We start from the raw sequence: 57167 nt of genomic DNA, 5'->3' as shown, positions 1-57167 counted from the left end.
TAACGGCTTCAGCGACCTGGACGCCTACATGAACGAAGTGCGGCTGCGCCCGCCCGGCAAGATCGAGCCAACGCCGACGTTCAGGCCTTACGAAACCTTCACTTACAGCGCCGCCGACCTGCGCAGCCCGTTTTCACGGCAGGTCAGGGTGGATCAGGCCGGTCGCCAGAAGGGTGCACGCAACGTCCGGCCCGACCCGACTCGGGTCAAGCAATACCTGGAAGGCTTCAACATCGAGCAGTTTGAAATGGTCGGGACGATTTCCAACGTCAGCGGCTCCTTCGCGCTCCTGCGCGGCGCGGGCGGGGTGCACCGGCTCAAGGTCGGTGACTATCTGGGACGCAACGACGGGCGGATCGTCGGCATTAGCGCCACCCAGGTCGAGGTGGTCGAAATCGTTCCTGATGGCGAGGGCGCCTGGCTGGAACGGCCACGGACCATTCCTCTGAAAGAGCACTCAATAGTGGAACTCGAACAATGAACAGGATTTTTGCAGCCCTCGGTATTTCGCTATGGATAGCGCTGTTGTCGCCGATGGTTCATGCGGTCAATCTGAAAACGCTGGATGTCGCGGCGCTGCCGGGGGACCGCATCGAGTTGAACCTCACCTTCGACGGGCCGCCCCCCGCGCCTCGGGGCTACACCACCGAGCAACCGGCCCGGATCGCTCTGGATCTGCCGGGGGTGACCAGCCAGTTGGCCCACAAGAGGCATGATCTTGGTGCTGGCAATGCGCGAAGCGCCACGGTGGTCGAGGCGGCTGATCGTACCCGTCTGATCATTGGCCTTACCCAGCTTGCGCCCTATACCGCGCGGGTGGAGGGCAACAGCCTGCTCGTGGTGGTCGGCAAGGGAGCGGTTGCCAGCGCTGCCGCCCAGGCGCCACGCCCGGCGGCTCCCGGCGCGGTGCCCGCCAGAGCCAGTGCGCCGGTGGGCAAGGCGATCCGAGGGGTAGATTTCCAGCGCGGTACCCAGGGCGAAGGCAATGTGGTGATCGATCTGTCGGACCCCTCGATCGCCCCGGACATCCAGGAGCGTGAAGGCAAGATCATCCTCAACTTCGCCAAGACCCGGTTACCCGAACCGCTGCGCGTGCGCCTGGACGTCAAGGACTTCGCCACCCCGGTGCAGTTCGTCAATGCCAGTGCCGGCGCCGACCGGGCCACCATCAGCATCGAACCCAGCGGTACTTTCGATTACTCCACCTACCAGACGGACAACAAGCTGACCGTCAGTGTCCGACCCATGACTGTCGAGGATCTGCAAAAACGCGATGCCAGTCGCGAGGCCTACAGCGGTGAAAAGCTGTCCCTCAACTTTCAGGACATCGAGGTGCGCTCGGTCCTGCAACTGATTGCCGATTTCACCAACCTCAACCTGGTGGCCAGTGACACGGTGCAGGGCGGCATTACCCTGCGCCTGCAAAATGTGCCTTGGGACCAGGCGCTGGACCTGGTGCTCAAGACCAAAGGGCTGGACAAGCGCAAGGTCGGCAATGTGCTGCTGGTCGCCCCCGCCGACGAAATCGCGGCCCGTGAGCGCCAGGAACTCGAATCCCAGAAGCAGATTGCCGACCTGGCGCCGCTACGGCGTGAGCTGTTGCAGGTCAACTATGCGAAGGCTGCGGACATCGCCAAGCTGTTCCAGTCGGTGACCAGTGCCGAAGCCAAGGCCGATGAGCGCGGTACGATCACGGTCGATGAGCGAACCAACAACATCATTGCCTACCAGACCCAGGACCGGCTCGACGAACTGCGCCGGATTGTGGCGCAGCTGGATATCCCGGTGCGCCAGGTGATGATCGAGGCGCGGATTGTCGAGGCCAACGTTGACTACGACAAGAGCCTGGGCGTGCGCTGGGGTGGATCGATCCAGAACAAAGGCAACTGGAACACTTCAGGGGTCACCACCGGCGACTCCACCACCATCGGCACGCCGGGCAGCACCAGCACCAACCAGCCGTTTGTCGATCTGGGCGCGTCGGGCAATACCTCCGGCATCGGCATCGCCTTCATCACCGACAATGTACTGCTGGACCTGGAATTGACGGCCATGGAGAAAACCGGCAACGGGGAAATCGTCTCTCAGCCCAAGGTGGTGACGTCCGACAAAGAGACGGCAAAAATCCTCAAGGGCACGGAGATTCCCTATCAGGAAGCCAGTTCCAGTGGTGCCACCTCGGTGTCGTTCAAGGAGGCCTCGCTGTCCCTGGAGGTGACCCCGCAGATCACCCCGGACAACCGCATCATCATGGAGGTCAAGGTCACCAAGGATGAGCCGGATTACCTGAACAAGGTGAATGATGTGCCGCCAATCAAGAAAAACGAGGTCAACGCCAAGGTGCTGGTCAATGACGGCGAGACCATTGTGATTGGCGGGGTTTTCTCAAATACTCAGAGCAAGGTCGTAGATAAGGTGCCATTTCTTGGCGATGTGCCGTATCTTGGCCGCCTTTTCCGGCGTGATGTGGTTTCGGAGCAAAAATCCGAGCTGCTGGTGTTCCTCACTCCGCGTATCATGAATAACCAGGCGATTGCTGTGAGTCGTTGATTCTGTGCGAAATTTGATTCTTGTTGGGCCGATGGGCGCTGGAAAAAGCACCATCGGCCGTTTGCTGGCCAAAGAGCTGCGCCTGCCATTCAAAGATTCCGACAAGGAAATTGAATTGCGCACGGGTGCCAATATCCCATGGATCTTCGATAAGGAAGGCGAGCCCGGCTTTCGTGACCGTGAGCAGGCGATGATCGCCGAACTGTGCGCGTTCGACGGTGTGGTGCTGGCCACCGGTGGCGGCGCGGTGATGCGCGAGGCCAATCGGCGGGCATTGCATGCCGGCGGACGAGTGGTCTATCTGCACGCCTCCGTCGAGCAGCAGGTGGGTCGCACCGCTCGGGATCGTAACCGTCCGCTGTTGCGCACCGCCGACCCGGCCAAGACCTTGCGCGACCTGCTGGAGCTGCGTGATCCGCTGTACCGGGAGATCGCTGATCTGGTGGTGGAAACCGACGAGCGGCCGCCGCGGATGGTGGTGCTGGACATTCTTGATCGCCTGCAGCAACTGCCACCCCGTTAATGCGTCGCGGGAAATGCGCTATCCTCGGCGTCCCGTCATGGCCCGCCGGGACGTGGCCGATGGCCATCGATTGACATCACAACAGGCACCGTGGACTTTCGTTAATTGCAGGCAGGACGCCTGATTCCATCTTCACTGTGGGGACACATGCAGACACTTAAGGTCGACCTGGGCGAGCGCAGCTACCCGATTCACATTGGCGAAGGTTTGCTGGACCGGCCCGACTTGCTGGCGCCGCATATCGCCGGACGGCAAGTGGCGATTATCTCCAACGAAACCGTCGCACCTTTGTATCTGGAGCGTCTGACCCGCAGCCTGTCGGCTTTCTCGGTCATTTCCGTGGTGCTGCCTGACGGCGAAGCCTTCAAGAATTGGGAAACCCTGCAGCTTATTTTCGATGGCCTGCTGACCGCGCGGCATGACCGCCGCACCACGGTGGTGGCCTTGGGCGGCGGCGTGATCGGCGACATGGCCGGTTTCGCCGCCGCTTGCTATCAGCGCGGTGTTGATTTCATCCAGATCCCCACGACCCTGTTGTCCCAGGTGGACTCGTCGGTGGGCGGCAAGACCGGGATCAACCATCCACTGGGCAAAAACATGGTAGGTGCTTTCTACCAGCCCAACGTGGTGCTGATCGACACCGCGACCCTCAATACATTGCCCGCCCGCGAGCTGTCTGCGGGGCTGGCTGAAGTCATCAAGTACGGGCTGATCTGCGACGAACCGTTCCTGGGCTGGCTGGAAGAAAACGTCGACCGCCTGCGTGCGCTGGATCAGGCTGCGCTGACCTACGCTATCGAACGTTCCTGTGCGGCCAAGGCTGCGGTGGTCGGTGCCGATGAGCGCGAGTCGGGCGTGCGCGCCACGCTCAACCTGGGGCATACCTTTGGCCACGCCATCGAAACCCACATGGGCTATGGTGTCTGGCTCCATGGCGAAGCGGTTGCGGCCGGTACGGTCATGGCCCTGGAGATGTCCGCGCGTTTGGGCTGGATCAGTGAACAGGAGCGCGATCGCGGTATTGCTCTGTTCCAGCGCGCCGGGTTGCCGGTGATCCCGCCCGAAGAAATGACCGAAGCCGATTTTCTCGAACACATGGCAATCGACAAAAAAGTGATCGACGGTCGCCTGCGTCTGGTGCTGCTGCGCCACATGGGCGAAGCTGTGGTGACCGACGATTATCCGAAAGAGGTTCTACAGGCCACGCTGGGAGCGGATTATCGCGCCCTGGCTCAGCTTAAAGGTTAATAAGATTCCGATGACTAGTTTGCATGCCGACGAGGCTTTCCTCGGCCATTTCCAGTTGAGTCATGACCCTTTCGCGCCACGGGTTCCAGGCTTCAAGTTTTTCCCCGCCCAACGCAAACCGGTTCTGGGCCAGTTGCATCACCTGGCGCGTTACAGCCAGCTGTTGCTGGTGGTCACCGGCCCTCAAGGCAGCGGCAAGACCTTGCTGCGCCAGGCCCTGGTGGCCAGCACCAACAAACAGTCGGTGCAAAGCGTGGTGGTGTCGGCCCGCGGCGCCGGTGATGCAGCCGGTGTGTTGCGTCAGGTGGCCCAGGCGCTGAATGTCGCCCAGGCTGAAGTCGGTGCGATTCTGGATCAGATCGTGCAACTGGCGCTGACCGGGCAGGAAGTCTATCTGCTGGTGGACGATGCCGAGCAACTCGACGAGTCGGCCCTGGAAGCCTTGCTGGCTCTGGCTGCCGGTGCGCCGGAAGGCCGTCCCCACGTCTTCCTGTTTGGTGAGTCGTCGCTGATCGCCGATCTGGAGCAGCTGAATCTTGAGCAAGAGCGCTTCCACGTCATTGAGCTGGCGCCCTACACCGAAGAAGAAACCCGTGAATACCTGGCCCAACGCCTTGAAGGCGCCGGTCGGGGCATCGAACTTTTCACCGCGGATCAGATCTCTGAGATTCACGAAAGCTCCGATGGCTGGCCTGGAAATATTAACCAGGTGGCCCGCGATGCTCTCATCGAAGTCATGATTGCCAGCCGCTCAGCGGTAAAGCGTCCAAGTATGGGGTTCAACATGCCAAAGAAACACGTATTGGCGATTTCCGCCGTCGTCGTGGTCGCGATTGCCGCCGCCTGGCTGATGCCGGGTCGCAGCAAGGCGCCGACCACCGGCGCACCCGCCAACGAGCAGGCACAACTGCCTCTGGGCCAGGACGCAGCGCAGCCCAATGGCGGTGCTCCGGAGGTGGAGTTCGCCGGTAACACCCAGCCGATGCCGCTGCCGCTGGTCGGCCAGTCGCAACCGGTCATGCGCAGTCCCTTGGCTGAGGCCGCTGGCGGTATCACCGAGGGTGACGACGGCGCGCCACCACCGATCGATGACACCAGCGATACGCCGCCAACCGTGACCACCAGCGCCCCACCGGCGGGTGTGCCGGCTGGCCCGGCACCAGCGCCAACTCCAGCCCCAGCCCCGGCGCCCGCTCCGGCTGCCAAGCCTGCGCCGGCTCCCGCCCAGGTGGCCACCGCCAAACCTGCTCCAGCCCCGGCCGCCAAGCCGGCCACTCAGGCCGCTGGCGGTAACTGGTACGCCGGTCAGGCTCCAGGCAGCTACGTGGTACAGATCCTCGGCACCAGCTCCGAAGCGTCTGCGCAAAAGTTCGTCAAGGAACAGGGCGGCGAGTACCGTTATTTCAAGAAAATGCTCAACGGCAAACCGCTTTATGTCATCACCTACGGCAATTTCGCCAACCGTGATGCAGCCGTTTCCGCCATCAAGGCCTTGCCAGCGAAGGTTCAGGCTGGTAAACCTTGGCCTCGCACTGTCGCCAGCGTCCAACAGGAACTGGCAGCAACTCGCTGAAGATTCGGCGGCCTTACCCAGGCCGCCTCTCCCGGCACCTCAAAATTTCCGCAAGGGCGAGCGACCTTTCAGGCCGCGCGCCTTGTGGTGTCTGCGTCACAGTAGCGTTTGAGTCGCAGCGGTCGAACCCAAAAAAGTTTTGACTAGCACAGCGTATAGCTTTAAACCTTTCACAAATGCGACATGGATTTGCGACGTTTCGTCGTCAAATTTGTGAGCCCTTGTGTCGGTGTGTACAATGACCTCCCTTTTGCCCCCGCAAAGCTGGCGTACGTTCGGCGCGGCACGCAACTGGCTGAATTGAAAAGAAATTTGCCTCGATAAGAGGCAGCCTGGTGAGAAAGTGTCTATGAAAGCAGGTCTGTACCAACCAGATGAATTCAAGGATAACTGCGGTTTCGGCCTGATTGCTCATATGCAGGGCGAACCCAGCCATACCCTTTTACAAACGGCCATTGAGGCCCTGACCTGCATGACCCACCGCGGTGGGATCAACGCCGACGGCAAGACCGGTGACGGTTGTGGCTTGCTGATTCAAAAGCCTGACGAGTTCCTGCGTGCCATTGCCCAGGAAACGTTTGGCGTGACCCTGCCCAAGCAGTACGCGGTGGGCATGGTGTTCTTCAATCAGGACCCGGTGAAGGCCCAAGCGGCTCGCGAAAACATGAATCGCGAGATCCTGGCCGCCGGCCTGCAATTGGTGGGCTGGCGCAAGGTGCCGATCGACACCAGCGTCCTCGGCCGCCTGGCCCTTGAGCGTCTGCCGCAGATCGAACAAGTGTTCATCGCGGGCGAAGGCCTGAGCGACCAGGACATGTCGATCAAGCTGTTCAGCTCCCGTCGTCGTTCGTCCGTGGCCAACGCCGCCGACACCGATCACTACATCTGCAGCTTTTCCCACAAGACCATCATCTATAAAGGCCTGATGATGCCGGCGGACCTGACCGCCTTCTATCCGGACCTGAGCGACGAGCGCCTGAAAACCGCGATCTGCGTGTTCCACCAGCGCTTCTCCACCAACACCCTGCCGAAATGGCCGCTGGCCCAGCCATTCCGCTTCCTCGCCCACAACGGCGAGATCAACACCATCACCGGCAACCGCAACTGGGCGCTGGCCCGTCGCACCAAGTTCGCCAACGATCTGATGCCGGATCTGGAAGAACTCGGCCCGCTGGTCAACCGTGTGGGCTCGGACTCCTCGAGCATGGACAACATGCTGGAACTGATGGTCACCGGCGGCATCGACCTGTTCCGTGGCGTGCGCATGCTGGTGCCGCCGGCCTGGCAGAACGTCGAGACCATGGACCCGGACCTGCGTGCGTTCTACGAATACAACTCCATGCACATGGAACCGTGGGACGGCCCGGCCGGTATCGTCATGACCGACGGCCGCTACGCCGTGTGCCTGCTCGACCGTAACGGTCTGCGTCCGGCGCGCTGGGTGACCACCACCAACGGGTTCATCACCCTGGCTTCGGAAATCGGTGTCTGGAACTACCAGCCCGAAGACGTCATCGCCAAGGGCCGCGTGGGCCCGGGCCAGATCTTTGCCGTGGACACCGAAACCGGCCAGATCCTCGACACCGATGCGATCGACAACCGTCTCAAGTCCCGTCATCCGTACAAGCAATGGTTGCGCAAGAACGCCCTGCGCATTCAGGCGACCATGGAGGACAACGATCACGGTTCGGCTTTTTACGACGTCGATCAGCTCAAGCAGTACATGAAGATGTACCAGGTGACGTTCGAAGAGCGTGACCAGGTGCTGCGTCCGTTGGGTGAGCAGGGCTACGAAGCGGTCGGCTCCATGGGCGACGATACGCCGATGGCCGTGCTGTCCCAGCGCGTGCGTACGCCGTACGACTATTTCCGCCAGCAGTTCGCTCAGGTGACCAACCCACCGATCGACCCGCTGCGTGAAGCGATCGTGATGTCCCTGGAAATCTGCCTCGGTGCCGAGCGCAACATCTTCCAGGAGTCGCCGGAACACGCCTCGCGTGTGATCCTCAGTTCGCCGGTCATTTCCCCGGCCAAATGGCGCTCGCTGACCAACCTCGACCGCCCGGGTTTCCAGCGTCAGGTCATCGACCTGAACTACGACGAAAGCGTCGGCCTTGAAGCGGCGATCCGCAACGTTGCCGATCAGGCTGAAGAAGCCGCGCGCGCCGGTCGCACCCAGATCGTGCTGACCGACCGTCACATCGCCCCGGGCAAGTTGCCGATCCACGCGTCGTTGGCCACCGGTGCGGTGCACCATCGCCTGACCGAAAAAGGCCTGCGTTGCGATTCCAACATCCTGGTGGAAACCGCCACCGCTCGCGATCCGCATCACTTTGCGGTGCTGATCGGTTTCGGTGCCTCGGCGGTGTATCCGTTCCTGGCCTATGAAGTGCTGGGTGACCTGATCCGTACCGGTGAAGTGCTGGGCGACCTCTATGAGGTGTTCAAGAACTACCGCAAAGGCATCACCAAGGGCCTGCTCAAGATCCTCTCGAAGATGGGGATCTCGACCATCGCTTCGTACCGCGGTGCGCAACTGTTCGAGGCCATCGGCCTGTCCGAAGAAGTCTGCGAGCTGAGCTTCCGTGGCGTGCCGAGCCGCATCAAGGGTGCGCGTTTCGTCGACATCGAAGCCGAACAGAAAGCCCTGGCGGCCGAAGCCTGGAGCCCGCGCAAGCCGATCCAGCAAGGCGGCCTGCTGAAGTTCGTCCACGGTGGCGAATACCACGCCTATAACCCGGACGTGGTCAACACCTTGCAAGCCGCCGTGCAGCAGGGCGACTACGGCAAGTTCAAGGAATACACCTCGCTGGTGGACAACCGTCCGGTGTCGATGATTCGCGACCTGCTCAAGGTCAAGACCCTGGACACGCCGCTGGACATCAGCGAAATCGAGCCGCTGGAATCGGTGCTCAAACGCTTCGATTCCGCTGGTATCTCCTTGGGGGCCTTGTCTCCGGAAGCTCATGAAGCCCTGGCTGAAGCCATGAACCGCCTCGGCGCGCGTTCCAACTCCGGCGAAGGCGGTGAAGACCCGGCGCGCTACGGCACTATCAAGAGTTCGAAAATCAAGCAGGTGGCCACCGGCCGCTTCGGTGTGACACCGGAGTACCTGGTCAACGCTGAAGTGCTGCAGATCAAGGTTGCCCAAGGCGCCAAGCCCGGCGAAGGCGGCCAACTGCCCGGCGGCAAGGTCAACGGCCTGATCGCCAAGCTGCGTTACGCAGTACCCGGCGTGACCCTGATCTCGCCGCCGCCGCATCACGACATCTATTCGATCGAAGACTTGTCGCAACTGATCTTCGACCTCAAGCAGGTGAACCCGAAGGCGCTGGTCTCGGTGAAGCTGGTGGCAGAAGCCGGCGTTGGCACCATCGCCGCCGGTGTGGCCAAGGCCTATGCCGACCTGATCACCATCTCCGGCTATGACGGCGGCACCGGCGCATCGCCGCTGACCTCGATCAAATATGCCGGCGCGCCGTGGGAACTGGGCCTGGCCGAGACCCACCAGACCCTGCGCGGCAACGACCTGCGCGGCAAGGTCCGGGTGCAGACCGACGGCGGCCTGAAAACCGGCCTGGACGTGATCAAGGCGGCCATCCTCGGCGCCGAGAGCTTCGGCTTCGGCACCGCGCCGATGATCGCCCTGGGTTGCAAATACCTGCGTATCTGCCACCTGAACAACTGCGCTACCGGTGTGGCGACCCAGAACGAAAAGCTGCGCAAGGACCACTACATCGGTACCGTCGACATGGTGGTGAACTTCTTCACCTACGTCGCCGAGGAAACCCGCGAGTGGCTGGCGAAGCTAGGCGTGCGCTCGCTTGAAGAGCTGATCGGCCGTACCGACCTGCTGGAAGTGCTCGAGGGCCAGACCGCCAAGCAGCATCACCTGGACCTGACACCGTTGCTGGGCAGCGATCTCATCCCGGCGGACAAACCACAGTTCTGCCAGGTTGATCGCAACCCGCCGTTCGACAAGGGTGAGTTGGCCGAGAAGATGGTCGACATGGCCGCTTCGGCGATCAACGACCTCAGTGGTGCCGAGTTCGACCTGGATATCTGCAACTGCGACCGTTCCATCGGCGCGCGGATCTCCGGTGAAATCGCGCGCAAGCACGGCAACCAGGGCATGGCCAAGGCGCCGATCACCTTCCGCTTCAAGGGCACTGCAGGCCAGAGCTTCGGCGTCTGGAACGCCGGTGGCCTGAATATGTATCTGGAAGGCGATGCCAACGATTACGTGGGCAAGGGCATGACCGGCGGCAAACTGGTCATCGTTCCGCCCAAGGCCAGCGTCTACAAGACCCAGGACAGTGCCATCATCGGCAACACCTGCCTGTACGGCGCCACGGGCGGCAAGCTGTTCGCCGCCGGCACCGCGGGCGAGCGTTTCGCCGTGCGTAACTCCGGAGCCCACACTGTGGTGGAAGGCACCGGTGATCATTGCTGCGAGTACATGACCGGTGGTTTCGTCTGTGTCCTGGGCAAGACCGGTTACAACTTCGGCTCTGGCATGACCGGCGGTTTCGCCTACGTGCTCGACCAGGACAACACCTTCGTTGACCGGGTCAATCACGAACTGGTGGAAATCCAGCGGATCAGCGGCGAGGCGATGGAAGCCTACCGCAGCCACTTGCAGCGCGTGCTGGACGAATACGTCGAGGAAACCGACAGCGAGTGGGGTCGTGAACTCGCCGAAAACCTCGATGACTATCTGCGTCGTTTCTGGCTGGTCAAGCCCAAGGCTGCCAACCTGAAATCGTTGCTTTCCAGCACCCGTGCCAACCCGCAGTGATATGCGCCTGAAGAGTTTGATGAGGTTTTAACAATGGCTGAACGTCTGAGTAATGACTTCCAGTTCATCGATGTCGGGCGCAAGGATCCGAAGAAGAAACTGTTGCGTCAACGCAAGAAAGAGTTCGTGGAAATCTACGAGCCTTTCAAACCCCAGCAGTCGGCCGACCAGGCCCACCGCTGCCTGGGCTGCGGTAACCCGTACTGCGAATGGAAGTGCCCGGTGCACAACTTCATTCCCAACTGGCTGAAGCTGGTGGCCGAGGGCAACATCCTCCAGGCCGCCGAGTTGTCCCACCAGACCAACACCCTGCCGGAAGTCTGCGGCCGGGTGTGTCCGCAGGACCGCCTGTGTGAGGGTGCATGCACCCTCAACGACGGTTTTGGCGCGGTGACCATCGGTTCGGTGGAGAAGTACATCACCGACACCGCGTTCGCCATGGGCTGGCGCCCGGACATGTCCAAGGTCAAGCCGACCGGCAAGCGCGTGGCGATCATTGGGGCCGGCCCGGCGGGCCTGGGTTGCGCCGATGTGCTGGTGCGCGGTGGCGTGACCCCGGTGGTGTTCGACAAGAACCCGGAAATCGGCGGCCTGCTGACCTTCGGCATCCCCGAGTTCAAGCTGGAAAAGACCGTGCTGAGCAATCGTCGCGAAGTCTTCACCGGCATGGGCATCGAGTTTCGCCTGAACACCGAAGTAGGCAAGGACGTGACCATGGAGCAACTGCTCGAAGAGTACGATGCCGTATTCATGGGCATGGGCACCTACACCTACATGAAGGGCGGCTTTGCCGGCGAGGACCTGCCGGGCGTCTACGACGCGCTGGACTTCCTGATCGCCAACGTCAACCGCAACCTGGGCTTTGAAAAGTCGCCGGAAGATTTCGTCGACATGAAAGGCAAGAAGGTCGTGGTGCTGGGCGGCGGTGACACGGCGATGGACTGCAACCGCACTTCGATTCGCCAGGGCGCCAAGTCGGTGACCTGCGCCTATCGTCGTGACGAAGCGAACATGCCCGGCTCGCGCAAAGAAGTGAAGAACGCTAAGGAAGAGGGCGTGAAGTTCCTCTACAACCGCCAGCCGATCGCCATTGTCGGTGAAGACAAGGTCGAGGGCGTGAAGGTGGTCGAGACCCGTCTCGGCGAACCGGACGCCCGTGGCCGCCGCAGCCCTGAGCCGATCCCCGGTTCCGAAGAGATCATCCCGGCCGATGCCGTGGTCATCGCCTTCGGCTTCCGCCCAAGCCCGGCGCCGTGGTTTGAGCAGTTCAGCATCCAGACCGACAGCCAGGGCCGCGTCGTGGCCCCGGAACAGGGCCAGTACAAGCACCAGACCAGCAACCCGAAGATCTTCGCCGGCGGCGACATGGTTCGGGGTTCCGATCTGGTGGTGACGGCGATCTTCGAAGGCCGCAATGCGGCGGAAGGGATTCTGGATTACTTGGGGGTCTGATCATTTCCTGAATGGGAATGCAATCAAATGTGGGAGCGAGCTTGCTCGCGATAGCGGCGAATCAGTCGACGAAAATGTTGAATGTGATGCCCTCATCGCGAGCAAGCTCGCTCCCACAGTGGTTTTAGGTGTTGCCTGATACCGCGACAAATTGCCCCGATAGATAAAAGGCACGGCTCTTGCCGTGCCTTTTGCGTCGCGCTCTGAGAAAATGCCCGCACTTTTTTTCCGGATGCCGACATGACTGCCCTGAAGAACGACCGTTTCCTCCGTGCCCTGCTCAAGCAACCCGTAGACGTCACCCCCGTGTGGATGATGCGTCAGGCCGGTCGCTACTTGCCGGAATACCGCGCCAGTCGGGCCAAGGCCGGCGACTTCATGAGCCTGTGCATGAATCCCCAGTTCGCCTGCGAAGTCACGATGCAGCCGCTGGATCGTTACCCGCAGCTGGACGCGGCGATTCTGTTTTCCGACATTCTCACCATTCCCGACGCCATGGGCCAGGGTCTGTACTTCGAGACCGGCGAAGGCCCGCGCTTCAAGAAAGTCGTCAGCACTCTGGCCGACATCGAAGCCCTGCCGATCCCCGATCCGCAGAAGGACCTGGGTTATGTCATGGACGCGGTCAGCACCATCCGTCGAGAACTCAACGGTCGCGTGCCGCTGATCGGCTTCTCCGGCAGCCCCTGGACCCTGGCCACCTACATGGTTGAAGGCGGCTCGTCGAAAGACTTCCGCAAGACCAAGGCGATGCTCTACGACAACCCGCAAGCCATGCACCTGCTGCTGGACAAGCTGGCCCAGTCGGTGACGTCCTATCTCAACGGGCAGATCCTGGCCGGTGCGCAAGCGGTGCAGATCTTCGACACCTGGGGCGGCAATCTCTCGGCGGCGGCGTACCAGGAGTTTTCCCTGGCCTACATGCGCAAGATCGTCAGCGGCCTGATCCGCGAACATGAAGGTCGTAAAGTACCGGTGATCCTGTTCACCAAGAACGGCGGCCTGTGGCTGGAAAGCATCGCCGATGCCGGTGCCGACGCCCTGGGCCTGGATTGGACCTGCGACATTGGCAACGCCCGCGCGCGTGTCGGCAGCCAAGTCGCTCTGCAAGGCAACATGGATCCGACTGTGCTTTACGCCAAACCGCAAGCCATCCGCACCGAAGTCGGGCGCATCCTCGCCAGCTATGGCAAGGGCAGCGGTCATGTGTTCAACCTTGGCCATGGCATTACGCCGGAAGTCGATCCGGAACACGCCGGTGCTTTCCTGCGCGCGGTGCATGAGTTGTCGGCGCAATACCACGACTGATCGTAGCTCGCTCATCCAGCCTGTCGGGATTCGTTCCAGGCAGGCTTTTTTTTGCCTGTTAATTATTCAATGAAACAAGTTGGTTATCTTTATCGGTTTGCCTGTTTTCTTTTGTTTAATAACTAACTTTGCCTGTAAGAAGTTTTTCTTCTGAGCTCGGAAAAATAGATTCAGGGATTGTTCCTTCTATTTACCTCGATCTGGCAGCCCACCCGACATCGGCTCGACCTGGCCGAGCGTCAGTATTGGCAGCAGGCCGAACTCGCTGCCCGGATCCAGCGCCTGGAACCCACCGGCGCTACGACCGCCACGAGCTCTTTGTCCGTCAGGATCAACGACAGTGCGACGGCCGCGGGGCTGGAGCTGGCGGAGCTGGAGATCGACGGTGATTCGTTACGGCTTGCCGTCAGTGGCGATGCCAATCGACTGCTCGACTGGCTGGACCGACACGAGCGGGACGGCGCCACCTTGCAGGTGCTGAGCCTGGAAGTGCGCAACGGTGTCCTGGACGCGCGGATGGTGTTGGGGCAATGACTTGAGCGGCGGGCCAGCGCCTGAACAGTGTCCGCTCAAACCTGAGCGTTGCCCGGCAACACCGGCAACTTCGCCAGTTTCACCGCCACCAGCAACGCCACCACCAGCAAGCCGCCGATGAACAGGCTGACACCGTTCCATCCGCCCAGATGCCAGGCTACCCCGCCAGCCGTACCTGCGACGCTGGAGCCGGCGTAGTAGCTGAACAGGTACAACGACGAGGCCTGTCCCTTGGCTTTGGTTGCGCGGCGGCCGATCCAGCTGCTGGCGACCGAGTGAGCGCCGAAGAAGCCGAAGGTGAACACCAGCATGCCCAGGATCACCAGCCACAGCGGCGTGGTCATGGTCAGCGCAAGACCGGCCAGCATCAGCGCGATGGTCGCCCAGAGCATTTTGCGCCGGCCGTGTTTGTCGGCCAGTGCGCCGACTTTCGCCGAGCTGTAGATACCCGACAGGTAGACCACCGAGAGCAACCCGACAAAGGCCTGGTCCAAGTGATAAGGCCCGGCCAGCAGGCGATAGCCGATGTAGTTGAACAGCGTCACGAATGCACCCATCAATACGAAGGCTTCGAGAAACAACAGCGGCAACCCGGCATCGCGAAAGTGCATGGTGAAACCGTCCAGCAAGCTGCGCGGATGCAGCGAGCGGGGGCGGAAATTGCGTGACTCGGGAAGAATCCTCCAGAACACCGCCGCCGCGATCAAGGCCAGGCCACCGACCACCAGCATCGCGGCGTGCCAGCTGACGAAGTCAATCAGCACCCCGGCGATCAAGCGGCCGCTCATGCCTCCAATGGCGTTGCCGGCGATGTACAAGCCCATCGCCAGGCCAATGTGCTTGGGATGGATTTCTTCACCCAGGTAAGTCATCGCGACTGCCGCCACGCCGCTCAATGACAGCCCCACCAGGGCACGCAGCACCAGTACACCCTGCCAGGTCGGCATCATCGCGCTGGCAATGGTGCACAACGCCGCGGCAAACAGCGCCGCGACCATCACTGACTTGCGGCCGATGCGATCGGAAATCGGGCCGGTGATCAGCAGCCCGACGGCGAGCAGGCCGGTCGCCACCGACAGGATCAAACTGCTCTGGGCGGCATTGATGGAAAACTCTTCGGAGAGCAGCGGCATCATCGGTTGCACGCAATACAACAGGGCGAAGGTCGCAAAACCGCCACAAAACAACGCCAGCACCGTACGCATGAACAACGGTGTGCCTTTTTCGATGTAGATGTCTTTGCGTCCGGTGACGCCATCATCGGCAGGCGGAGGGATCTCATGGGCCAGTGGAGCGACAGCAGTTTTCACGGTGAACCTCGCAGGAGCACGACCAGGCAGGCAATGGAAAAAGCATATAGCCGGTTAATGTTTCTATCCAATATATTGTTCGACCTGTTTAAGACGTTCTACGACCTATTGGATTGCTTATGGAACTGCGTCATCTGCGTTACTTCATAGCCGTTGCCGAAGAACTGCATTTTGGTCGCGCCGCGCTGGCGCTGGGCATCTCCCAGCCGCCCCTTAGCCAGCAGATCCAGGCACTGGAGCAAGAGATCGGCGCGCGGCTGTTCAATCGCACCAATCGTCGCGTCGAACTGAGTGAAGCCGGACGATTGTTTCTCGAAGAAGCCCGACAGGTGCTGGCCCAGGTCGACAAGGCCGCCGATGTCGCGCGTCGCGCAGAGTTGGGCGAACTGGGCGAGCTGAAAATCGGCTTCACGTCATCGGCGCCTTTCAACTCCACCATCCCCCAGGCGATTTTCACGTTTCGCCAGCGCTTTCCCGCTGTACACCTGAACCTTCGGGAAATGAGCAGCACCCAAGTGGCTGACGCCCTGGTGGACGAGGCAATCGAGGTGGGCATCATGCGGCCCTTGCCGCTGCCCGACTCTCTGCAGGAGATCGAATTGAGCCGCGAGCCGCTGGTGGCCGTGCTCAGTTCCAAGCATCCACTGGCCCAGGGCAGCGAAGGGGGCCTGTTCCTCTCTGCACTGGCCCAGGAACCGTTCGTGTTCTTCCCCCGCAGCTACGGCAGCGGCCTCTATGCACAACTCCTGAGCCTGGCCCGCGACGCCGGCTTCAGCCCGAACTTCGCCCAGGAGGCCGGTGAGGCCATGACCATCATCGGCCTGGTGGCGGCGGGGCTGGGCGTCTCGGTCCTGCCGGCGTCCTACCAGCGCATGCGTATTGACGGCGTGGTCTACCGGCCACTGCTTGATCCGGCGGCAATGTCGGCAGTGTGGCTGGTGCAACGCAAGGATCAGTGCTCGCCGATGGCAAGGGCGTTTGTGGAGTTGTTGACTAATGTCGTGGATTTGTCTGTTTCTTAGAGTAGGTACCGATGACTCCATAAAGTTGAAGTTGGTAATAAATGTAAAGGCAGAGAGTGATTAAGAATATGCTGAAAATCTGCAAGTGGTGTGGGGATGTCCAGTAGCTTACATGGTGGACCAATATGGCTACGGTTAAAGCGGTGGAGACGTAGCTCGCGAGCTTTGTGAGGAGGTTGCTGGGCGAATTGTTTATTTTTTTCAAGCGATAAGGGTGCTGGAAGAGAAGGCATAGTAGTGATATGAGTAGGGTGCCAATAATCGCTGAAAATGGGATGGCGATAATATCATGGTCGGCAGCGTAAAGATTGTTTGTGAAGTTCGAGTATAAATTGTAGCCGCCGATGAATGGAGTGGTTGAAAGGCTGATTAAATAGAGCGATAAATAGTTGTGGGTTTTCATGATTTATCTCATTGTCGATAACAAAGTGTTGCCCATGGTCATGGCGTTTCGCTTAAAAATTCGGGGTCTGGAAACCCTTCCCTATCAAGTGTATTTTGTGTTCGCCTGATATATCGATTTCGTAACTTTTTCCTGGTAGAACCCTGCCGGCGGTAGTTAATTGTTCCAGTGCCAGCGGTCTATTGCTTTTATTAAAATCATAAAAATCATGGTAGGCCTTGACTGTTCCCAAAAATTGCCAGGAGGTGTCCTTGTGGCGAATGAAGTCACCTTCGACGCGAAGAGTGATTCGCCCCAGATAAGCACCACTGATCCAACTGTCTCTACCGGTGTCATAACCCACCTTTGGATCCACGAGGTGATACTTTCCGGGTGTCTTGGTATGTTCAATGGTCTGTTTTAATAAAGACAGGTTGTGTTCTTTTATTTGTAAGCCAATGCTATTTATGTCGACTTCGAGCTTCTCACCCTTCCCCCATAAATAGTGTGCTAATGCTTTTACTGGGCTGAATGTGCCTCCAGATAATTTTGGTGTTTCGAGTTTGAATGTTGTACTGCGGGCGTATTTTGAGTTGGCCACAGCGATGATGGCTTCTCTAGACGTAAAGCCGCTTCTTTCAAGCGCATCAGCCAGGCTGAAGCTAATCATTTTGTTTTTAAAAAATACATCATTTATACGCCAGTAAGGTGCTACCCAGCCGCGCTCTTTTTCGATAATTCGCCATATGTCTTTTATTGCTCCATAGGCGTTTTTATGGTTTATGGCTTTGTCGAGGATTCTAAGGTTGAAGGTGAAATCATCCAGTCCCGTTTGAGTTTTTATAAGGTCGGTTATGTAGAGGTCATCATCTTCTGTCAATACGTCGGGTTGAGGAGGTGGATATATATAAGTTCCGTCAATGATAATTCCGTCCGTAGACCAGTATCCACCTAAGGAACCTCTCCAAGTGCCCGTGATATCAGTGGCGGGTAAAGTGATTTCTTTCTGTTTCATGGTTCAAATCCTTTTGAGTTTAAAGTCTGAGGTTTTGTAGTTTTGTAGTTTTGTAGTTTTGTAGTTTTGTAGTTTTGTAGTTTTGTAGTTTTGTATGTTTGTCTGGACTTTTACTTAAGCATAGGGCAGGAGTTGGCTCAATGACCTAATGGCCGCTTGGGAAATGGATTACGAAAGTTGCGGAAGTTGCCTGCCTAGGCTTGGCGACGAATTCAGTACCCGCCTGAGAAACAGACCAGGCGCAGCGAAATCCTGGCAGGAGCAAAACCCATGACCGAACAACTCACTCGCTGGGACTCTGCCGAGTACCTCAAGACCGAAGAGGACATGGCTAACTACCTGGACGCATGCATGGAGGAGGCAGGAGACGATCCTGCATTCATCGCAAAGCCTCGGGAACCATTGCACGAGCTCGCGGAATTGGCCCGTGATGCCGGGCTGTCCCGGGAAAATCTTTACCGCGCCTTGTCGGGGGAAGGAAATCCTGAGTTCGGCACTATTTTGAAAAGTTGTCAAAGCGTTGGGACTGAAACTGCATGCCAGCACCTGAACAGGTCAGCATGATGAATGACAAGCCAGTCTGTTTGTGAAGGGCGCCATAAGGCGCCCTTCTTCGTTACAGCCTCAGCATCGGCCCAACTATTTACCGTATTCCTTAGCCCTCCCAAACCGTCGCCGGCCTATTGACGTGATAGTCATAAAACCCTTGAAGGGTCCAGGTATCGCCCTTGCGTTCAAAGGCAGCGCGCCATGCGCCTCTGCCACTTCCGGGTGACAGTTGCGCCATGTCGTACCAGTAATACCGGTTGATGCGCTTGGTGGTGACCCGGCCTGCACGAATGTCAGCCATGATTTCCGTTATTTTCGTTTTGGCTGCCTCAGTAAAAGTGTCATATGACATCTGTGACTCGGCCAGCAGGCTGGTGCTTGTCGAAAATTTGTCTGCGACAACCGGGCCTTCCGCAACAGCGAGGGGGGCGGTCGCGGCCGCAGGTTTGCCGGTGACTTTCTTCGTCGGGACTTGGGTCACGACCTCGATATCAAACGTGTCGTAGTTCGAGAGGTTTTTACTGAAGTTCGTGATGTCCTCGCCGGTGACCAATAACGTTTTCCGCTGCGACTTGCCCTTGTTGACGATGACATAAGGAATCTTATGGTTGCGGATTTCGGTCAGGAGGCCGGGCTTGTGTCTTTTTTTCATCTCGTCCCTGAACGCGCTGAGTTTGTTACTTTTATACGCCCGGAAATTTTCAGGGTTCTGTTTATATTGTTCCCTGGCCGCTTCCACCTCGGGTCCCGTCCCTGAGTACCGTTCGCCCAGATCGACCCAGACGCGCTTTTCCGCTGCCTCGACCACGTCATGAATATCGTCCTGGATTTTAGTCATGGCGGCTTTCTTTTTCCCCTGTTCAGGGATGATGGTAATGAATGACGCGCCGGTGAGATTGTCGGGCAAGGAGGACATCATCATCTTGAAGTTGCCTTCGCTGTCGAAAAGCTCCCTTTTCAGCGGCAGGGTCATGTCGAATACTTTTATCTTTTGAGCGGCCGTCAGCTGGATCCCTCTTGCCTGGGAGTCGATGTCTCTGGTGCAGTAGTCGACGGCCTGCCATACGTTGTATTTATACAGCAGGCTGTCGTGGGCCTTTTTATGTTGCGTGAGGTCCTGGTGTCCTTTGTTTATCCAGTTTATTCGTGAGCGATAAGTGTCTATGTCGCGTACGTGGATGTCATTCATGCTCTCGCGCACGATACGCTCTGCCAGTTCCTCGGGCATCGAGTAGATGACTTTTTTTGCCGTATTCACCACTGCCCGAGACGGCCACTGATGGTCGACGAGGACGCCCTCTACCAACGCGTTATAGGTTTTCTGTTGCGGGGTTTCCGGGGTCCGACCGAACAGGCTTTGTATGACTCCACCACCGAGCAGCCGTTTTGGCTCTTCGATCTGCCAGCGGCCATTTTCCCAGGTTACCGTCCGCTGGTCGGTACGGTTGTTCGGCCCGTAGATGATTCGTTCGCCTGCTTGTATGGCGGTTTTGCAGTAGTCCTTCCCCAGCTTCAGATAACCCTGCCCACCGGCGTCCCTGTACCGATTGCGCCCCTCGGGCACCAGTCCCTTGCCGTCGAACCCTTTGAGGATGAACGGTTCGAACTCCGGGTCCGGCATGCGGGGCAAGGCTGAAAGTGCCGGGCGAGGCTTACCCCGGCGCCGTGCCGCGCGGGACATGATCAGGTCCTGACCGCCCTCTGCCAGTACCTCACCGAGCCCGCTGATAAGATCACTCGTCCACTGGCTGAAGCTGCCCCCTTCATCCTTTATCGCCGACACCGCAGCACCGCCGGTCATCACGGGCAAAATCGCGCGGCCCAGTACCCCACCCAGCCGGCCTGCATAGAACATTGACATCGCCCCCGTCAGTAGCATGACTGCAGTCCTGCGCCCATCTTGTGCCGCTGTGCTGTCGCGCTCGGCGTTGGTCACGGTCAGCAGGTCCGCCGTCTGGATCGCGTGGGTGATCTGCGTCTCATGCAGCGCTTTGAAAAGGTTGCCTTTAACCACGGGCGAATAGACTTTCAATGCGAAGTCGTCCTGAACCCTGTGCTTGATCCAGGAGAACGTGGGTTGCGTCACTTTCTTGATCTTCTCGTTGAGGGTCAGGTTTTCCGCGGACGGCACCAGGCTGGCAAGCTGATCGGCTTGCTTGAGCAGCGGCAGGTGCGAAATCAGCCAGCGGGTCATTTCCGGCGTGGCGGTGAGCGTCCGCACCAGGGCCGCCTCCAGCTCCCGGTCGCTTCCGGCATCGACGTCCCTGAACTGCTTGCCGTCCGGTGCTTCTGGTGTGTACAGGGTCAACGAAGGCCGGCTGCCAAGGGTCTTCACCCCAAAGGCCAGCAGCTCCTTGAGTACGCTGTCACCCCACTGGATCAGGCGGACCACCACCTCATGTCCGTTGACCTTGCTGCGCCCCTGCGGCGTCGGGCTGTCCAGCGCCGCCAGCACCAGGTTCAGCCCGGTATTGTCCTTGTCATGGGTAAAGTCGCCCGAGATATGGGCGGCCCACGCCTGCGCCCGCATCTGTTTGGCCTTCAGGGACATCCACTGTGCTTGCTGTTCCCGGGCTGCGAGCTGCAACGCGGGCGAGAGCCGGGCACCGATGTTTGCCCGTTCAATGACTTCTACAATCTGCGCAAAACTCAGCGGACCTTCCACCGTGGTGTCGCTGGCCGTGCGTTCCTCCGGCGTCAGGTTGGACATTGCCCACTGCGTCAGGGAGCGGCGGTCATCAAATAGGCCCTTCACCTTGCCCGACGAGAGCCCGGAGCCGAATGGCGACTCGCCTGTCGGGGCGTGCGGATCGAGCAGATGCTTGCGGATACTCAGAGAGACCTGGTCAGGATCGACCGGTGGGTACTTCTCCTTGATGAACCTGGCAAGCAGGGTGCGAGTCCGGTCATGAAGGGCGTCAGGGGTTGCCAGGGTGACCGGGTCCGGCGGTGGTGGCGAATCTGTCAGGGTTTGCTGCAAGTCCTGCACGGCCTTCCACCAGGCCAGACGGTCGCTGCCGATAACGTTAGGGTCGCGGTGCAGCCAGTCGTGCAGTTTTTTCCGGTTCAGCCGTAACTCGCGCTCGTCCATGGCGCCGGACAGATCCAGCTTGTGCCTGAGGTCCGCCGCCGCATCTATCCTGGCCATCCAGGTGGTGAGACTCTCTCCCTCTGCCGGGCCGCTGGATAGAACCTCGCTCACGGCGGTTTTCTGCGCCGCTCGCAGGTCAGTGACCAGGCGAGCGAGAAAGTTCTGCGCCATTGACGCCGTGCTCACCGTATCCTGAGTGCGGCCTTCCACCAGGCTGGCCTTCAACGCCGTCAAGTCAGCGTAAACCTCCAGTGGGCTACCCGGGCTGCATAGCACCGCGCCCCCCGGATGATCGGCATTATCATGCTGCGTCAGCGCAACCGCCCCCGGCATCGGTACGCTGAACCCCCACCCTTCGGGGGTCAGATTCAAACCGTAGACCCCGGGCCGGACACGCTCCGCCAGCTTGGCACGGGACGCGCCGTCCGGCGCCGACAGGGCGAAGTCCGCCACCGCTTTGTGCATCGGCAGGCTCAACACAGCGTCCAGCCGGTGGAGATCCGCCTGTGCCTTGAGTTGCGTGCCGAACTCATCGGTCAGCCAGTCGCTGACACTGCGGCTTTGGCTGAACTCGGCAGGTTTATCCCAAAAATGCTCCAGCGCCCGCTCCAGCAGTCGTGCATGAGACGCGGGCGTGACGCTTATCCGCCGCCTGATCTCTTCCTTTGCGTCACGACTATTGAGGACTGCCGGCATTTGCGTGGCATCGTCCTTACCCGTGACGATGTCGATGTTGTTCAATTCGAGGAAGAACTCGTGCGCGTTGATCTCGCCGGCGATCGCGCGCCAGAAAAGCGTATCGAGGGGAACAGTCTGCACCACCGTTCGTTTTGAAGTCGGCTCGTCCTGCCGCCGGCACACCAGTATGTCTTTGGCTACCAGAGTGTTCGCCAGGCTGGGAAAGGCTTTCGCCAGCCAGTACTCCATATGTTGGGCTGTCACCTTCGACGCACGCGGAACGGCGCCGTTCAGGTGGATCATCTGCTGCTGCGAGGCATTGAGCCGGTTTATCAGCGCAGCGCTTGGGGCCATGGCACTGTCGGTCTGTAACGGGTTGTCTTCCAGCATGTTCTCTTCCTGAGAAATTTTCGGAAGGAGCAACCTATGGGAGAAGAATGGAGGCAGGGTGGTAGATAGATACCGCCTGCAGCGGCGTCAGGCGGTGTACGAACGAAACGGTCGAAGCCACTGCATCTGTGGGAGCAAGTTTTGCTCCCGCAGATTGTTTTGGCTGCCAGGTGCAAGCCGATCAATGCCGGTCGCAGCCCCTCATTCCTTGATCACGGGTAACAGGGATATCAATCCAACTCAGCGCCAGCGGCGGAAAATCAATGAGGTGTTGACCCCACCAAAAGCGAAGTTGTTGTTCATCACGTACTCGTTGCTCATGGACCTGAACTCATTGCACAGGTAGTCGAGCTTGCCGCACTGGGGATCGACCTCATCGAGGTTGAAGGTGTGCACGTAGAGATCGCGGTTCATCATTTCGATGCTGAACCACGATTCCAGCGCACCGCAGGCGCCGAGGGTATGACCGAGAAAGCTTTTCTGCGAACTGATGGGCATGTGCTCGCCAAACAGGCTGCTGGTGGCCAGGGTTTCGGCGATGTCGCCCTGTTCGGTGGCGGTGCCGTGGCCGTTGACGTAGCCGATGGCGGCAGGTTCCAGACCCGCGTCTTCCAGGGCCAGTTCCATGGCCCGGCGCATGGTGCTCAGTTCGGGACGGGTAGCGTGCTGACCGTCGGCGTTGCTGCCGAAGCCGACGATTTCGGCATGGATTCGCGCTCCTCGGGCCAGGGCGTGCTCCAGTTCTTCGAGTACCAGCATGCCGGCGCCTTCACCGATCACCAGGCCATCGCGGTCCTTGTCATAGGGCCGTGGGCTGGTCTGCGGGGCGTCGTTTTTCAGGCTGGTGGCGTACAGCGCATCGAAGACCATCGCTTCGGTCGGGCAGAGCTCTTCCGCGCCGCCGGCGAGCATCAGCGGCAGGCGACCGAACTTGATTGCCTCATAGGCATAGCCGATGCCATGGCTGCCGCTGGTGCAGGCGCTGGAGGTGGGGATCAGCCGTCCGGTAAGCCCGAAGAAGATACTGATATTGGCCGCCGTGGTGTGGGGCATCATCCGTACATAGGAGTTGGCGTTCAACCCTTCGGCCACGCTGTTGAGCAGCATGTTGCCGAACGCCTTGATCTCGTCGGTACTGCCGGTTGACGAACCACAGGAGACGCCCATGCGCCCGTCCTTGATCGACTCATCGCCCAACAGCCCCGCATCGGCCAGGGCCTGTTCGGCGGCGCCGACGGCCAGGCGCGATACCCGACCCATGCTGCGCAGTTGCTTGCGCGTCCAGTGGGTCGGGACCTGGAAATCATCGACAGGCCCGGCCAGGCGTGTATTCAGCTCGGTGAACCGGTCCCATTCGTCCATGCGTCGTATGCCGCTGCGGTTGGCGGCGAAGTTGGCGGCGATGGTTTCCCAGTCGCTGCCCAGAGAGGTGATGCCGGCCATGCCGGTAACGACGACGCGCTTCATCAGCACAGGCCTCCGTTGACGGCCAGGACCTGCCGGGTGATGTAGCCGGCCTCGGCGGACATCAGGAAATTCACCGCGCTCGCGACTTCTTCCGGGGTACCCATGCGCTGGGCGGGGATCATTTTCATCAGTTCTTCCACGGGCACGTTTTCATCGAGCATGGCGGTATCGATCAGTCCGGGCGCGACGCAATTGACAGTGATCTTGCGCTTGCCCAACTCGATTGCCAACGCCTTTGCCGCGCCGATCAGGCCGGCTTTCGACGCGCTGTAATTGACCTGGCCGCGATTGCCGATCAGCCCCGAAACGGAGGTGATGCAAACAACTCGCCCAGCGGCGCGCCGACGGATCATCGGCATTATCACCGGGTGCAGGACGTTGTAGAAACCGTCCAGGTTGGTCCGCATCACCACATCCCAGTCGTCCTCGCTCAAGGCCGGGAATGCGCCGTCGCGGGTCAGGCCGGCGTTGAGCACCACGCCGTAATAGGCACCGTGGGTTTCAACATCAGCCTCGAGAATGGTTTTGCACGCGCTGCGGTCCGACACGTCGAATTGCAGCACCCGGGCATTGCGGCCCAGGGCCTGGATTTCGACCTGGACGGCCTCAGCCTCGGCGCGCCCGCTGCGGCAATGCAGCACGATGTCGTACCCGGCCTGGGCCAGGCGCAGGGCGATGGCACGGCCGATGCCACGGCTGGAGCCGGTGACCAGTACGGATTCAGTCATGGCGTATTTCCTGTTGCGGACGGTTCATGAAGGTAGTGAGCTGGCTGAGGTGGCCGGAACACATTCAACCGGGCCATGGCATGAATGCCCGGGGCGTTGATGTGGCATTCGAACACGCCCATGCCGTTGTCGTCTTCCAGCGAGCGCAAACCGTGGATGGTCAATTCGGTCCCGGCCGGGAAAAACTCGACATTGCATTCGAACTTGCGGGTGCCGAGCAAAAAACCCAGCTCCACGGCGTCGCCGCGGCGGCGTGCATGACAACCGGCAAACGCGGCGACGCTCTGGGCCATCAATTCAATGCCGACCCAGGCCGGCAGCCCGCCGTCGTCGCGGCTGAACAACCCGCCGGGCTTGACGGTGGCGAGGGTGTGGATCTGCTCATCATCGAACGCCAGGACGCGGTCGATGAGAATCATGTCGCCGGCGTGGGGCAGGAGTTCGGCGAGCGGCCAGTCAATCATGGGGCGTCTCCGATAATCAGGCTGACGTTGTTGCCGCCGAAGGCGAACGAGTTGCTCATCAGGCGGCGCGGTGATGTCGGGTTCAGGCGGGTGTCGGTAGTGATCCACTTCAATGCCGGCAGTGCAGGATCGGCCTGGCCGTCCCAGACATGCGGCGGCAAGGCCTGGGCGGTGTTTTGCGTACTCAGGCTCAACCAGCAGAACGCCGCTTCCAGCGCCCCGGCGGCCCCGAGGGTATGGCCGGTCATGGGCTTGGTCGACGAACAGGGCACTCCCGCTGGAAACAGCCCGGCCACTGCCTGGCTTTCCATGGCGTCGTTGTGTTGCGTGGCGGTGCCGTGCAGGTTCAGGTAATCGATCTGGCCGGGTTGCAGGCCGGCGCGACGCAAGGCTTTTTCCATGGCCTGGCGAGCGCCGCGACCACTGGGCTCCGGCGCTGAAATATGGTGGGCATCGGAGCTGGCGCCGTCACCCAGCAAGGCGATCGGTGCCGGATGTCCCGGCGTCCTGCTCATGAGAAACAGCACCGCGGCCTCGCCGATGTTGATGCCGCTGCGGTTGACCGAAAACGGATTACAGCGCTCCCCCGATACCGCTTCCAGGGCCGAAAAGCCGTTGAGGGTCAGTTTGCACAGGCTGTCCACGCCGCCGCAGAGCACCGCATCGCACAGGCCCAGGTCGAGCAGGCGTCGGGCGCTCATCAAGGCCCGGGCGCTGGATGTGCAGGCGGTGGATATCACATAGGACGGGCCGCTCAGCTCCAGCCAGTCGCAAAGGAAGTTGGCCGGTGCGCTCAGCTCCTGTTGCTGGTAGTCGTAGCCGTCGGGGAAGTGCTGCTCACGCAGGTAATGGGCAATGCCCTGACTGGCTTCTTCGATGCCCGAGGTACTGGTGCCCAGCACGACACCGATGCGAGCGCGACCGTAGGTCTGGATGGCCTGATCGATCTCATCGCGAATCTGCATCCCCGCTTCGAGCAGCAACTGATTGTTGCGGCTGCGGTGCGCGATCAAAGATTGCGGTATGCAAGCGAGTTCACCGGGCACCGAGGCCACCGGCAATTTACGTTCGGCCACCCAGCCATCCTGCACGCGCACGCCGCCGCAGTCGCCGGCAAACAGGTTGCGCGCCACTTCATCTTTACCCCGGCCCAGGGCGCAAATTACCCCCAGGGCATTCAAATAAGCGGTCATGGGGTACTCTCGGTCAACGGCATGATGCGGTAGTGCGGGCCTTCGTGCAGGCCCAGTTCAAAATCCAGCGGTTGCTTGTAGCGCACTTGCCAGCGTTGGCCCAGGGTTCGTTGCCGAACCTCTTGCCGGGCGGTGGGGTAGTTGTCCGGCAGCTCGGTTTCAGGCGTCAGGGCAAACAACAGCGCGGCGAAAAGCTCACGGGCTTCGGCATTGGGTGGCAGCAGTCCGTCGGCTTGCCACTGGCCGTCCACCAGGCGTTGGCGGGCCAGGGGAATGCCCAGCGGGTCCAGCATCGACCAGCGGATACCGGCGCCTTCGCGCTGGATCACCAGCAGCCAATCCTGGCGCTGTCCGGCCAGTTGCCGCTCGATATGCAACTGCAGCGGCAGTGCCAGGGTGGGTGTGCGTTCCGGCAGCGGCGCCTGACTGGCGCAGGCACCGAGCAACAGCAAGCAGCCAAAAAGCAGCGCACGAATCATTCGACAGTCCCTTCAACGGGTTTACGGGCCACTACATTGATCAGGGTTTCCTCCCGCTCGCCAAAGGGCCGCGGGCGGCGCAGGCCGAAGCGTTCGAGAAGGCCGAAATCCCTGGCGCGGCTCCACCACAGATAGGGATACGAGACGTTGGCGGCTTCGAACTGGAAACCCTGATCGCGGATCATCTCCAGGTACTGCGCGGCACTTTTTTGCACGTGCATGGGATGACGGAACAGCCAGCGGATCACCCAGGTATCGATGTAGGCCGCCGTGGACTCCGCGAACATCAGATAGCCGCCGGGCTTGAGCACGCGATAGAACTCGGCGAGGGCTTTTTCCTGCTCCACCAGGTGATGAAAGGTTTGATGGCAGAACAGCAGGTCGACGCTGTCATCAGGCACCATCAACGTCGCGCAATCGCTGCCGACCAGTTCCACGGCCATGCCTTGGCGTGCGGCTTCCGCAAGACTCAGGTCCAGGCTGTGAGGGTCGGCGTCGACGCCGATCAGGCGTTGTGGCGCGAACACCTGGCGCAAGTATTGGAACGACTTGCCCTGGCCGCAACCGGCATCGAGCAGCACCGGAGCCACCGGCAACGGGCCGCTGAAAAGGTTGCGCAGGTCATTGATCGCCACCCGCAAGACATGGTGCTGCCAGGTGTGGCTGCGCAGGAACCAGAAGCCGAAGCGGGTCTCTTCGACGTAGTTGTCGCTCAGGTAGCTCATGGCTGCTTTCTCATGGTGCCGGGCTCGCACAGATTTCCGACAGCATGCGCAGGCGCCGCTTGGGTTCGCTAACGAACGGATTGCGCTCATCCCAGGCGTAACCGGCCAGGATCGCGCTGATCATGCGGCGAATGTCTGGCGAGCCGTCGGTGTAGAAAATCACGTCCTGGAAGGTGCCGGCGTACCAGCCCTCGACGTAGCAGCGGAAGGTGTCGACGCCACGTTTGAGTGGCTCGGCGAATTCGCTTTGCCAGTCCACGCTTTCTCCTTGCAACTGCCGATGCAACACCCCGGCGGCCATGCTGGCCGAGCGCATGGCGATGGTCACGCCGGAAGAGAACACCGGGTCGAGGAATTCCGCGGCGTTGCCCAGCAGGGCGAAGCCTGGGCCATGCAGCGTTTTGACATTGGCCGAGTAGCCGCCGATGGTTCGCGCCGGGGTGTCCCATATCGCGTTGCTGAGTACGCCGGCCAGGCTTGGTGTTTCGTCGATGAAGCCGCGCAGGCAAGCGTCAAGATCGTCAGTGCGACCGGCGAAATGCTCCGCCGCCGCGACCACGCCGACTGAACAGCGCCCGTCGCTGAACGGGATGGTCCAGAACCACACATCGCGTTGGGTCGGGTGAGTGGTGATAAGGATTTTTTCGCGGTCGAAGGTTGGGGCATCGATGCAATCTTCGATGTGGGTGAACACCGCCTGGCGCAGCGGAAAGTTCGAGGGCGCCTCAAGGTCCAGCAGGCGTGGCAAGACCCGGCCATAGCCGCTGGCGTCGAGGACGAAATCGGCCTCGACGAGATACGCGCTGCCGTCTTCGCGCTGGACGCCCAGTTGTGGTTTGGCAAGTGAGAAGTCGGCGCCGGTGATGGCCTGTCCATAACGGATCTCGACACCTTGCAACGCCGCCTGATCGGCCAGCAGCTTGTCGAAGTCGGCGCGCTGCACTTGGAAGGTGGTGGGCTTGCCTTTGCTGAAGGTATCGCCGAAATCGAAGGCGCTGTAGCGCTCGCCCCAGGCGAACGCCGCGCCATTCTTGCGCTGAAACCCGGCGGCATTCACCGCGTCGAGCATGCCGGCCTCTTCGACGAAGTCCAGGCAATGGGACAACAGGCTTTCGCCGATGGAAAACCGTGGGAAATGCTGGCGCTCGATGACTAGCACATCGTGGCCCTTGCGTTTGAGCAGCGCGGCGGCGATAGCGCCAGAGGGACCTGCGCCGATGACGACGACCTGTCGACGTTCCATTTCAACTGTTGGCACTGGAGCTCCTGGCCGGGACGGCAATCGAGGGAATACGGTGGAAGCCGGCCAGGGCCGGCAGCAATGTCGCGATCAGGCCCATCAGCATCAGCGCAAAGTACACCGCCGGGCTGATGAGCTGTTGTTGTAGCAGCAGGTTGAGGAACACGATTTCACTCAAGCCGCGAATATTCAGCAAGACACTTTCGCGCCAGCGACTGGCGCCCGGGAACGAGGCCCCGGCCCAGCCCAGTCCCAGCCAGTTGCCCAGCAGTTTGCTGGCGATGGGTAACAGCAGCAATGCGCCGATCTGGAGCCAGTCGAGGCGACTCAGGGCGCTGTGGACGTTGATCTGCACGATGCCGAAGGTGAGGATCAGCGGGATCGCCAGGTAGGTCTGCAAACCTTGCATCCAGTTCGTGTTGAGCGGTAACACCAGCGGCACCTTGAGCGCGGCCATGCACAGCAGATAGCCGATGCCGACAATCAGCGCGTTGAGCCGGTAGTGTTCGGCCACCACCAGCAAGGCGAAAAAGATCCCGCTGTGCAGCAGCGGCTGGCGCAGGCCAAGCAGTCGCAACAGCAGCGGCACACAGGCACCGGCCAACGGCAGCAACAGGCTGGCCAGGTGCAGGCTGCCTTGGGCCAGGGCGAACAGGCTCCAGCAGATCAAGTCGATCAGAATCGCGGTTTGCACCAGGCGCCGTGTGGCGGCGGGCGGGTAGTCGATGTGACGCAGGTACAGGTACAGCACCGGAATGGCGGTGATCGCAAACAGCAGCCCCACCGCCAGGGAACTGATCCAGGGCTGGGGCGGCAGCAGCCAGAGCGCGGTCGCCAAACCGCAGGCGAATGGAACGCCGAAGCTGGGCAGGGCGACTTTCACGCTCTGGCGGTCCAGCCGCAGGTCGATCACGTCGCTGAGGATGTGCCCCAGCAACAGGGCGAAGGCGAGGCTGTAGAGATTGCTCAGCCACACCGGCGCCACCAGTTGCGCGCCGTTGAGCTGCCAGCCTGGTTCGATCCAGAAGTACATCAGCAACGGCAGGCCAAGCGTCGCCAACAGCAATTGGCTGACAATCGGGATCAGCCCGACGCGACGGCCGATGACTGTCGCCACCGCGAACAGCCCCAGGGCCATAAGCCAGAACATCAGGATGATCACTGGGCCGGCTCCGTAACCGCTGCCGCGTGGGCCTGATGCCCGGCCCACGGCGCTAGCATGAAACTGAAGGCCAGCCCCAGGCTGACCGCCAGGCCGAAGTTGCTCACCGCCGGCGTGCTGGAAACTGCCAACAGGCCGAACGACAACCAGGTGGTGACTGCCGCCAGCAGGGTGCCCAGCAGGCTCACCGCGGCGCCGCCTATCTGTTCGCGCATCAGGATCGCGTAATCGACACCGATGGCGGTGACCAGCAACAGACCGAACAGGCCGAACAGGGTCAGTGGCTGGCCCAGCCAGCCGAGGCTCGCCAGGCTGCACAGCGCCGCCAGCAACGGTAGCGCGACGACGCGAAGGGCGCCGCCGACACCGAACGGCCAGGTCAATAACAGCAGGATGAGCACGCAGGAGGCCAGTTTCAACTCGGCGGCGCTGACCTGCGTGGCGGCAAAGACCCGGTTCAGGTCCCCCAGGCGATCGACCAGTTGTACGCCGGGCAGATCCAGCGTCTGCACCCTGAGCAGCGCTGCATCATTCAAGCCTTGCAGGCTGACCACCGCCGCCACGCCCTCCGCCGTCGGGCCGAGCCAGAGTGTGCGGTACGGTTCGGCCAGGGGGCCGGCCAGTGCGGTATCGATGTCGGTCACCGGCAAGGCCTGCAATTGCGTCAGTTCGGCTTGCAGTGCGGCGACCGGCACTCCCAGGTCCAGCAGCGGTTGCCAGACCGCCGGCAACCGGGCCAGGGCGTCACGCACTTTCTGCTGTTCGGCGGGCGGGCTGACCAGTTGGTTCAGCGACAGGTAGCCCTCCAGCTTCTCCAGGCCAATCAACTGCTCCAGCCGCTCGTTGAGCACCGTCTGACGTTCCAGCAGGTGTGACTGATTATCGGCGCGGATCAGGAAGAATTGGCTGGTGGGTTGGAAGCCGGTGATACGGGCGATGGCCTGGGCTTCGTCGGTCAACTGCTCAGGCGTGCCGATCCATTGGCGAATGTCGTTTTTCGTGGTCAGTTGCCAGAGGCCGCCGGCGCAGAAGATCAGCAAGAGCCCTAACAAGACCGGTGTTCGCACCCGCGCCAGCAACGCTTCGCGCGCCCTGAGCAGGTGTTCGCACAGCCGCAGCGGCCACTGGGCCGGGTGTAAGTCCACGCCCTTGAGCAGTGCCGGCAAGAGACATACCGCTGTCAGGTAAGCACCGATCAAACCGGCGGCGGAAAATATCGCGATCTGGGTCAGGGCCGGGAACGGCGTCCAGGCCAGGGCCAAGTAGCCGATGCAGGTGGTCGCCAGGCTCAGGCTCAGTCCCGGCAGGGTCAGGCGCAGGGCCGACCAGCTGCGCCACGGTTTGAGGCTCCAGCTTTTGGACAGGTAGTGCAGCGGGTAATCCACCGCCACACCGATCAGGCTGGAACCCAGCACCAGGGTCATGACATGCATGCGACCGAACAGCGCCACGCAGGCCACCGCGCCGAACAGGATACCCACCAGTACCGGTACGAATGCCAGCCACGCTCGCAAGCGTCGGAAGGCCAGCAACAGCAACAGCAAAATGCCGATTGTCGCCCCGCCGCCCACCCAGGTGATTTCCCGCGAAGCCTGTTGTTGGCCACTGGCGGCGTACAGCAGGCCGCTGGCCGCCAGCAATTGCCCTTGGGCCAGGCCCGCCTGATCACGGCTGCGTTGCAACAGGTCGGCCACTTGCAGCGGCAGGTCCATGTCGAAAGCGTTGCCATGGGTGCGGGCCCGCAGCATCACCCAGTGTTTGCCGTCGGCTTCGGCAATCAGCGCGCCGCTGCCCACATCCAGCTGTATCGCACCGCGTTGGGGCTGGCTGTTCTGGATGCGCCCGGTCAGGCCGAGCCAGTCGTCCTGGCTCGGCACCAGGCTGAAGCCGCTGAACGGATCGAAGAGCGCCTGCACCCGTTGCTGGATGAAGGCCTGGGGCTGATCGATCAATTGTTGCCGATCCGCGGCCGAGAGCATTGCCAGTCGCCCCTTGAGCAATTGCGCGCGCAAGGCCGGCAGATCGGCTTGCAACGTCCACTGGACCTTGTCGAACAAACCGCTGGCTTGCCATTGCTCGCCAAGGGTTTGCGCCAGAGCGATCGCCTGTTGGCGCTCGGTGTGCCCGACCAGTAGTAGCACCTCGCGGTTGAGGGGTTCTTGCATACGTTGTTCGGCGATGAGTTCAAGCGCATCAGGAGCGGTACCGGGCACCAGCTCCATGAGGTTGGCCGACAGCGGCGCGCCATTGCGCCACTGCCAACCGGCCAGCGCCAGCACCGCCAACAGCAGAATCAGGAACAGTCGCGGCAGCTTGTGTTCACTCGGCAAAGTCATGTTGCTCCGCTTCGCTCAAGGCTTTCGCGCTGGTGCTGTCCTGCATGCGCAGCACGGTACGGTCACCCTGGGTTTCCAGCAGTTCGATACGCTGCACCAGTTCGCCGCCATCGATGTTGATCTGGTTGAAGATTTGTTTGAGCAGCACCGAGCGCGGGGTCAAGGTGAGCTTCCACTGCTGCGGTTGGCCCGACAGACTGAGGTCGAAGTCCCGTTGCAGGCCGCTGCTGTCGCCCTGTAACACCGCAAGGAACAACCGATTCTGCTCGGCGCCGGCACTCTTGTTCGGCAGTGTCTGCCAGGTGTCGCCATCGCGCCGGGCGATTCCCTGGGGGGTGATGCGGTAATCCTGCTGCAGCGGGGTTTGCAGCAGCCACAGCAGGCCATGGTTTTTTGCCAATACGAAACGGCCCTTGCTGGTGAGCGGCTGGGGCAGGGCGCGCAGGTGTTTTTCCTGGATGAACTGGCCGTGGATCACGTCCGGGCGCGCCAGTTGTTCGCTCAACTGTTGCAAGTCGAACGCCTGGGCAAAGGGCGCCAGGCCCCACAGCAGCAGCCAGATGAACAGGCGCTTCACGGTAATTTCCTTTCAACGGCTTGGACAAAGACCCGCGGCGAGGCCAACAGCATTTCGCGACTCGCGACGTCCACCGCGACTTGTACCGAGCTGGCGCGGGTCAGGCGCTCACCCGTGGCTGCGTCGCTGATCAGGTAATTGATCTTCAGGCGGCTCTCCCATTCCACCAGGCTGGCGCGCACGGTCAGGGTCTGACCGAACACGGCGCTGCGCACGTAGCGCAGTTGCAGGTCGATCACCGGCCACGCATAGCCGGATGCGAGCATGTCGTTGTAGTTGTGGCCGATCAGGTCGAGCAAGGCGCAGCGGGCCACTTCCAGGTACTTGACGTAATGACCGTGCCAGACCACGTTCATCGAATCGACATCGAAAAACGGCACCACGACCTGCGTTTCGACGTGCAACACCCCTTGGCTACGCATGCAGCCTCCAGTGTTGTTCGGCGATGCGTTGCAGGCACAGGCGCAATTCGCCTTCCAGGGCGCGATCCTCGATGACCGGCGGGAAATCCACGGCCAATTGTTCGTGCATGTCGGCCAAGGCCGGCGGCAGCGGTCGGGCATCTTCGGCACGGCTGCGCAGCCACACGCCCTGGTTGGCGGCCAGCAGCGTCGCGGCGGCCACTTGTTCGGTCAGTTCCAGCACGCGGATCGCATCCCGGGCAGCGATGGTGCCCATGCTCACTTTGTCCTGGTTGTGGCATTCGGTGGAGCGCGAGAACACGCTGGCCGGCATGGTGTTTTTCAAGGCTTCGGCGGTCCAGGCGCTGGTGCCGATCTGCACCGCCTTGAAGCCATGGTTGAGCATCGCTCGCTCGGCGCTGGCGCCGGACAGGTTGCTCGGCAAGCCGTGGTTGTAGCGTTCGTCGACCAATAGCGCGAGCTGGCGGTCCAGCAGATCGGCGACGTTGGCCACCAGGTTCTTGAGGCTGTCCATGGCAAAGGCGATATGCCCGCCGTAGAAATGCCCGCCGTGCAGTACGCGCTCGGCTTCGGCGTCGATGATCGGGTTGTCGTTGGCGCTGTTGAGCTCGATTTCGATGAATGAACGCAGCCAGTTCAGACTGTCGGCCAGCACGCCGAGCACGTGGGGGGCGCAGCGCAGGGAGTAGCGATCCTGCAGGCGATGCAGCGGCGCGGTGGGGGCGTCGATCGCCAGGTCCTTGCGCAGCCACGCGGCCACTTGCATTTGCCCCGGATGCGGCTTGGCGGCGAACAGGCGCTCGTCGAAGTGCTCCGGGTTGCCTTGCAGCGCGACCACGTTCAGCGCGGTGATGCGGGTTGCCAGTTGCAACAGGTAGTCGGCGCGGGCGAAGGCCAGGCAGGCCAGGCCGGTCATCACGGCGGTGCCGTTCATCAGCGCGAGGGCTTCCTTGGGCCGCAGCACCAACGGAGTCCAACCGAGTTCGCGGTGCACATCGGCGGCCAGGCGGCGTTCGCCAGCGAACATCACTTCCCGCTCGCCGGAGAGGGTGGCGGCGACGTAGGACAGGGGCGTCAGGTCCCCGCTGGCGCCCACCGAGCCTTCTTCCGGAATCAGCGGCAGGATGTCATGTTCGAGAAAGGCCTGGAGTCGCTCCAGCAGCTCCACGCGCACCCCGGACACGCCGTGGCACAGCGACTGCAAGCGTGCCGCCAGCACGGCGCGGGTGGCCTGCGGGTCCAGCAGTTTGCCCAGGCCGCAACCGTGGAACGTATACAAGTGACGGGGCAGGGCCTCGACGTGGTGCAACGGCACGGCCACTACGCAGGAGTCGCCGTAACCGGTGGTCACGCCGTAGATCACGCCTTCCTTGTCCAGCAAAGAGTCGAGGAATTGCGCACCCTTGGCGATGCGCTGGCGGAATGCCGGATCATCCTGCAACCGCGTCTGCACCTGACGATTGGCCAGGGCCAGTACGTCCTCGATGCGCAAGGGGCGTTCGCCGAAGGTTACCGGCTCAAGAGTGGGCATCGTCATCGGTCTTCCAGAAAGGGTAAAAGTTGAACCACTGTTGCGGTGCCTGGAGGCAATAGTGCGCCAGGCGCTGGGCGTAGAGGCCGGCCCAATGGGTGATGACCTGTTCGCGGTCGCTGCGTTTCCACACCACGGCCTCGGCGAAGGGTTCGAGGGTGACCCGATAGCGTCCCTCGTGCTTGAGGCACATCAGCAGGTTGATCGGGCATTTGAGCAGCCCGGCCAGCAGCCAGGGCCCTTGGGGAAATGCCGCCGGGCGACCCATGAAGTCCACGGTCACAGTGCGTGCGCCGTGCAGCGGTATGCGGTCGCCGGCTATCGCCAGCCACTCGCCGCGCTCCAGGCGTTCGCTCAGTTGCAGCATGATCACCGGGTCCAGCTCGCTGACCTGGATCAGCCGCAGATGCGTGGCGCCGGCTTCCCCCAGCAAACGATTGAACTGTTCGGCGTGCTTGGTGTGCACCAGCACGTTCATGGTCACTTTCTCGCCCAGCTCGGCCAGGGCCCGGCACATTTCCAGGTTGCCCAGGTGTGCGCCCACCAGCATCTGCCCACGGCCGTCGCGCAAGTGATTGCGCAGCAATGCCGGATCGACGATTTCGATCTGTTCCAGGCTCAGCTTGCCGTTCCAGACGTCGAGCTTGTCCAGCAGGGAGTCGGCAAACGCCATGAACTGCCCGAACACTCGCCAATGGCTTGGGCGCAGCTCGGTGCGGCCGCTCCAGTCGGCCAGGCGCTGCTGGTATTGCCAGGCTGCCTGCCGGGCGCTGCGGCCGAAAATGAAGAAGTACAGGACGATGCCGTAGAGCAACGGGCTCAATAAGCGGCGGCCCAACACCTTGGCGGCGAACGCGGTGAGTTTCATCAGCCAGAAACTGCCGCGCTCCTGGCGGTCGGCCCAGTGCTGCTTGTCTGTCTCAAGGCTCATGTTCGCCACCGTCGCCAGAGAATCAGGGGGGAGCGCACCAGCATGCCGAAGAACAACCGGGTGTGCATGCTGGAAATCAGTACGTTGTCGTGGAACAGGCGAAAGTGCGAAACCCCGTCCAAGGGGTAGTGAACCCGGGTACGCAACCAGCGCATCGGTTGATTGCGCCAGGCCAGGCGCACCAGGATGTCGGAGTCGAAATCCATGCGCTTGCCAATGTTCGCCGAATCGATCAGCGTCAGGACCGGTGGCAACGGGTAGACCCGAAACCCGCACATCGAGTCGCGGATTTGCAGGGACAGGCTGTTGATCCAGACCATGACATGCGTCAGGTAGCGTGCATACAAGCGGCCTTTGGGCACGCTCTCATCGTATTGGGGATAACCGCAGATCACCGCCTCCGGGTGAGCGCGGGATTGCTCGATGAAGTTCCTTACGTCGCCAAGATCGTGTTGCCCGTCGGCATCGACCTGCAGGGCGTGGCTGAAGCCCAGGCGCGACGCTTGCCGCAGACCGGTCATCACCGCGCCACCCTTGCCTTGATTGACCGCCAGTCTGACCAGATGGACCTGTTCGCCCTCGGCCAGCCGCTCCAATACCGCCGCGCAGGCCGGGCTGCTGGCGTCGTCCACCAGCACGCAGGGCAAGCCGTTGGCGAGCAGCGCTTGCACCACGGTCGCGACGGCGGTTTCGTGGTTGTAGACCGGGATGACGGCGCAGGGGTTATGCATGGTTTGCGCCTTCCACCGATCCATTGTGAACAGGGCGCTTATTGTGGCGAGGGAGCTTGCTCCCGCTCGAGTGCGCAGCACTCGCCCGGCGATTTGAAACGCTTGGGGCTGCTTCGCAGCCCAGCGGGAGCAAGCTCCCTCGCCACAGGAGGACGGTGCAATCAATCATCGGCCACCCCCAGGACAATCCGCCCACTCGAACAGGCCGCCGTGTCATTGCGATAAGCGAAGTACAGCTTGCCGCGCTCGCGGTCGAAACGCAGGTGCAGTTGGATTTCATCGCCGGGGCGCATCAGTTGCTGGAACTTCAGCACTTCCATGCCGACGAACCGCGGCGGCAGGTCCATCAGTTGTCGGCCCAGGCTCAAGGCCCAGTCGACCTGCACCACGCCGGGGAGGACCGGTGCGGTGGGAAAGTGGCCGCTGAAATACGCCAGGTCCGGGGGCACCAGCAGTTGCAGGCTCCATTGCCCGTCGGTTTCGACCTGTTCGAGCACTTGCGGGGCTTTGGGGCGCGCAGCCATCAGCAGGGCTTCGACTTCGGCCTGGGGCAGCTTGCCTTGGGCGTTGAGCGGCAACTGCCGCAGCCAGCGCCAGCGCCGAGGCAAGGCGAGGGTTTCGCAGTGTTCGCTCAAGTGACGGCGCAAGGCCTCGGTCACGGCGCGTCGACCCAGGTTGCGCAAGGCGTGCAGGCCGCTTTCGCTCAGCACCAGCAGCGCCCCGAGGGAGGCGCGATTTTCCTGGACCACCCCCAGTCGGGCTTCGCTGACCCAGTCGTGGGCGATCAACGCCTGTTCCAGCATGGGCAGGGAGATGCGTTTCTCTTCAAGCTTGACGATGCGATCCAGCCGCCCGAGCAGTTCGAAGCGTCCATCCCCGGCGATCCGCGCCGCGTCGGCGGTGTGTTCCACATGGCCGGCCGGCAGATAAGGCGAGGCGATCAGCAAGGCGCCGTCACTGTCCTGGCTCAGCTTTACGTCGGCGAAGGGCTGCCATAAGCCTGCGCCCTGACGCCAGGCGATGCCGCCGGTTTCCGAACTGCCAAAGATTTCCGTCGGCCATTGCCCCAGCCGCTGGTGCAGGCTTTGGGCGGCCTCGGTCGGCAAGGCACCACCGGAGGAGAATACCCGGCGTACGCAGCTCAAGGCTGGCCAGTCGAGGTTATCGCCCATGCGCTTGAGCAAGGCCGGGCTGGCGACCCAGGCAAAAGCCGGGTACTGACGGCTGGCGCGTTGCAGGTCTTCGGGAAAAGCCAGTTGCCGGCGCACGAATGTACGCCCGGCACACAGCGGCCACAGCACCCGAAACAGCAGGCCATAGATGTGCTGGGTGGCGACGCTGCCGATCACGCAGGCCGGGCCCAGGTCGGTGCCCCACAATTGTTCCAGGGCCTGGACTTCGTTGCTCAACTGACGCAGATTTTTCTCGATGCGCTTGGGCTCGCCGCTTGACCCTGAGGTGCACAGGCTCAGCCAGCACTGATCGAGGTCCAGTTCAGTGGCCTCAAGGGGGGCTTGTCGCAGGTCGTCGAGACGGATGTCCGTGGGTTGATCGGTCAACCACAGGTCGACGTCCGCCGACCAGCGCTGGCGGGTCTGGGCTTGCAGGTCGGCCGGGAGCAAGACGCTGGCCCCGGCGCGCCAGGCACCGAGCAGGGCCACCGCCAGGTCGGCGGCGTCTTCCAGGTGCACCGCTATGCGCCGTACGCCGCGGGCCTGCAGACCGGCGGCCAGGCCCAGCGCCGCGTCCCGCAGTTGCGAGTGGCTCAGCGCCGGGTCGACGGCCACAGCACGGTCCGGCTGGGCTCTGAGCAACATCTGCTCAAGTGTTATCCAATTCATGGGCGGCCTCTTACCCGTTGTCGTATAAGCCATTCAATGGCAAACAGCAGCCCCATCAATCCGTAGGAAATCAGGCCGGTGTACAACATCCACCAGCTCAGCGGCGCCCAGAGGGTCAGGGCGGCGGCGAGCAAGCCGTTACACAGGAAAAATACACTCCAGACCACCGTGACCTGGCGGGTATACACCACCGCGTTGGCCGGTAGCTGCGGTTCGCGCAGGCGCGCCAGGCGCTCGACCATCGGCGGACCGTATTTCAGGCTCAGGGCGAACAGCCCGAGCATGAAGGCGCTGATCAGCACCGGATACCAGCGCAGCAGGAGCGGGCTGTCGAACAGCGCGAGCAAAACACTGAAGGCAATTGCCGTAACCGCCATCCAGCGGCTGCCGGGCCCGCTTTTACCGAGCAATGCCCGGGCCAGCCACAGGCTACCCAGCAGCAGGCCGAACTGCCATGGGGCGAAATGCTCCATGCCGAAATACACCGCAAAGGGGTACAACAGGCCCACCAGCAGCAGGCCGAGGCCAATCAGCCGGGTCATGCGGCCGGTTGAACCAGTCGATAGACCGCCTCGACCACGTCGTTCACGGTGCGCACCGACTTGAATTCTTCGGCGGCGATCTTCTTGCCGGTCTGGCGCTTGATGTGGTCGATCAGGTCGACCGCGTCGATGCTGTCGATTTCCAGGTCCTGGTACAGGTTCGACTCCAGCGTTACGCGCTCAGGGTCCAGCTCGAAAAGCTCGACCAGAGCATCGCGCAGGGTATTGAAAATGTCGTCACGAGTTTGCATGGTCCGGTCTCAGGCTACGCGATTTGCAGTGACGAAGGCCGCAAGGCTTGCCACATTGCTGAAATGGTTGCGGGTGTCCTTGGCGTCGGCATCGATCTTGATCCCGTACTCCCTCTGGATCGCCAGGCCCAGCTCCAGGGCATCCACCGAGTCCAGGCCCAGGCCTTCGCCGAACAGGGTCTGATGGTCGCCGATATCGTCGGTGCTGATGTCCTCCAGGCCGAGGGCGTCGATGATCAGCTGTTTGATGTCATGGTGCAGATCGCTCATCTTCGGCGAGCTCCTTGATGTAATAGTGATGCAGAAAATCGTTGAGCCTGCGCGAAGCCTGCGGCGCAGGGCCGAGCGCGGCGAACGCCTGTGGATCTATATCGGCCCCCACGTGGAAACTGAAGTGCACGCGGCGCTGAGGGATGCGATACCAGGGTTCGGCCTTGGTCAAAGTGGTGGGGCTGACCTTGATGGTCACCGGAGTGAGGATTTTCGCACCTCGCAGCGCGATGGCCGCTGCGCCCCGATGAAAGGCCGGCGGTTGGCCTGGCCGAGTACGGGTGCCTTCGGGGAACACGATCAGGCTCTGGCCGTCCTGCAGGGCGTCGCTGGCGGCATCAAGCATGTCCATGCTGCCGTCGTTGCTGATGTATTGGGTCGAACGCAGCGGGCCGCGGGTGAAGGGGTTTTCCCACAGGCTCTGCTTGACCACGCAGTTGGCGTCGCGCACCAGGCCGATCAGGAACACCACGTCGATCAGCGACGGATGGTTGGCGATGATCATTTGCCCGGGGCGACCGAGTTTCTCCGCGCCGTCGATCTGATAGGTGAGCACGCCGGTGCGGGCCATGAAACGGATAAAGAACCAGAACAATCGCCCCACAGTGCGGCGGGCTCGCAGGCGGTGGGCCTGGGCGTCGCCGGGCAGCCAGGCCAGCAATGGAAACACCAGCAATCGCAGGCACAGCCCGCCTAGCCCGAACAGGACGAAGCTTGCCGCAGTCGCGATCAGGCGCCAGTAGTAGGCGTCGCGATGTTTACCGTTCACCGGTTGCGTTGCCAGGTCCATACACGATTCTTCCAGGCATGTTGGCAGGTGGATAGGTTGTTCAGCAGCGTACGCAACAAACCCAGGGCATGGGGCCAGTCGCTGGCGGGCCTTTGACCGGCCTGGGTGGACAGGTCCAGTTGCCAATCGTCGCCTGGAGTCAACAGCAAGCCCACTGCATAGGGGAAGGGCACATCGTTGACCCAGGGAGCGTACACCTGGGGCGGCTGCTCTTCGGTGATCACCAGCAGCACCGCCGCCGCTCCCTCGTTCAGCAGCGCAACGGCTTCCAGGATCCCGTGTTCCAGCCCGTCGCCCGTGGCCGCCAGGGCGGTCATTTCGCTGGTTTCGCCGCGCAGGATCGACCACAGGCCGATCACGGCGTTATGCACCGACAGGCTGAATTGAGTCGGCGATAACGGTTGGTTGGCTGCCAGGTCCTTGAGAATCTCAAAAGTACGCGGGGTTTCGCCGTGACGGGAAATAAAGACCAACGGCAGGTTCGACCGGCCTTCGGCCAGCGGCCAGCCCACGCTGAAGGCCATCCGCGCCAGGCGACTGAGGCGACGGCGCTGCATGGCCGGCAGAAACGAAACGTCAGGGGCGGCATCGCTGGCGGGCAACACGACCGGCTGTCGGCTCCATGCCTGCCAGTCGTCCACGCTTTCGAGCCCAGGGGCCCACGCGCGCCATTGGGCGATGTTGAAATTGATCACAAATACACCCCACCCCTGCGGGCTTTTATTGTCACGGTTCAGTGGTTTGACCCGCGTCCAACCCTGCATGGTCTTGCGACCCAAGTGGCGCGCATTATCCGGGTGCGGTTGGCTTGTAGCAAATGCTGGTTACATTTTGCTCAGCGAAATGTACCGGTTCGTTCGTCCAGGCGCAGACAAGAGCCATTGTCGCGATTATGACGAGTATGTCTGTCGGACGTTTCTGTCACTCTCGCGCCAAGTTGATGCTTCAGGGGTGGAAAAAAACCTCCGGCGTCGTAGTCCATCCGCAGCGAAGGTAGCGAAGGGGTATCGAGGCCTACTACACTCGGGAATCTTTGATACACGGAGGTTTTGACATGCGGCGCGTGGTATTCAATCAGAAAGGTGGCGTGGGCAAGTCCAGCATCGCCTGCAATCTGGCAGCGGTCAGTGCCAGCGAGGGGTATCGCACGCTGTTGGTGGACCTGGATGCCCAGGCCAATTCGACTCAATACCTGACGGGCCTTACCGGCGACGACATCCCCATGGGTATCGCCGATTTCTTCAAGCAAACCCTGTCGTCCGGGCCCTTCTCGAAAAAGAACAAGGTGGATATCTACGAAACACCGTTCGACAACCTGCACGTCATCACTGCCACCGCCGAGCTGACGGATCTGCAACCCAAGCTTGAGGCGAAACACAAGATCAACAAACTGCGCAAGTTGCTCGAAGAGCTGGGCGAGGATTACGACCGGATCTATCTGGATACCCCGCCCGCCTTGAACTTCTATGCGGTTTCGGCACTGATCGCCGCTGATCGTGTGCTGATTCCCTTCGATTGCGACAGCTTTTCACGTCAGGCGTTGTACGGTCTGTTGGCGGAAATAGAAGAGCTCAAGGACGACCACAACGAAGGGCTCGAAGTCGAAGGCATCGTCGTCAATCAGTTCCAGGCGCGGGCCAGCCTGCCGCAGCAGATCCTTGACGAACTCATTGCCGAAGGCTTGCCGGTTTTGCCGGTGTACCTGAGCAGTTCGGTGCGCATGCGAGAATCCCATCAGGCGAGCTTGCCCCTGATCCATCTGGACCCGCGGCACAAGCTGACCCAGCAGTTCATGGAGTTGCATAGCTTGCTGGAAAGCGCCTGATTGACTGGCGTATACAAGTCCACTGTGGGAGCGAGCCTGCTCGCGATTGCGGTGGCACATTCAACATAGAGGTAGCCAGGCAGTCCGCTATCGCGAGCAGGCTCGCTCCCACAGTGCTGAGGTCAAATCCCCTGGCCGCGCAACCAACTCATCAACTGCGGCAACGGCAATGCCCCGCTCTGGCGCGCCACTTCGCGGCCGTCCTTGAACAGGATCAGGCTGGGTATCGAGCGGATCCCCAGCTGTGCCGATAGCTGCTGGTTGGCTTCGCTGTCGAGCTTGGCCAGGCGGCATTTACCCACCAGTTGCGTGGCGGCCTGTTCGAACACGGGCGCGAAGGATTTGCATGGCCCGCACCAATCGGCCCACACATCCACCAGTAACGGCAGGTCACCCTTGATCTGGCTGGCGTAGTCGCCTTGCTTGAGTTCGAACGGTTTGCTCAATAACACCTGGGCCTTGCAGCGCCCGCACTTGGGCTCATCGCCCAGGCGTTCGGCGGGGATGCGGTTGAGCCCGTTGCAGTGGGGGCAGGGGATCAGCATTGGGACAACTCCAGAAAAGATCATTGGTAAAGATTTGACCACCGTGTAGAGCACACCGCAAACACTTGTGGGAGCGAGCCTGCTCGCGATTGCGGCCTGACAGTCAATACGTCATTGACTGTCCTGCCGTCATCGCGAGCGGGCTCGCTCCCACAGGGGTTACGCGTTGCCGGTTACTTCGCGCTGGTCAGCGTGTTGTAGCTGGTCATCAGGTTGCGGTAGTCCGGGATGTGGTTGGAGAACAAGGTCGCCAGCCCTTCCACATCGTTGCGCCAGTCGCGGTGCAGTTCGCAGGCCAGACCGAACCAGGTCATCAATTGCGCACCCGAGGAGGACATGCGGTCCCAGGCCGATTGACGGGTCAGCTCGTTGAAGGTGCCAGAGGCATCGGTGACCACGAACACCTCGAAACCTTCGGCCAGGGCCGACAGTGCCGGGAAGGCTACACAGACTTCCGTGACGACGCCGGCGATGATCAGTTGCTTCTTGCCGGTGGCTTTGATCGCCTTGACGAAATCTTCGTTGTCCCAGGCGTTGATCTGGCCGGGGCGGGCGATGTACGGCGCGTCCGGGAACAGGCTCTTGAGCTCGGGCATCAACGGGCCGTTGGGGCCGGTTTCGAAACTGGTGGTGAGGATGGTCGGCAGCTCGAAGTATTTGGCCAGGTCGGCCAGGGCCAGCACGTTGTTCTTGAAGCGGTCCGGGTCGATGTCACGCACCAGCGACAGCAGGCCAGCCTGGTGGTCCACCAGCAGAACGGCGGCGTTATCTTTGTCGAGACGCTTGTAGGAAGTGGTCATGGCGTTAGTCCTCTAAGTTTTGGCTGCCGAACGGTTCGGCGTGGTTAAAGTTTTCAGTGTTGGTGTGTTGCTAAGCGATGGACATAGATTAAAACTGGCACCTTTGATGCGCTAGACTGCAAAAATCAGCCTTAGCGTTCTATTTGGAGAACGATCATCGAAGACCTCAACACGCTTTACTACTTCACCCAAGTGGTCGAGCACGGCGGTTTCGCCGCCGCCGGCCGAGCGCTGGACATGCCCAAATCGAAGCTCAGCCGGCGCATTGCCCAACTGGAAGAACGCCTTGGGGTGCGGTTGATCCATCGCTCCAGTCGTCATTGCTCGTTGACGGAGATCGGCCAGGCCTACTACCAGCGCTGCCTGGCGATGCGGGTCGAGGCCGAGAGCGCGGCCGAAGTGATCGAGCGCAACCGCTCCGAGCCCCAGGGCCTGGTGCGTATCAGTTGCCCGACAGCGTTGCTCAACAGCTGGGTCGGGCCGATGCTGACCCGCTACATGCTCAAGTACCCACGGGTGGAGTTGTTCATTGAGAGCACCAACCGCCGGGTCGACCTGATCCATGAGGGGTTCGATATCGCGTTGCGGGTACGCTTTCCGCCGCTGGAAAACACCGACATGGTCATGAAAGTACTGGGCAACAGCACCCAGTGCCTGGTAGGCAGCCCGGCCTACCGCGAGCGCCTGTCCTCACCCGCTTCACCGGCGGACCTGCACGGTTTGCCGAGCGTGCACTGGGGGGCGGCGCAGCGTGAATACCAGTGGGAATTGTTCGGCCCGGACGGCGCCAGCGCGTTGATTCGCCATGAACCACGCATGGTCACCGATGACCTGCTGGCCCTGCGTCACGCGGTACTGGCGGGTATCGGCATCGCTCATCTGCCCGCCGTGGTGGTGCGCGAAGACCTGGCTGCTGGCCGGCTGGTGGAATTGGTACCGGGCTGGACGCCCAAGTGCGGGATCGTCCATGCGATCTTCGCCTCCCGGCGCGGGTTGCTGCCGTCGGTGCGCACGCTGATTGATTTTCTGGCCGAAGAATTCAGCCAGAGTGATATGGCGTAGGGCGCAGGCAGCATTACCACCGGATTTCCCTTGTGGGAGCGGGCTCACAATCCAGGCATTTTCCCAGGACATTTATCAAGACTGCCATTCATCAGGTGCGCCGCACTGAAAACCCCCCAGGCCCTCAAAAAAACACACAGCACCTGTTCGCAACCCAGGAGGCCCCATGAGCAATCCTCAAGACCCGACCATCCCCCAGGCACCAACGAACCCTAACGACGACGGCTTCGTACTCGGCACTGCCGGCCGCGACGAAGACCCGAACGCCGCCCCGTCCTACGCCATCGACCGTCGCCACGAACGGGATGAACTGACTCCCGAAGACGCCCGCGGCATGCCCGGCTACCCCGAGGAAAAACCGCCGGCCAAACCGGCTGGTGAAGCAGAGAGTGGCGAGGCAGAACCGGGCATCGAGACGCCTGAGCAGGGCAACGATAAGGTGGGGTGAGCAGGGCTCACATCCGCTCACATTTTTTGCCGAAGTCTTGAAGCCTTGAGTGACTAGGCTAAAAAAGCACTTCGGCAACCTTCTGTCTATTTGGCTCTATCGCAATTTGCGATGCGTCCGATCTGTGTTTAACTCCTCCATAGCAAAATGCGATAAGGACATTGCATGCATGTGATCACTGAGAAGCGCATCTGGGAGGCCAAGGAAAAAATGGCCGCGCTGCGCCAATTCGCTGGATCAATGGTATCGGCTTGTCAAACGCACCAGCCCGGCTGACTTCGCTGCGATGAAATCCATTTTTCCCGCAACCGACAAGGTCGGTCCGCTACATGTGTTCGATATTGGTGGCAATAAATTGCGACTGGTTGCCGTGGTTCGCTATCGGCCTCAGCGCTTGTACATCAAATGCGTGCTGGATCATCAGGAATACGACAGAGGCAAGTGGAAGGAGGAAAAGGGATGAGTGCACTAATCGAACAAGTCGCCGCCCATTGGGAGTTTGTGTCGCCCCTGCTGCGCAAACCCAGGAACGAGGAGGACTACGACCGGTTGGTCGCAGCTCTCGATGAATTGCTGGAATTGATTGGTGAAGACGAAGCCCATCCCCTTATGAGCCTGGTGGACATCATCGGCGAATGGATCGAGGCTTGGGATCACCAACATCGGCCAATGCCCAAGGCCAGCGGCGTCGAGACACTTCGCTACCTGATGCGCGAGCATGGGATGAGCCAGAGCGACTTGCCGGGCGTCGGCACCCAGTCGGTGGTATCGGAGGTGTTGAGCGGCAAGCGCCAGCTCAACTTGAGGCAGATCCGCTGGCTGGCGGGGCGCTTCGGCGTGTCGGTTGAAACCTTTATTTGACGGGTCGCTGTGGGAGCAAAGCTTGCTCGCGATACAGGCTCCTCGGTTTTTGGCGAAGACCGAGTTGCTTTCATCGCGGGCAAGCCATGCTCCCACATGCCTTGCCCTCGCAAGACCGAAGGTTTTACGACGAACAACTGATCTCCAGATGTTTGCCCCACTCCGGCGGGCGTTGCGCGTAGCTGTCCATGCCCGGCTGTTCTTCGAACGGCCTGCTCAGGACGGTGTGCAGGCGGCGGACTTCTTCGTAGTCGCCTGCCTCGGCGGCGTCGATGGCTTTCTGCGCCAGGTAGTTGCGCAGCACATACAGTGGGTTCACCGCGTGCATGCGGACGCGACGCAGGTCTTGATCGACAGGGCCTTCGCGGCTGACGCGGGCAACGTATAGCTCGCCCCAGGCGTCGAAGCCCTTGAGGTCGACGAAGTCATCACGCAGGGCGGCGACGGCCTGTTCGGGGGACTGATCGCCTAGCCGGCGGAAGAACAGGCTGTAGTCGACGCCGCTGTTTTGCATCAATTGCAGCAGGCGCTCCACCAGGTTCTGGTCATCCTCCTCGGCGCTGGTCAGGCCCAGGCGGCGGCGCATCAGGTCCAGGTAGTGGGCCTGGTACAGCGGCAAATACAAACCGAGTGTTTCACGCAGGGCCTCGACGCTGATGAACGGCGTCAGGGCCTGGGCCAGTGCGCTGAGGTTCCATTGGCCGATTGGCACCTGGTTGCTGAACGAGTAGCGGCCCTGGTCGTCGGAGTGGTTGCAGATGAAGTTGGCGTCGAAGTCGTCGAGGAAGGCGAACGGCCCGAAATCGAAGGTGATGCCCAGGATCGACATGTTGTCGGTGTTCATCACACCGTGGCAGAAGCCGTAGGCTTGCCATTTGGCGATCAGTTCGGCGTTGCGCTCGACGATTTCGCGGAACATCGCCAGGTACGGCTCCGGTTGTTCGCAGCACTCGGCAAAGTGCATGTTCAGCACATGCTCCGCGAGGGTGGCATGCAACTCGGGCTTTTTGGTGTAGTAGAAGTATTCGAAATGCCCGAAGCGCACATGGCTCGGCGCCATACGCAACACCATGGCGGCGCGCTCCTGCTTTTCGCGCCATACCGGGGTGTCGGAACCGATCACGCATAAGGCGCGTGTAGTCGGTATGCCCAGGGCGTGCAGCGCTTCGGACGCCAGGAACTCGCGGATCGAGGAGCGCAATACCGCCCGTCCATCGCCCATGCGTGAGAACGGTGTCTGGCCGGCACCCTTGAGGTGCAGGTCCCAGTGGTCCCCGGCCTCGTTGTATACCTCCCCCAGTAGCAACCCGCGGCCGTCCCCCAGTTGTGGGTTGTAATGGCCGAACTGGTGCCCCGAATACACCATCGCCCGGGGCTCGGTTTCAGCCCACAGCTTGTGTCCGCCGAACAGCTCGGCGAACAGCGGCGCCTGGGCTTCGACTGGGTCCAGGTCCAGCAATGCCATGGCTTGGTCGCTGGCAACGACCAGCCGGGGATTGTCGATGGGCTCGGGTAGCACGTGGGCCGAGAAACCGTCGCCAAGACGGGCGAAGCGGTTATCGAAGGTCAATGTTTCCAGGGTTTTCATGGCCGTCTCCGGCGCGATGCCCGCAGGCTTCGCGCGATCAGTCGAGGGTGGCTGCCGGCGGCTCTGGCAAGGACTTGGGCCCTGGCGTGAGGGGAGGCTCAGGCGTCGCGGTTTTGTCTCCAGGCAAGACAGGTGTCAGCTTGTATTCGAGGCCTTGAAGATTTTTCAAGGAAACTTCTACCTGCCGGAACGCAATGCTGATGTTCTGCTTCTTGAATTCGCGACTGATGAACCGGTTGATCTCGTCCAGCACAGGATTGCGGTCACCCAGGTCGCGCACATGCATGCGCAGCTCATGGTCCAGGGTACTCTCCCCGAAGTTGAGGAAGTACACGAGTGGTTCTGGTTCTTTCAGCACGCGCGGGTTCTCGCGGGCAGCCTTGAGCAGCAGTTCCTTGACCAGATCAAGGTCTGATCCGTAGTCGACACCCAGTTTGAGGGTTACTCGGGTGACGGTGTCGGTCAGCGACCAGTTGATCAACTGTCCGGTGATGAACGTTTTGTTCGGAACGATGATGTCTTTACGGTCGAAGTCGGTGATGGTGGTGGCACGGATACGGATCTTGCTGACCGTGCCCGACAGGTTGCCAATGGTGATGGTGTCGCCGATCCGCACCGGACGTTCGAACAGGATCATGATCCCGGAGATGAAGTTGGCGAAGATTTCCTGCATGCCGAAGCCCAGGCCGACTGAGAGCGCGGCCACCAGCCATTGCAGCTTGTCCCAGCTCACGCCCAGGGTGGACAGTGTGGTGACGAAGCCGATGCCGGCGATCACATAGGACAGCAGCGTGGTGGCGGCATAGGCGCTGCCCTGGGCCAGGTTGAGCTTGGACAGGACGAACACTTCCAAAAGTCCCGGCAGGTTACGTGCCAGGGCGAAGGTGATGCCGATGATGATCAGGGCGCCGAGCATGTCACCGATGCTGATGGGCACCATGCTCATGGTGGCGCCGGTACCGCTGGTGTACTCGTAGAGGGTGATGTTGTCCAGGTAGGAGAACACGCTGATCAGGTCCGACCAGACCCAGTACAGCGCGGCGATGAAACCGCCCAGCAGCGCCAGGCGGATCAGGCGCAGGGACTGTTCGTTGACCTTTTCGATGTCCAGGGTCGGCTCCTCGACCACTGCTTCGCCATCACCGGCTTCCTTGGTCGCCTGACGCTTGGCCAGGGCGCGCTGGTAGGCCAGGCGCCGCGCCGCGACGGACAGGCCGCGCACGAAGGTGGCCTCGATCACCAGCCAGAACATCAGCAGGTACAGGGTATTGATCAGTCGGTCGCTGAGTTTGAGCGCGGTGTAGTAGTAGCCGAAGCACACCGCTACGAACAAGGCGATTGGCAGCGCGGTGAACATCACCCCGACGGCCTTGCGGAACAGCGAGGTGTTCTGGTGGGTCGGGCTGCTGAGCAACAGGCGGCTGAGCAGCCAGGCCATCAGGGCGTAGCAGGTCAGCACCACCGGCATGCCCAATACATCGTCGGCCAGGGCCGAGGGTTGCAATTCGGCCACGGCCACCACCGCAACCAGCGCCAGTACCACCAGCCCGAGCCGGCGGATCCAGCCCTGGAGGAATTCGACCTGGGGTTTTTCCCAGCGGAAATGCAACTCGGCCACGCCACCGGGCGCCAGCACCCTATAGGCGGTATAGAACACCAGCCAGGCCTGGCCGATCTGCAGCAGCGCCGCGCCGAGGTTGGCGTTCTGGCCCCGGGCGTCGATCTGCAGGGCGTAGCCGCACAGGGCCAGCGCCAGGGCTACCGGCATTGCCAGCAGGATATTGATCAGAATCGCCTGGGGGGTGTGCCACTGACTGTCACGCTTGAAGTGGCCGACGTCCTGGTGAACCTTGTTCAACCGGGCATACAGATTCTTGCGTCGCCACAGCAGTGCACCGATGAGCAGCGCCAGGGGCAGGAACAGCAGCGGCCGCTGGGTCAGGCCGTCCGCCAGCTCACTGAGACTCGAGGCCCAGGGTAGCGAGTCGACCTGTTTTTCCAGACGCGCCGGCACGCCACGCATCCATTCGAAATCCAGCGGCTTGTTGCTGGGAATCCAGAACATTTGCTCTTCCAGGGTCGCCCGCAAGTTTTGGGCGGTACTGAGCAGTTGCTTCTGGTTGAGCTGCAAGGTGATGGATTCGTTAAGCACCGCGCTCAACTCGCGATTGAGCCGTTCCAGCAGATCGACCCGGGTCAGGGCCAGTTCCAGCAAGGTCTTGCGCAGTTGCGGCGTGACTTGCTCGGCAGGCTGCGAGGCCAGCAGATTGTCGACATAGGCGCTTGGGTTGTTCAGCAGTTCGCGTTGTTGACTGACTTCGAACTGGTACAGGCGGATGTCGGCAATCTGGTCCGCCAGATTCTTGTCCAGTTCCAGGCGCGGCAGGGTTTGGCGCTGTTTGTAGAGAATCTTGGACAGCAGCAGGCTGCCCTTGAGTACGCTGATCTGCTCGTCCAGGGCCGCGTCGGTCTGGGTAACGCTGTCCAGCAGTTGCTTGGTCTGCAGGTTCTGCTGGGTGACCTCATTGAGGCGGTCGGTGCTTTTGAGCAGATAGTCGGAAAGTTTCAGGTTGGCCGTGCTTTCGGTCGCCAGCAGGCTGCTGCCGCCGGCCTTCTGGGCTTCGATGGATTGCTGGGTCACCGTTTCCTGGGACTGGGCCAGGCGCTTCTGGTTGATCAGCGTCTGCAGGTCCTGGATTTCCTGCTCCATGCGGTCGATCTTTTCCGTCAGCAAGTCGTGCTGACTGTTGCCCAGGTCTTGCAACTGGCTGTTGCCGGCCAGCTCCTGGCGCCGCAACGGAATCAGGGCATTGAGTGCGGCCAGTTCGGCGTTGAGCTGGTCGCGCTGTTCGCCGTTCAGGGTTTTACCGGCATCCTTGCCCGTCTTGAGGATGGTGTTGATCTGCTGGATGCGGGTCTGGCTGCTGGCGATTTCGGCCTGGGCGCGCTCGGGGCGGGTCTGGGCGGTGATGATCAGGCTGTTGGCATCGGCCAGGGCTTTTTGCAGGTCACTCTGCTGGGTGGAACGGTCCGTCAGCATCTGTTCGAGCTGGGGCACCGGCAGGTTGGCGTAACGCTGTGCCACCGGCACCACGGGGGTGCTCTTGAGCCGGGCCAGCTCGCGCTGGTTTTCAATGTTTTGCTTGGGGGCACTGGCCAGCTGCTGTTTGAGATCGACCAGCTTCTCCTCGTATTCGGCCTTGCTGGTGAGCTGTGCCAAGGTCTTTTGCAGGGTCTCCTGCAAGGCCTTCTGCTCGGCTTCCGGCAGTTTGCGGTCAGCGATTTTGTCCAGGCTGGCCTGGACCGAAGCGCTGGTGAGCGGTTCGGCGGCTTGCAGTGGGCAGACGGAAAGACTCAGGCCCAGCAGGGCAATGGTTAAAAAGGAGCGCAGGGTAGGCATAGAGACCGGTCGAGCAAGTGAAAGTGGGAGCAGTTTAGAGGAACAAGCCGGGACCCGGGCGACTTCCTTCGGGGAATCTGACGCCCACTTTGCCGATCTTGTTCCCGTCCATGACCGCAACGGTCCAAAGGGTGTTGTTCCAGTCCACCTGGTCACCGACCACTGGCGCGCCCCCGACTTTCTGAGCGATGAAACGGCCCAGGGACATGTCCGGATCGATGCCGTCCAGCTTCAGCCCGTAAAGGGCCGCAACCGCGGCCAGCTGGGCGTCTCCTTCGAGTACGAAGTCGCCGAAGAAGCGCAGATCCAAGCCCCTTTGCGGTGCCTGGCTGAACAGTTTTCCAAGGGCCGGCAAATCGTGTTCATGGCCGATCACACACAACAAATCACCGACTTCCAGCACCGTACTACCCGACGGATGGAGCAGTTGCTGGCCACGAAACAGTGCCGCGATCCGTGTACCGTCGGGCATTTTCAGATCCCGCAGGGGCGAGCCGATGCACCATTTCTCCGCGCCGAGGCGATAGATGAACAGTTCCCACTCGCTGGTGACGTGGACCTCCAGCGCTGCCCGGGAGATCGGCAGGGGTTCTGGCGGGACGGTAACGTGCAACAGTTTGGCGACCCACGGCAGGCTCGTACCCTGCACCAGCAACGACACCAGCACGATAAAGAACGCCAGGTTGAAGTAGAGCTGGGCGTTGGGCAGGCCGGCCATCAACGGGAACACTGCCAGGATGATTGGCACCGCGCCGCGTAGGCCGACCCAGGAAATGAATACTTTCTCGCGGCCATGGAAAGCCTTGAACGGCAACAGCCCCACCATCACCGACAGCGGACGTGCGATCAGGATCATCCACAAGGCCAGGCCCAGGGCCGGCAGGGCGATCGGCAACAGGTCATGGGGCGTGACCAGCAGCCCCAGCACCAGGAACATGCCGATCTGGGCCAGCCAGGCCATGCCATCGAGCATGTGCAGGATGCCATGACGGCTGCGCACCGGGCGGTTGCCGATCACCAGGCCGCACAGGTAAACCGCGAGGAAGCCGCTGCCGTGCAGGGCATTGGTCAGAGCGAACACCGCCAGGCCGCCGCTGATGACGAGGATCGGGTAGAGCCCGTTGGCCAGGTTGATGCGGTTGACCAGTTGCAGCATCAGCCAGCCACCACCCAGGCCGATCACCCCGCCGATGCCGAATTCACGCAACAAGTGCCCCAGCAGGTTCCAATGCAGACCGGTTTCACCGCTGGCGAGCATGCCGATCAGGGTTACGGTCAGGAACACTGCCATGGGGTCGTTGCTACCGGACTCGATCTCCAGCGTCGCGCTGACCCGCTCGTTCAGGCCCTTGCCGCCCAACAGCGAAAACACCGCCGCGGCATCGGTCGAGCCGACGATGGCGCCAATCAGCAGACCTTGCATCAGGTTCAGATTGAACAGCCACGCCGCCGCCAGGCCGGTCAGCCCGGTGGTGATCAGGACGCCAACGGTGGCCAGCGACAATGCTGGCCACAACGCCACGCGAAAGCTCGACACCCGCGTGCGCAAGCCGCCGTCCAGCAGAATGACCGCCAGCGCGAGGTTGCCGACCAGATAGGCCGTGGCGTAGTTATCGAACAGAATCCCGGCGCCGTCGACACCGGCAACCATGCCCACGGCCAGGATGATCACCAGAATCGGGATACCCAGGCGGGACGAAAGAGAACTGACCAGAATGCTCGCACCTACCAGCAACGCGCCGATCAAGAACAGGCTGTTGATGGTCGTCGCAGTCAAAGGCAGTACTCCGAGCAAGCGTGGGGGGCGGGCGCAAACTGACCATGCAGTCTGCGTGCCAGCGATTCTAACCTGTTGAAATGTGATGCTGTCAAAAAAGGTTGGCGGATTGTGGGGTACAAGCGCGGCAGCAATACCGTGGCGAGGGAGCTTGCTCCCGTTCGGCTGCGAAGCAGTCGTCGCTTTTGAGGTTATGGGGCCGCTTCGCAGCCCAGCGGGAGCAAGCTCCCTCGCCACAAAAGCTGGAGGGTTGATCGCGCACGGTCTGTGGACGATCAACCGTTACGCGGGTTAAAGGCTGAACCGCCCAACCATGCTGTTCAAGTCCACGGCCAGACGCGACAGTTCGGCACTGGCGGCGCTGGTCTGGTTGGCGCCAGTGGCCGATTGCACCGACAGGTCGCGGATGTTCACCAGATTGCGGTCCACTTCACGGGCCACTTGGGCCTGTTCCTCGGCGGCGCTGGCGATCACCAGGTTGCGTTCGTTGATTTCGACGATGGCGGTGTTGATCGTGTCCAGGGACAGGCCGGCACCACGGGCGATGTTCAGCGTCGACTCAGCACGCTCGGTGCTGTTGCGCATCGAATCCACGGCGTGTTCGGTGCCGCTCTGGATGCTGCCGATCATGCGTTCGATCTCGCTGGTCGACTGCTGGGTGCGATGGGCCAGAGCGCGCACTTCGTCGGCCACCACGGCGAAACCACGACCGGCCTCACCGGCACGGGCCGCTTCGATGGCGGCGTTCAAGGCCAGCAGGTTGGTCTGGTCAGCCAGGCCGCGAATCACGTCCAGCACTTTGCCGATGTCGCGGGACTCATTGGCCAGGTCGCCGATCAACGTGGCGGTGCTTTGCACATCGGCGCTCATGCGCTCGATGGCGCTGACAGTTTCCTGTACCAGGTCGCGACCGTCACCGGCAGAGGCGGTGGCGTCTTTCGAGGCTTCGGAGGTGCTGACCGCGTTGCGCGCCACTTCTTCGACGGCGCTGGTCATCTCGTTGACTGCGGTGGCGGCCTGTTCGATTTCATTGTTCTGCTGGGTCAGGCCACGGGCGCTTTCGTCGGTGACGCTGTTGAGCTCTTCGGCGGCGGAAGCCAGTTGGGTGGCCGAGCCGGAGATCCGTTGCAGGGTGTCGCGCAGTTTGTCCTGCATGGTCGACATCGCCCGCAGCAGGCGACCGGCTTCATCGTTGCCATCCACGGTAATCGGTCGGGTCAGGTTGCCCTTGGCGATTTCTTCGGCGGCGTCCAGGGCGCTGCCGATCGGACGGGTAATGCTGTTGGTCAGCAGCCAGGCAAACAGCAGGGTCAGGCCGGTGGCGATAACCAGCAGCGTGACTACCCAATTGAAGGCCGTTGAATATTGTTGGGTCGCACCCTGATTGAGGGCCTCGGCTTGCTGGTTGTTGATGTCCACCAAGCGGGCGATCGCCGCGTTGATGGCGTCTGAGTTGCTCAGCAGTTCAGTGTTGAGCAATGCACGCAGTTCATCGAGCTGATTGTTGCTCGACAACGTTTTCATCCGCTCTTCGAGCTGGCGGTATTGGCCCAGCAATTGAACGTACTGATCGTAGGCGGCCCGTTCTTGCGGGGAGCTGATGAGTTTTTCGTAGGCGCTTTGAGCCGTCTGGATCTGCTGGTTGCGTTGCTCGAACAAGCTGAAGGTTTTCTGCTGGATGTCCGGTTCGCGGTTGACCAGCAAGCGATAGGACAGCACGCGCAGACGCAGGGTCAGCGAGGTGAATTCATCCAGGGCCTTGATGCTGGGCACGCTGTTCTGGACGAGGCTTTCGCCGGATGCACGGATTTTGCTCATCTGGCTCAGGGCGAACACCCCGAGGGCCAGCATCAGGGCGCCGATCAGGGCAAACCCCAGGAACGCCCGCGGCGCGATATTCATATTACGTAGGGACATGGAAAGTACCGGAAGGGGGCGCGTCCGTGCGGGGGTGGGACAGGTGTTCCCTGACTTATCGGTCATACGACTAAAGTCTTGAGTCGCTGCGTGCTTTTGTCGCAGGGCGGCGCCTGCTGCGCGACGAAGGGCGGGAACCAGATCTTCCATTCACAGTCTTTACAGCTCGCCAGCGAAGCACCGCCGCCCCAAGTCGTGGCATTGACGGTGACTTTTCTTTATCGTACGCGCCCCCTTGAAAAAGCCTGGAAATCAATATGTTGGAAACATCCCTCAGCCAACTGGAACAACTGGTCAACGACCTGGTGCAACAGAACCGTCAACTGGCCGGCCTGAATGAGACCCTGAACGCGGAACTGGCCAAGGCCAAGGATGAAAATGAAAGCTTGCAACTGAACCTGATGGAACAGGAAGAGCTGCACGGCACCACCGCCGCGCGCATCCAAGCCCTGATCGAGCGCGCCAGCGCCGGTCCTGTCAGCGCATGAAGCATGGCGCCGACGGGGTGACAGTCGTCTCGATCCTGGGAGAGGACTATTCAATCAAGGCGCCGGCCGGGCAGGAACAGGCCCTGCTGGACGCCGCTTCGATGCTCAAGGCCGCTCTGGCCGACACCAAAAGGAAATACCCGACGCTGATCGGTGATCGTCTGCTGGTATTGGCGGCCATGAACCTGTGCTCGCAGCAGATGGAAATGCAGAAGCAACATCAAGCGGAACTCGACCGTTACCAAGAGCAAGTCAGCGCCACGGTCGAGGTCATTTCCAAGACGATTCAACAGGCTTGAAGTCGCGACTGGGCTTATAAAGCGTTGTTGTCTGTACTTAAGTCATCGCGAGCAGGCTCGCTCCCACATGGGGCTGAGTGAACGCAATATCCGTGTTCACCGCCGATCCACTGTGGGAGCGAGCCTGCTCGCGATTGGATTTCAGCCGCGCCGCAAGACCTGGCTCAGAACCACTCATCCCGCATCCCAAGGCAGGTATCATCCCGCGCCTCAAGCAGCGCCAGCTCATGCTGACAACCCGGCACTTCCCAGGTCAGGAAATACCGCGCCGCTTGCAGCTTGCCCTTATAGAAGTCGGTGTCCGTCGCGTTCCCCTTGGCCAGGCCTTCCTCGGCCCGAATCGCCTGCTCCAGCCAGCGCCAGCCAATCACCATGTGCCCAAACACCTTGAGATACAGCGCCGAGTTGGCGAGGCTGCTGTTGACCTTGCCTTGGGCCAGGTCCGTCAGCAGGCCCAGGGTCACCGTTTGCAGGCGCGCCACCAGGGCTTCCAGCGGCTGACGCAAAGGCGTCAACGATTCGTACGCCTGGGCGCGTTCGCTGGTGTCGGCCACCAGGCGGATCAGTTGCTTGAGCCCTGCACCGCCGTTTTGCGCCAGTTTGCGTCCCAGCAGGTCCAGGGACTGGATGCCGTGAGTACCTTCATGAATCGGGTTCAAGCGGTTGTCGCGGTAATACTGCTCGACTGGGTATTCGCGGGTATAGCCGTGGCCACCCAGAATCTGGATCGCCAGTTCGTTGGCTTTCAGGCAAAACTCCGATGGCCAGGATTTGACGATGGGGGTCAGCAGATCCAGCAACTCATGGGCGCGTCTGCGCTCGGCTTCGCTTTCAAGGGTGGTGGTGTCGTCGAACAGGCGTGCGGCGTACAGGCCCAAGTCAAATGCGCCTTCAACGTAGGCCTTCTGGGTCAGCAGCATGCGACGTACATCGGCGTGCTGGATGATCGCCACGGGAGCGGTGGTGGGGTCCTTGCTGTCGGGCACCCGGCCCTGCGGACGTTCGCGGGCGTATTCAAGGGAATACAGGTAGCCGGCGTAACCCAGCATGACCGCACCCATGCCAACGCCGATCCGCGCTTCGTTCATCATCTGGAACATGTAGCTCAGGCCGTGGTGCGGTTTCCCCACGAGGTAACCTACGCATTCGCCGTTGTCGCCGAAGTTCAGCGCCGTGGAGGTGGTGCCGCGCCAGCCCATCTTGTGGAACAGCCCGGCCAGCAGCACGTCGTTACGCTGGCCGAGGCTGCCGTCGTCGTTGACCAGGAACTTGGGCACGATAAACAGCGAGATGCCCTTAACGCCGGGTGGCGCGTCCGGCAGTTTCGCCAGGACCATGTGCACGATGTTTTCCGACAGCGGATGATCGCCGCCGGAGATGAAGATCTTGTTGCCCTTGAGCCGATAAGTGCCGTCGGATGCCGGCTCCGCACGGGTACGAATATCCGATAGCGAAGATCCGGCGTGGGGTTCGGTCAGGGCCATGGTGCCGAAGAAGCAACCATCGATCATCGGTTGCAGGAAACGTTGTTTCTGCTCCTCGCTGCCGAAGCTTTCGATCAGGTTCGCCGCGCCCATGGTCAGGAACGGGTAAGAGGTCGAAGCGGCGTTGGCCGACTGAAAGTGCGCGAAGCAGGCTTGGGACAGCAGCGTCGGCAATTGCATGCCGCCGGCGTCGAAACTGCGTGCAGCGTTGAGAAAACCGGCCTCCAGGAAGGCATCCACCGCCGGCTTTACTTCCGGAATCAGGATCGCCTGACCGTCCTCGTAGCGCGGCTCGTTTTCATCGTTCTTGCGGTTATGCGGTGCGAAATATTTTTCGGCGATGCTGCGGGCGGTGCCGATGGCCGCGTCGAAGGTTTCGCGATTGTGCTCGGCGAACCGCTCGCGCTGGGTCAAGCCCTCGGCATCAAGGACTTCATACAGCTCGAAAGCCAGATTTCGGGAACTGAGCAACGTCTCGGACATGGCGGCTTACCTTTTTTTGGAATGGGCCGAGTCTAGGCGTGGCAATAGAGGCTGAACAGGATGATTGATGGCAGTGATGCAGAGGTG

General features: G+C 61.3%; 46 protein-coding genes and 3 pseudogenes (1 of these 49 only partly in view). 18 read left to right on the top strand and 31 right to left on the bottom strand.

Features of this window, described 5'->3' with window-relative positions:
- The 9 genes from PSEUDOMOFG3G_RS05975 to gspM all read left to right on the top strand — a co-directional run.
- Positions 1 to 481 carry the 3' portion of a pilus assembly protein PilP gene (locus PSEUDOMOFG3G_RS05975; RefSeq protein ID WP_139048630.1) on the top strand. The gene continues 65 nt to the left of window position 1, outside the view, so the window shows 481 of its 546 coding nt (coding positions 66–546); its start codon lies off the left edge, out of view; it ends in the stop codon at positions 479 to 481.
- Positions 478 to 2550, top strand: a complete 2073-nt coding sequence (gene pilQ / locus PSEUDOMOFG3G_RS05970; RefSeq protein ID WP_139048629.1) for a type IV pilus secretin PilQ — start codon at positions 478 to 480, stop codon at positions 2548 to 2550. Before PSEUDOMOFG3G_RS05975 ends, pilQ begins: the two co-directional genes overlap by 4 nt.
- 4 nt (positions 2551 to 2554) lie before the next feature.
- A complete protein-coding gene (gene aroK, locus PSEUDOMOFG3G_RS05965) occupies positions 2555 to 3073 on the top strand; it encodes a shikimate kinase AroK (protein WP_003196983.1) in 519 nt (172 codons plus the stop codon).
- 147 nt (positions 3074 to 3220) lie between these two features.
- Complete coding sequence (aroB, locus tag PSEUDOMOFG3G_RS05960) at positions 3221 to 4321, top strand: 3-dehydroquinate synthase (protein ID WP_047225963.1); 1101 nt, start codon at positions 3221 to 3223, stop codon at positions 4319 to 4321.
- 10 nt (positions 4322 to 4331) lie between these two features.
- On the top strand, positions 4332 to 5894 hold the full coding sequence (locus PSEUDOMOFG3G_RS05955; RefSeq protein ID WP_139048628.1) for an AAA family ATPase: 1563 nt from the start codon (positions 4332 to 4334) through the stop codon (positions 5892 to 5894).
- A gap of 349 nt (positions 5895 to 6243) precedes the next feature.
- Positions 6244 to 10692: a glutamate synthase large subunit gene (gene gltB / locus PSEUDOMOFG3G_RS05950; RefSeq protein ID WP_047225961.1), complete on the top strand. Its 4449-nt coding sequence runs from the start codon at positions 6244 to 6246 to the stop codon at positions 10690 to 10692.
- A gap of 33 nt (positions 10693 to 10725) precedes the next feature.
- Positions 10726 to 12144, top strand: a complete 1419-nt coding sequence (locus tag PSEUDOMOFG3G_RS05945; protein ID WP_047225960.1) for an FAD-dependent oxidoreductase — start codon at positions 10726 to 10728, stop codon at positions 12142 to 12144.
- Positions 12145 to 12384: 240 nt separating this feature from the next.
- On the top strand, positions 12385 to 13452 hold the full coding sequence (gene hemE / locus PSEUDOMOFG3G_RS05940) for a uroporphyrinogen decarboxylase (protein WP_139048627.1): 1068 nt from the start codon (positions 12385 to 12387) through the stop codon (positions 13450 to 13452).
- A 177-nt stretch (positions 13453 to 13629) separates the two neighbouring features.
- Positions 13630 to 13986 carry a type II secretion system protein GspM gene (gene gspM, locus PSEUDOMOFG3G_RS05935; protein WP_218575788.1) on the top strand — a complete coding sequence of 119 codons (357 nt, stop codon included), beginning with the start codon at positions 13630 to 13632 and terminating at the stop codon, positions 13984 to 13986.
- 35 nt (positions 13987 to 14021) lie between these two features.
- Here gspM and PSEUDOMOFG3G_RS05930 read toward each other — a convergent pair whose 3' ends face one another.
- The gene (locus PSEUDOMOFG3G_RS05930; protein ID WP_223194559.1) at positions 14022 to 15275 is read right to left on the bottom strand and encodes an MFS transporter; all 1254 of its coding nucleotides are present in this window, start codon (positions 15273 to 15275) and stop codon (positions 14022 to 14024) included.
- A 140-nt stretch (positions 15276 to 15415) separates the two neighbouring features.
- On the opposite strand from PSEUDOMOFG3G_RS05930, the gene PSEUDOMOFG3G_RS05925 reads away from it, so the two are divergent.
- Positions 15416 to 16318: a LysR family transcriptional regulator gene (locus PSEUDOMOFG3G_RS05925; RefSeq protein WP_076382987.1), complete on the top strand. Its 903-nt coding sequence runs from the start codon at positions 15416 to 15418 to the stop codon at positions 16316 to 16318.
- Between the two features lie 455 nt (positions 16319 to 16773).
- On the opposite strand, the gene PSEUDOMOFG3G_RS05920 is transcribed toward PSEUDOMOFG3G_RS05925, so the two are convergent.
- Positions 16774 to 17715, bottom strand: a complete 942-nt coding sequence (locus PSEUDOMOFG3G_RS05920; RefSeq protein WP_076382983.1) for a lipid II-degrading bacteriocin — start codon at positions 17713 to 17715, stop codon at positions 16774 to 16776.
- 270 nt (positions 17716 to 17985) lie between these two features.
- Between PSEUDOMOFG3G_RS05920 and PSEUDOMOFG3G_RS05915 the strand changes: the two are divergent.
- Positions 17986 to 18265 (top strand): annotated as a pseudogene (locus PSEUDOMOFG3G_RS05915) (addiction module antidote protein).
- A 105-nt stretch (positions 18266 to 18370) separates the two neighbouring features.
- On the opposite strand, the gene PSEUDOMOFG3G_RS05910 reads toward PSEUDOMOFG3G_RS05915, so the two are convergent.
- From PSEUDOMOFG3G_RS05910 to PSEUDOMOFG3G_RS05810, 21 genes are all read right to left on the bottom strand, one after another.
- Positions 18371 to 22423, bottom strand: coding sequence for a dermonecrotic toxin domain-containing protein (locus PSEUDOMOFG3G_RS05910; RefSeq protein WP_139048625.1), 4053 nt, complete (start codon positions 22421 to 22423; stop codon positions 18371 to 18373).
- A 240-nt stretch (positions 22424 to 22663) separates the two neighbouring features.
- Positions 22664 to 23890, bottom strand: a complete 1227-nt coding sequence (locus PSEUDOMOFG3G_RS05905; protein WP_047225953.1) for a beta-ketoacyl-ACP synthase — start codon at positions 23888 to 23890, stop codon at positions 22664 to 22666.
- Positions 23890 to 24618 carry a 3-oxoacyl-ACP reductase FabG gene (gene fabG, locus PSEUDOMOFG3G_RS05900; protein ID WP_139048624.1) on the bottom strand — a complete coding sequence of 243 codons (729 nt, stop codon included), beginning with the start codon at positions 24616 to 24618 and terminating at the stop codon, positions 23890 to 23892. Before fabG ends, PSEUDOMOFG3G_RS05905 begins: the two co-directional genes overlap by 1 nt.
- Entirely contained in the window at positions 24615 to 25082 is a 468-nt protein-coding gene (locus tag PSEUDOMOFG3G_RS05895; protein WP_047225951.1) for a hotdog family protein, read from the bottom strand. Before PSEUDOMOFG3G_RS05895 ends, fabG begins: the two co-directional genes overlap by 4 nt.
- Positions 25079 to 26275 (bottom strand): beta-ketoacyl-[acyl-carrier-protein] synthase family protein, encoded by a 1197-nt coding sequence (locus PSEUDOMOFG3G_RS05890; RefSeq protein WP_139048623.1) that lies wholly within the window; start codon positions 26273 to 26275, stop codon positions 25079 to 25081. Before PSEUDOMOFG3G_RS05890 ends, PSEUDOMOFG3G_RS05895 begins: the two co-directional genes overlap by 4 nt.
- Positions 26272 to 26754 (bottom strand): DUF3261 domain-containing protein, encoded by a 483-nt coding sequence (locus tag PSEUDOMOFG3G_RS05885; protein ID WP_139048622.1) that lies wholly within the window; start codon positions 26752 to 26754, stop codon positions 26272 to 26274. The genes PSEUDOMOFG3G_RS05890 and PSEUDOMOFG3G_RS05885 overlap by 4 nt, the downstream gene beginning before the upstream one ends.
- Positions 26751 to 27479, bottom strand: coding sequence for a class I SAM-dependent methyltransferase (locus tag PSEUDOMOFG3G_RS05880; RefSeq protein ID WP_139048621.1), 729 nt, complete (start codon positions 27477 to 27479; stop codon positions 26751 to 26753). The genes PSEUDOMOFG3G_RS05885 and PSEUDOMOFG3G_RS05880 overlap by 4 nt, the downstream gene beginning before the upstream one ends.
- 10 nt (positions 27480 to 27489) lie before the next feature.
- Positions 27490 to 28737, bottom strand: coding sequence for an NAD(P)/FAD-dependent oxidoreductase (locus PSEUDOMOFG3G_RS05875; RefSeq protein WP_139048620.1), 1248 nt, complete (start codon positions 28735 to 28737; stop codon positions 27490 to 27492).
- Positions 28724 to 29881 carry a sodium:proton antiporter gene (locus tag PSEUDOMOFG3G_RS05870; protein WP_139048619.1) on the bottom strand — a complete coding sequence of 386 codons (1158 nt, stop codon included), beginning with the start codon at positions 29879 to 29881 and terminating at the stop codon, positions 28724 to 28726. Before PSEUDOMOFG3G_RS05870 ends, PSEUDOMOFG3G_RS05875 begins: the two co-directional genes overlap by 14 nt.
- Positions 29878 to 32217, bottom strand: a complete 2340-nt coding sequence (locus tag PSEUDOMOFG3G_RS05865) for an MMPL family transporter (protein ID WP_139048618.1) — start codon at positions 32215 to 32217, stop codon at positions 29878 to 29880. Before PSEUDOMOFG3G_RS05865 ends, PSEUDOMOFG3G_RS05870 begins: the two co-directional genes overlap by 4 nt.
- Positions 32201 to 32794 (bottom strand): outer membrane lipoprotein carrier protein LolA, encoded by a 594-nt coding sequence (locus PSEUDOMOFG3G_RS05860; protein WP_139048617.1) that lies wholly within the window; start codon positions 32792 to 32794, stop codon positions 32201 to 32203. The genes PSEUDOMOFG3G_RS05865 and PSEUDOMOFG3G_RS05860 overlap by 17 nt, the downstream gene beginning before the upstream one ends.
- Complete coding sequence (locus PSEUDOMOFG3G_RS05855) at positions 32791 to 33216, bottom strand: thioesterase family protein (RefSeq protein ID WP_139048616.1); 426 nt, start codon at positions 33214 to 33216, stop codon at positions 32791 to 32793. Before PSEUDOMOFG3G_RS05855 ends, PSEUDOMOFG3G_RS05860 begins: the two co-directional genes overlap by 4 nt.
- The gene (gene hutH / locus PSEUDOMOFG3G_RS05850; RefSeq protein ID WP_047225942.1) at positions 33209 to 34753 is read right to left on the bottom strand and encodes a histidine ammonia-lyase; all 1545 of its coding nucleotides are present in this window, start codon (positions 34751 to 34753) and stop codon (positions 33209 to 33211) included. The genes PSEUDOMOFG3G_RS05855 and hutH overlap by 8 nt, the downstream gene beginning before the upstream one ends.
- Positions 34734 to 35678: a glycosyl transferase gene (locus tag PSEUDOMOFG3G_RS05845; RefSeq protein ID WP_047225941.1), complete on the bottom strand. Its 945-nt coding sequence runs from the start codon at positions 35676 to 35678 to the stop codon at positions 34734 to 34736. Before PSEUDOMOFG3G_RS05845 ends, hutH begins: the two co-directional genes overlap by 20 nt.
- Positions 35675 to 36409 (bottom strand): glycosyltransferase family 2 protein, encoded by a 735-nt coding sequence (locus PSEUDOMOFG3G_RS05840; protein WP_139048615.1) that lies wholly within the window; start codon positions 36407 to 36409, stop codon positions 35675 to 35677. The genes PSEUDOMOFG3G_RS05845 and PSEUDOMOFG3G_RS05840 overlap by 4 nt, the downstream gene beginning before the upstream one ends.
- A 161-nt stretch (positions 36410 to 36570) precedes the next feature.
- The gene (locus tag PSEUDOMOFG3G_RS05835) at positions 36571 to 38250 is read right to left on the bottom strand and encodes an AMP-binding protein (RefSeq protein WP_139048614.1); all 1680 of its coding nucleotides are present in this window, start codon (positions 38248 to 38250) and stop codon (positions 36571 to 36573) included.
- On the bottom strand, positions 38247 to 38792 hold the full coding sequence (locus PSEUDOMOFG3G_RS05830; protein WP_047225938.1) for a membrane protein: 546 nt from the start codon (positions 38790 to 38792) through the stop codon (positions 38247 to 38249). The genes PSEUDOMOFG3G_RS05835 and PSEUDOMOFG3G_RS05830 overlap by 4 nt, the downstream gene beginning before the upstream one ends.
- Positions 38789 to 39043, bottom strand: a complete 255-nt coding sequence (locus tag PSEUDOMOFG3G_RS05825; protein WP_030140951.1) for an acyl carrier protein — start codon at positions 39041 to 39043, stop codon at positions 38789 to 38791. The genes PSEUDOMOFG3G_RS05830 and PSEUDOMOFG3G_RS05825 overlap by 4 nt, the downstream gene beginning before the upstream one ends.
- A gap of 9 nt (positions 39044 to 39052) precedes the next feature.
- Positions 39053 to 39313, bottom strand: coding sequence for a phosphopantetheine-binding protein (locus tag PSEUDOMOFG3G_RS05820; RefSeq protein ID WP_047225937.1), 261 nt, complete (start codon positions 39311 to 39313; stop codon positions 39053 to 39055).
- On the bottom strand, positions 39294 to 40103 hold the full coding sequence (locus PSEUDOMOFG3G_RS05815; protein WP_047225936.1) for a 1-acyl-sn-glycerol-3-phosphate acyltransferase: 810 nt from the start codon (positions 40101 to 40103) through the stop codon (positions 39294 to 39296). Before PSEUDOMOFG3G_RS05815 ends, PSEUDOMOFG3G_RS05820 begins: the two co-directional genes overlap by 20 nt.
- The gene (locus tag PSEUDOMOFG3G_RS05810; RefSeq protein ID WP_076386490.1) at positions 40079 to 40798 is read right to left on the bottom strand and encodes a beta-ketoacyl synthase chain length factor; all 720 of its coding nucleotides are present in this window, start codon (positions 40796 to 40798) and stop codon (positions 40079 to 40081) included. Before PSEUDOMOFG3G_RS05810 ends, PSEUDOMOFG3G_RS05815 begins: the two co-directional genes overlap by 25 nt.
- A 359-nt stretch (positions 40799 to 41157) precedes the next feature.
- On the opposite strand from PSEUDOMOFG3G_RS05810, the gene PSEUDOMOFG3G_RS05805 reads away from it, so the two are divergent.
- Entirely contained in the window at positions 41158 to 41928 is a 771-nt protein-coding gene (locus PSEUDOMOFG3G_RS05805) for a ParA family protein (RefSeq protein WP_047225935.1), read from the top strand.
- 122 nt (positions 41929 to 42050) lie between these two features.
- Here the strand turns inward: PSEUDOMOFG3G_RS05805 and trxC are convergent, their stop codons facing one another.
- Both trxC and ycaC read right to left on the bottom strand, forming a co-directional pair.
- Positions 42051 to 42473 carry a thioredoxin TrxC gene (gene trxC / locus PSEUDOMOFG3G_RS05800; protein WP_171061286.1) on the bottom strand — a complete coding sequence of 141 codons (423 nt, stop codon included), beginning with the start codon at positions 42471 to 42473 and terminating at the stop codon, positions 42051 to 42053.
- Positions 42474 to 42646: 173 nt separating this feature from the next.
- Positions 42647 to 43273, bottom strand: a complete 627-nt coding sequence (gene ycaC, locus PSEUDOMOFG3G_RS05795) for an isochorismate family cysteine hydrolase YcaC (RefSeq protein ID WP_047225933.1) — start codon at positions 43271 to 43273, stop codon at positions 42647 to 42649.
- Between the two features lie 156 nt (positions 43274 to 43429).
- On the opposite strand from ycaC, the gene PSEUDOMOFG3G_RS05790 reads away from it, so the two are divergent.
- The 4 genes and pseudogenes from PSEUDOMOFG3G_RS05790 to PSEUDOMOFG3G_RS05775 all read left to right on the top strand — a co-directional run bounded on the left by PSEUDOMOFG3G_RS05790 (position 43430) and on the right by PSEUDOMOFG3G_RS05775 (position 45644).
- Positions 43430 to 44335, top strand: coding sequence for a LysR family transcriptional regulator (locus PSEUDOMOFG3G_RS05790; protein WP_188252209.1), 906 nt, complete (start codon positions 43430 to 43432; stop codon positions 44333 to 44335).
- 166 nt (positions 44336 to 44501) lie between these two features.
- Entirely contained in the window at positions 44502 to 44783 is a 282-nt protein-coding gene (locus PSEUDOMOFG3G_RS05785; RefSeq protein ID WP_139048613.1) for a hypothetical protein, read from the top strand.
- 165 nt (positions 44784 to 44948) lie between these two features.
- Positions 44949 to 45246, top strand: a pseudogene (locus tag PSEUDOMOFG3G_RS05780) (type II toxin-antitoxin system HigB family toxin).
- The gene (locus PSEUDOMOFG3G_RS05775) at positions 45243 to 45644 is read left to right on the top strand and encodes a type II toxin-antitoxin system HigA family antitoxin (protein ID WP_076382957.1); all 402 of its coding nucleotides are present in this window, start codon (positions 45243 to 45245) and stop codon (positions 45642 to 45644) included. Before PSEUDOMOFG3G_RS05780 ends, PSEUDOMOFG3G_RS05775 begins: the two are co-directional and overlap by 4 nt.
- Positions 45645 to 45768: 124 nt before the next feature.
- On the opposite strand, the gene selO is transcribed toward PSEUDOMOFG3G_RS05775, so the two are convergent.
- From selO to PSEUDOMOFG3G_RS28300, 5 genes and pseudogenes are all read right to left on the bottom strand, one after another.
- The gene (gene selO, locus PSEUDOMOFG3G_RS05770; protein ID WP_139048612.1) at positions 45769 to 47232 is read right to left on the bottom strand and encodes a protein adenylyltransferase SelO; all 1464 of its coding nucleotides are present in this window, start codon (positions 47230 to 47232) and stop codon (positions 45769 to 45771) included.
- A 37-nt stretch (positions 47233 to 47269) separates the two neighbouring features.
- A complete protein-coding gene (mscK, locus tag PSEUDOMOFG3G_RS05765; RefSeq protein WP_139048611.1) occupies positions 47270 to 50632 on the bottom strand; it encodes a mechanosensitive channel MscK in 3363 nt (1120 codons plus the stop codon).
- A gap of 34 nt (positions 50633 to 50666) precedes the next feature.
- The gene (locus PSEUDOMOFG3G_RS05760) at positions 50667 to 52409 is read right to left on the bottom strand and encodes a potassium/proton antiporter (protein WP_047225926.1); all 1743 of its coding nucleotides are present in this window, start codon (positions 52407 to 52409) and stop codon (positions 50667 to 50669) included.
- Between the two features lie 291 nt (positions 52410 to 52700).
- Positions 52701 to 53564, bottom strand: coding sequence for a methyl-accepting chemotaxis protein (locus PSEUDOMOFG3G_RS28305; protein WP_373685064.1), 864 nt, complete (start codon positions 53562 to 53564; stop codon positions 52701 to 52703).
- Positions 53556 to 54311: pseudogene (locus PSEUDOMOFG3G_RS28300) on the bottom strand (MCP four helix bundle domain-containing protein); the annotation flags it as partial. The gene PSEUDOMOFG3G_RS28305 and the pseudogene PSEUDOMOFG3G_RS28300, both read right to left, overlap by 9 nt.
- Positions 54312 to 54583: 272 nt before the next feature.
- On the opposite strand from PSEUDOMOFG3G_RS28300, the gene PSEUDOMOFG3G_RS05750 reads away from it, so the two are divergent.
- Positions 54584 to 54814, top strand: coding sequence for a hypothetical protein (locus PSEUDOMOFG3G_RS05750; RefSeq protein WP_139048609.1), 231 nt, complete (start codon positions 54584 to 54586; stop codon positions 54812 to 54814).
- Positions 54811 to 55113, top strand: coding sequence for a cell division protein ZapA (locus PSEUDOMOFG3G_RS05745; RefSeq protein ID WP_047225923.1), 303 nt, complete (start codon positions 54811 to 54813; stop codon positions 55111 to 55113). Before PSEUDOMOFG3G_RS05750 ends, PSEUDOMOFG3G_RS05745 begins: the two co-directional genes overlap by 4 nt.
- Positions 55114 to 55277: 164 nt before the next feature.
- Here the strand turns inward: PSEUDOMOFG3G_RS05745 and PSEUDOMOFG3G_RS05740 are convergent, their stop codons facing one another.
- The gene (locus PSEUDOMOFG3G_RS05740) at positions 55278 to 57080 is read right to left on the bottom strand and encodes an acyl-CoA dehydrogenase (RefSeq protein ID WP_139048608.1); all 1803 of its coding nucleotides are present in this window, start codon (positions 57078 to 57080) and stop codon (positions 55278 to 55280) included.
- Positions 57081 to 57167 lie beyond the last annotated feature (87 nt).

Origin of the sequence: Pseudomonas sp. FG-3G (genome assembly GCF_901007645.1) — a bacterium.
GTDB classification, from domain to species: Bacteria; Pseudomonadota; Gammaproteobacteria; order Pseudomonadales; family Pseudomonadaceae; genus Aquipseudomonas; species Aquipseudomonas rhizophila.
This window is presented reverse-complemented; position numbering and strand designations above follow the sequence as displayed.

Bases quoted from the DNA above. Each gene is read 5' to 3' on its own strand.
- gltB (WP_047225961.1), top strand. From the start codon at position 6,244: ATGAAAGCAGGTCTGTACCAACCAGATGAATTCAAGGATAACTGCGGT.
- mscK (WP_139048611.1), bottom strand. From the start codon at position 50,632: ATGCCTACCCTGCGCTCCTTTTTAACCATTGCCCTGCTGGGCCTGAGT.
- ycaC (WP_047225933.1), bottom strand. From the start codon at position 43,273: ATGACCACTTCCTACAAGCGTCTCGACAAAGATAACGCCGCCGTTCTG.
- PSEUDOMOFG3G_RS05910 (WP_139048625.1), bottom strand. From the start codon at position 22,423: ATGCTGGAAGACAACCCGTTACAGACCGACAGTGCCATGGCCCCAAGC.
- PSEUDOMOFG3G_RS05885 (WP_139048622.1), bottom strand. From the start codon at position 26,754: ATGATTCGTGCGCTGCTTTTTGGCTGCTTGCTGTTGCTCGGTGCCTGC.
- PSEUDOMOFG3G_RS05785 (WP_139048613.1), top strand. From the start codon at position 44,502: ATGAGCAATCCTCAAGACCCGACCATCCCCCAGGCACCAACGAACCCT.
- PSEUDOMOFG3G_RS05865 (WP_139048618.1), bottom strand. From the start codon at position 32,217: ATGACTTTGCCGAGTGAACACAAGCTGCCGCGACTGTTCCTGATTCTG.
- PSEUDOMOFG3G_RS05920 (WP_076382983.1), bottom strand. From the start codon at position 17,715: ATGAAACAGAAAGAAATCACTTTACCCGCCACTGATATCACGGGCACT.
- PSEUDOMOFG3G_RS05895 (WP_047225951.1), bottom strand. From the start codon at position 25,082: ATGATTGACTGGCCGCTCGCCGAACTCCTGCCCCACGCCGGCGACATG.
- PSEUDOMOFG3G_RS05750 (WP_139048609.1), top strand. From the start codon at position 54,584: ATGTTGGAAACATCCCTCAGCCAACTGGAACAACTGGTCAACGACCTG.
- PSEUDOMOFG3G_RS05825 (WP_030140951.1), bottom strand. From the start codon at position 39,043: ATGCAAACTCGTGACGACATTTTCAATACCCTGCGCGATGCTCTGGTC.
- PSEUDOMOFG3G_RS05740 (WP_139048608.1), bottom strand. From the start codon at position 57,080: ATGTCCGAGACGTTGCTCAGTTCCCGAAATCTGGCTTTCGAGCTGTAT.
- PSEUDOMOFG3G_RS05845 (WP_047225941.1), bottom strand. From the start codon at position 35,678: ATGAGCCTTGAGACAGACAAGCAGCACTGGGCCGACCGCCAGGAGCGC.
- selO (WP_139048612.1), bottom strand. From the start codon at position 47,232: ATGAAAACCCTGGAAACATTGACCTTCGATAACCGCTTCGCCCGTCTT.
- PSEUDOMOFG3G_RS05955 (WP_139048628.1), top strand. From the start codon at position 4,332: ATGACTAGTTTGCATGCCGACGAGGCTTTCCTCGGCCATTTCCAGTTG.
- PSEUDOMOFG3G_RS28305 (WP_373685064.1), bottom strand. From the start codon at position 53,564: ATGCAGGACAAACTGCGCGACACCCTGCAACGGATCTCCGGCTCGGCC.
- pilQ (WP_139048629.1), top strand. From the start codon at position 478: ATGAACAGGATTTTTGCAGCCCTCGGTATTTCGCTATGGATAGCGCTG.
- PSEUDOMOFG3G_RS05815 (WP_047225936.1), bottom strand. From the start codon at position 40,103: ATGGACCTGGCAACGCAACCGGTGAACGGTAAACATCGCGACGCCTAC.
- PSEUDOMOFG3G_RS05745 (WP_047225923.1), top strand. From the start codon at position 54,811: ATGAAGCATGGCGCCGACGGGGTGACAGTCGTCTCGATCCTGGGAGAG.
- hutH (WP_047225942.1), bottom strand. From the start codon at position 34,753: ATGACGATGCCCACTCTTGAGCCGGTAACCTTCGGCGAACGCCCCTTG.
- PSEUDOMOFG3G_RS05890 (WP_139048623.1), bottom strand. From the start codon at position 26,275: ATGACCGCTTATTTGAATGCCCTGGGGGTAATTTGCGCCCTGGGCCGG.
- PSEUDOMOFG3G_RS05835 (WP_139048614.1), bottom strand. From the start codon at position 38,250: ATGAATTGGATAACACTTGAGCAGATGTTGCTCAGAGCCCAGCCGGAC.
- PSEUDOMOFG3G_RS05775 (WP_076382957.1), top strand. From the start codon at position 45,243: ATGAGTGCACTAATCGAACAAGTCGCCGCCCATTGGGAGTTTGTGTCG.
- PSEUDOMOFG3G_RS05855 (WP_139048616.1), bottom strand. From the start codon at position 33,216: ATGCGTAGCCAAGGGGTGTTGCACGTCGAAACGCAGGTCGTGGTGCCG.
- PSEUDOMOFG3G_RS05830 (WP_047225938.1), bottom strand. From the start codon at position 38,792: ATGACCCGGCTGATTGGCCTCGGCCTGCTGCTGGTGGGCCTGTTGTAC.
- PSEUDOMOFG3G_RS05840 (WP_139048615.1), bottom strand. From the start codon at position 36,409: ATGCATAACCCCTGCGCCGTCATCCCGGTCTACAACCACGAAACCGCC.
- PSEUDOMOFG3G_RS05820 (WP_047225937.1), bottom strand. From the start codon at position 39,313: ATGAGCGATCTGCACCATGACATCAAACAGCTGATCATCGACGCCCTC.
- PSEUDOMOFG3G_RS05805 (WP_047225935.1), top strand. From the start codon at position 41,158: ATGCGGCGCGTGGTATTCAATCAGAAAGGTGGCGTGGGCAAGTCCAGC.
- aroB (WP_047225963.1), top strand. From the start codon at position 3,221: ATGCAGACACTTAAGGTCGACCTGGGCGAGCGCAGCTACCCGATTCAC.
- hemE (WP_139048627.1), top strand. From the start codon at position 12,385: ATGACTGCCCTGAAGAACGACCGTTTCCTCCGTGCCCTGCTCAAGCAA.
- PSEUDOMOFG3G_RS05905 (WP_047225953.1), bottom strand. From the start codon at position 23,890: ATGAAGCGCGTCGTCGTTACCGGCATGGCCGGCATCACCTCTCTGGGC.
- trxC (WP_171061286.1), bottom strand. From the start codon at position 42,473: ATGCTGATCCCCTGCCCCCACTGCAACGGGCTCAACCGCATCCCCGCC.
- PSEUDOMOFG3G_RS05880 (WP_139048621.1), bottom strand. From the start codon at position 27,479: ATGAGCTACCTGAGCGACAACTACGTCGAAGAGACCCGCTTCGGCTTC.
- fabG (WP_139048624.1), bottom strand. From the start codon at position 24,618: ATGACTGAATCCGTACTGGTCACCGGCTCCAGCCGTGGCATCGGCCGT.
- PSEUDOMOFG3G_RS05925 (WP_076382987.1), top strand. From the start codon at position 15,416: ATGGAACTGCGTCATCTGCGTTACTTCATAGCCGTTGCCGAAGAACTG.
- PSEUDOMOFG3G_RS05945 (WP_047225960.1), top strand. From the start codon at position 10,726: ATGGCTGAACGTCTGAGTAATGACTTCCAGTTCATCGATGTCGGGCGC.